General features: G+C 69.6%; 48 protein-coding genes and 1 rRNA gene (1 of these 49 only partly in view). 18 read left to right on the top strand and 31 right to left on the bottom strand.

Going from position 1 to position 55,242, the window contains the following annotated elements; genetic code table 11:
* The 7 genes from rplD to MLE64_RS08450 all read right to left on the bottom strand — a co-directional run.
* Positions 1-203 carry the 5' portion of a 50S ribosomal protein L4 gene (gene rplD / locus MLE64_RS08480; RefSeq protein WP_243288438.1) on the bottom strand. 433 nt of this gene lie to the left of the window's left edge, so the window shows 203 of its 636 coding nt (coding positions 1-203); it begins with the start codon at positions 201-203; its stop codon lies beyond the left edge, outside the window.
* Position 204: 1 nt separating this feature from the next.
* Positions 205-831: a 50S ribosomal protein L3 gene (gene rplC, locus MLE64_RS08475; protein ID WP_243317342.1), complete on the bottom strand. Its 627-nt coding sequence runs from the start codon at positions 829-831 to the stop codon at positions 205-207.
* Positions 832-845: 14 nt separating this feature from the next.
* Positions 846-1,172, bottom strand: coding sequence for a 30S ribosomal protein S10 (rpsJ, locus tag MLE64_RS08470; RefSeq protein WP_043483643.1), 327 nt, complete (start codon positions 1,170-1,172; stop codon positions 846-848).
* A 347-nt stretch (positions 1,173-1,519) separates the two neighbouring features.
* Complete coding sequence (fusA, locus tag MLE64_RS08465) at positions 1,520-3,628, bottom strand: elongation factor G (RefSeq protein WP_243295499.1); 2,109 nt, start codon at positions 3,626-3,628, stop codon at positions 1,520-1,522.
* Between the two features lie 106 nt (positions 3,629-3,734).
* Positions 3,735-4,205 carry a 30S ribosomal protein S7 gene (gene rpsG / locus MLE64_RS08460; RefSeq protein WP_243317341.1) on the bottom strand — a complete coding sequence of 157 codons (471 nt, stop codon included), beginning with the start codon at positions 4,203-4,205 and terminating at the stop codon, positions 3,735-3,737.
* Positions 4,206-4,217: 12 nt separating this feature from the next.
* A complete protein-coding gene (gene rpsL, locus MLE64_RS08455; protein WP_026852760.1) occupies positions 4,218-4,616 on the bottom strand; it encodes a 30S ribosomal protein S12 in 399 nt (132 codons plus the stop codon).
* A 182-nt stretch (positions 4,617-4,798) separates the two neighbouring features.
* A complete protein-coding gene (locus MLE64_RS08450) occupies positions 4,799-5,071 on the bottom strand; it encodes an FmdB family zinc ribbon protein (protein WP_243317340.1) in 273 nt (90 codons plus the stop codon).
* A gap of 56 nt (positions 5,072-5,127) precedes the next feature.
* Here MLE64_RS08450 and rfaE2 point away from each other — a divergent pair, with 56 nt between their 5' ends.
* Positions 5,128-5,625 carry a D-glycero-beta-D-manno-heptose 1-phosphate adenylyltransferase gene (gene rfaE2 / locus MLE64_RS08445; RefSeq protein ID WP_243317339.1) on the top strand — a complete coding sequence of 166 codons (498 nt, stop codon included), beginning with the start codon at positions 5,128-5,130 and terminating at the stop codon, positions 5,623-5,625.
* Positions 5,626-5,708: 83 nt separating this feature from the next.
* Positions 5,709-6,284, top strand: coding sequence for an outer membrane beta-barrel protein (locus tag MLE64_RS08440; protein WP_243317338.1), 576 nt, complete (start codon positions 5,709-5,711; stop codon positions 6,282-6,284).
* A gap of 65 nt (positions 6,285-6,349) precedes the next feature.
* On the opposite strand, the gene MLE64_RS08435 is transcribed toward MLE64_RS08440, so the two are convergent.
* Positions 6,350-8,509, bottom strand: coding sequence for a glutamine synthetase III family protein (locus MLE64_RS08435; protein WP_243295495.1), 2,160 nt, complete (start codon positions 8,507-8,509; stop codon positions 6,350-6,352).
* A gap of 322 nt (positions 8,510-8,831) precedes the next feature.
* On the opposite strand from MLE64_RS08435, the gene nadA reads away from it, so the two are divergent.
* The 5 genes from nadA (at position 8,832) to MLE64_RS08410 (ending at position 14,515) form a co-directional block, all read left to right on the top strand.
* A complete protein-coding gene (gene nadA, locus MLE64_RS08430) occupies positions 8,832-9,800 on the top strand; it encodes a quinolinate synthase NadA (RefSeq protein ID WP_243317337.1) in 969 nt (322 codons plus the stop codon).
* A 51-nt stretch (positions 9,801-9,851) separates the two neighbouring features.
* On the top strand, positions 9,852-11,423 hold the full coding sequence (locus MLE64_RS08425; RefSeq protein ID WP_243317336.1) for a sensor histidine kinase: 1,572 nt from the start codon (positions 9,852-9,854) through the stop codon (positions 11,421-11,423).
* A gap of 127 nt (positions 11,424-11,550) precedes the next feature.
* Positions 11,551-12,351, top strand: coding sequence for a c-type cytochrome (locus tag MLE64_RS08420; RefSeq protein ID WP_243317335.1), 801 nt, complete (start codon positions 11,551-11,553; stop codon positions 12,349-12,351).
* A gap of 96 nt (positions 12,352-12,447) precedes the next feature.
* On the top strand, positions 12,448-13,161 hold the full coding sequence (locus MLE64_RS15960; protein WP_243317334.1) for a response regulator transcription factor: 714 nt from the start codon (positions 12,448-12,450) through the stop codon (positions 13,159-13,161).
* A gap of 25 nt (positions 13,162-13,186) precedes the next feature.
* The gene (locus MLE64_RS08410) at positions 13,187-14,515 is read left to right on the top strand and encodes a class II 3-deoxy-7-phosphoheptulonate synthase (RefSeq protein WP_243317333.1); all 1,329 of its coding nucleotides are present in this window, start codon (positions 13,187-13,189) and stop codon (positions 14,513-14,515) included.
* A 12-nt stretch (positions 14,516-14,527) separates the two neighbouring features.
* Here MLE64_RS08410 and MLE64_RS08405 read toward each other — a convergent pair whose 3' ends face one another.
* The 3 genes from MLE64_RS08405 to MLE64_RS08395 all read right to left on the bottom strand — a co-directional run bounded on the left by MLE64_RS08405 (position 14,528) and on the right by MLE64_RS08395 (position 16,233).
* The gene (locus MLE64_RS08405) at positions 14,528-14,980 is read right to left on the bottom strand and encodes an SRPBCC family protein (RefSeq protein WP_243317332.1); all 453 of its coding nucleotides are present in this window, start codon (positions 14,978-14,980) and stop codon (positions 14,528-14,530) included.
* A gap of 100 nt (positions 14,981-15,080) precedes the next feature.
* The gene (locus MLE64_RS08400) at positions 15,081-15,830 is read right to left on the bottom strand and encodes a hypothetical protein (RefSeq protein ID WP_243317331.1); all 750 of its coding nucleotides are present in this window, start codon (positions 15,828-15,830) and stop codon (positions 15,081-15,083) included.
* A gap of 7 nt (positions 15,831-15,837) precedes the next feature.
* Positions 15,838-16,233 (bottom strand): acyl-CoA thioesterase, encoded by a 396-nt coding sequence (locus tag MLE64_RS08395; protein WP_243317330.1) that lies wholly within the window; start codon positions 16,231-16,233, stop codon positions 15,838-15,840.
* A 51-nt stretch (positions 16,234-16,284) separates the two neighbouring features.
* Here MLE64_RS08395 and MLE64_RS08390 point away from each other — a divergent pair, with 51 nt between their 5' ends.
* Both MLE64_RS08390 and MLE64_RS08385 read left to right on the top strand, forming a co-directional pair.
* Positions 16,285-16,653: a thiol-disulfide oxidoreductase DCC family protein gene (locus tag MLE64_RS08390; protein ID WP_243317329.1), complete on the top strand. Its 369-nt coding sequence runs from the start codon at positions 16,285-16,287 to the stop codon at positions 16,651-16,653.
* A gap of 10 nt (positions 16,654-16,663) precedes the next feature.
* Positions 16,664-18,010 carry a type II CAAX endopeptidase family protein gene (locus MLE64_RS08385; protein WP_243317328.1) on the top strand — a complete coding sequence of 449 codons (1,347 nt, stop codon included), beginning with the start codon at positions 16,664-16,666 and terminating at the stop codon, positions 18,008-18,010.
* Positions 18,011-18,061: 51 nt separating this feature from the next.
* Here MLE64_RS08385 and MLE64_RS08380 read toward each other — a convergent pair whose 3' ends face one another.
* Positions 18,062-19,282, bottom strand: coding sequence for a serine/threonine-protein kinase (locus MLE64_RS08380; protein ID WP_243317327.1), 1,221 nt, complete (start codon positions 19,280-19,282; stop codon positions 18,062-18,064).
* A 75-nt stretch (positions 19,283-19,357) separates the two neighbouring features.
* Here MLE64_RS08380 and efp point away from each other — a divergent pair, with 75 nt between their 5' ends.
* The 4 genes from efp to MLE64_RS08360 are packed head-to-tail and all read left to right on the top strand — an operon-like array spanning position 19,358 to position 22,895.
* Positions 19,358-19,933, top strand: a complete 576-nt coding sequence (gene efp, locus MLE64_RS08375) for an elongation factor P (protein ID WP_243317326.1) — start codon at positions 19,358-19,360, stop codon at positions 19,931-19,933.
* Positions 19,930-21,066, top strand: coding sequence for a ribosome small subunit-dependent GTPase A (gene rsgA, locus MLE64_RS08370; protein ID WP_243317325.1), 1,137 nt, complete (start codon positions 19,930-19,932; stop codon positions 21,064-21,066). Before efp ends, rsgA begins: the two co-directional genes overlap by 4 nt.
* A gap of 10 nt (positions 21,067-21,076) precedes the next feature.
* Entirely contained in the window at positions 21,077-22,081 is a 1,005-nt protein-coding gene (locus tag MLE64_RS08365; RefSeq protein ID WP_243317324.1) for a lysophospholipid acyltransferase family protein, read from the top strand.
* 55 nt (positions 22,082-22,136) lie between these two features.
* Positions 22,137-22,895 carry a hypothetical protein gene (locus MLE64_RS08360; protein WP_243317323.1) on the top strand — a complete coding sequence of 253 codons (759 nt, stop codon included), beginning with the start codon at positions 22,137-22,139 and terminating at the stop codon, positions 22,893-22,895.
* Between the two features lie 24 nt (positions 22,896-22,919).
* Here MLE64_RS08360 and MLE64_RS08355 read toward each other — a convergent pair whose 3' ends face one another.
* Positions 22,920-23,696, bottom strand: a complete 777-nt coding sequence (locus MLE64_RS08355; protein WP_243317322.1) for a YiiX/YebB-like N1pC/P60 family cysteine hydrolase — start codon at positions 23,694-23,696, stop codon at positions 22,920-22,922.
* Positions 23,697-23,714: 18 nt separating this feature from the next.
* Positions 23,715-25,163 carry an NADH-quinone oxidoreductase subunit G gene (locus MLE64_RS08350; RefSeq protein ID WP_243317321.1) on the bottom strand — a complete coding sequence of 483 codons (1,449 nt, stop codon included), beginning with the start codon at positions 25,161-25,163 and terminating at the stop codon, positions 23,715-23,717.
* Between the two features lie 282 nt (positions 25,164-25,445).
* Here MLE64_RS08350 and purH point away from each other — a divergent pair, with 282 nt between their 5' ends.
* The 3 genes from purH to MLE64_RS08335 all read left to right on the top strand — a co-directional run bounded on the left by purH (position 25,446) and on the right by MLE64_RS08335 (position 32,116).
* Positions 25,446-26,990 carry a bifunctional phosphoribosylaminoimidazolecarboxamide formyltransferase/IMP cyclohydrolase gene (purH, locus tag MLE64_RS08345; protein ID WP_243317320.1) on the top strand — a complete coding sequence of 515 codons (1,545 nt, stop codon included), beginning with the start codon at positions 25,446-25,448 and terminating at the stop codon, positions 26,988-26,990.
* A gap of 111 nt (positions 26,991-27,101) precedes the next feature.
* Positions 27,102-29,723: an alanine--tRNA ligase gene (alaS, locus tag MLE64_RS08340; protein ID WP_243317319.1), complete on the top strand. Its 2,622-nt coding sequence runs from the start codon at positions 27,102-27,104 to the stop codon at positions 29,721-29,723.
* A 74-nt stretch (positions 29,724-29,797) separates the two neighbouring features.
* Positions 29,798-32,116 carry an ATP-binding protein gene (locus tag MLE64_RS08335; protein ID WP_243317318.1) on the top strand — a complete coding sequence of 773 codons (2,319 nt, stop codon included), beginning with the start codon at positions 29,798-29,800 and terminating at the stop codon, positions 32,114-32,116.
* 1 nt (position 32,117) lies between these two features.
* On the opposite strand, the gene MLE64_RS08330 is transcribed toward MLE64_RS08335, so the two are convergent.
* Genes MLE64_RS08330 through MLE64_RS08310 form a run of 5 tightly spaced genes read right to left on the bottom strand, consistent with a single transcriptional unit; the run spans position 32,118 to position 39,018 of the window.
* Complete coding sequence (locus tag MLE64_RS08330; RefSeq protein ID WP_243317317.1) at positions 32,118-34,802, bottom strand: WD40/YVTN/BNR-like repeat-containing protein; 2,685 nt, start codon at positions 34,800-34,802, stop codon at positions 32,118-32,120.
* A gap of 58 nt (positions 34,803-34,860) precedes the next feature.
* The gene (locus MLE64_RS08325) at positions 34,861-35,838 is read right to left on the bottom strand and encodes a DUF2231 domain-containing protein (protein ID WP_243317316.1); all 978 of its coding nucleotides are present in this window, start codon (positions 35,836-35,838) and stop codon (positions 34,861-34,863) included.
* A 12-nt stretch (positions 35,839-35,850) separates the two neighbouring features.
* Entirely contained in the window at positions 35,851-36,717 is an 867-nt protein-coding gene (locus tag MLE64_RS08320) for a DUF5777 family beta-barrel protein (RefSeq protein ID WP_243317315.1), read from the bottom strand.
* Between the two features lie 11 nt (positions 36,718-36,728).
* Positions 36,729-37,082, bottom strand: coding sequence for a c-type cytochrome (locus MLE64_RS08315; protein ID WP_243317314.1), 354 nt, complete (start codon positions 37,080-37,082; stop codon positions 36,729-36,731).
* 40 nt (positions 37,083-37,122) lie between these two features.
* Complete coding sequence (locus MLE64_RS08310; protein WP_243317313.1) at positions 37,123-39,018, bottom strand: CxxxxCH/CxxCH domain c-type cytochrome; 1,896 nt, start codon at positions 39,016-39,018, stop codon at positions 37,123-37,125.
* A gap of 436 nt (positions 39,019-39,454) precedes the next feature.
* On the opposite strand from MLE64_RS08310, the gene MLE64_RS08305 reads away from it, so the two are divergent.
* Both MLE64_RS08305 and MLE64_RS08300 read left to right on the top strand, forming a co-directional pair.
* Positions 39,455-42,388 carry a sensor histidine kinase gene (locus tag MLE64_RS08305; RefSeq protein ID WP_243317312.1) on the top strand — a complete coding sequence of 978 codons (2,934 nt, stop codon included), beginning with the start codon at positions 39,455-39,457 and terminating at the stop codon, positions 42,386-42,388.
* Positions 42,385-43,029, top strand: coding sequence for a response regulator (locus MLE64_RS08300; RefSeq protein ID WP_243317311.1), 645 nt, complete (start codon positions 42,385-42,387; stop codon positions 43,027-43,029). The genes MLE64_RS08305 and MLE64_RS08300 overlap by 4 nt, the downstream gene beginning before the upstream one ends.
* A 3-nt stretch (positions 43,030-43,032) precedes the next feature.
* On the opposite strand, the gene MLE64_RS08295 is transcribed toward MLE64_RS08300, so the two are convergent.
* From MLE64_RS08295 to rrf, 12 genes are all read right to left on the bottom strand, one after another.
* Positions 43,033-43,362: a DMT family protein gene (locus MLE64_RS08295; RefSeq protein ID WP_243317310.1), complete on the bottom strand. Its 330-nt coding sequence runs from the start codon at positions 43,360-43,362 to the stop codon at positions 43,033-43,035.
* Positions 43,363-43,460: 98 nt separating this feature from the next.
* Positions 43,461-46,109 (bottom strand): response regulator, encoded by a 2,649-nt coding sequence (locus tag MLE64_RS08290; RefSeq protein WP_243317309.1) that lies wholly within the window; start codon positions 46,107-46,109, stop codon positions 43,461-43,463.
* 55 nt (positions 46,110-46,164) lie between these two features.
* Complete coding sequence (gene rny / locus MLE64_RS08285; protein ID WP_480031559.1) at positions 46,165-47,742, bottom strand: ribonuclease Y; 1,578 nt, start codon at positions 47,740-47,742, stop codon at positions 46,165-46,167.
* A 288-nt stretch (positions 47,743-48,030) separates the two neighbouring features.
* Complete coding sequence (locus tag MLE64_RS08280; protein WP_243288477.1) at positions 48,031-48,390, bottom strand: cell division protein ZapA; 360 nt, start codon at positions 48,388-48,390, stop codon at positions 48,031-48,033.
* Positions 48,387-48,623, bottom strand: a complete 237-nt coding sequence (gene zapB / locus MLE64_RS08275; protein ID WP_243295462.1) for a cell division protein ZapB — start codon at positions 48,621-48,623, stop codon at positions 48,387-48,389. The genes MLE64_RS08280 and zapB overlap by 4 nt, the downstream gene beginning before the upstream one ends.
* A 19-nt stretch (positions 48,624-48,642) precedes the next feature.
* Positions 48,643-50,565 (bottom strand): phenylalanine--tRNA ligase subunit beta, encoded by a 1,923-nt coding sequence (locus MLE64_RS08270; RefSeq protein WP_243317307.1) that lies wholly within the window; start codon positions 50,563-50,565, stop codon positions 48,643-48,645.
* Complete coding sequence (gene pheS / locus MLE64_RS08265; RefSeq protein ID WP_243317306.1) at positions 50,565-51,635, bottom strand: phenylalanine--tRNA ligase subunit alpha; 1,071 nt, start codon at positions 51,633-51,635, stop codon at positions 50,565-50,567. The genes MLE64_RS08270 and pheS overlap by 1 nt, the downstream gene beginning before the upstream one ends.
* A gap of 80 nt (positions 51,636-51,715) precedes the next feature.
* Positions 51,716-52,063 carry a 50S ribosomal protein L20 gene (gene rplT, locus MLE64_RS08260; protein ID WP_243288481.1) on the bottom strand — a complete coding sequence of 116 codons (348 nt, stop codon included), beginning with the start codon at positions 52,061-52,063 and terminating at the stop codon, positions 51,716-51,718.
* A gap of 197 nt (positions 52,064-52,260) precedes the next feature.
* The gene (rpmI, locus tag MLE64_RS08255; protein ID WP_026853512.1) at positions 52,261-52,461 is read right to left on the bottom strand and encodes a 50S ribosomal protein L35; all 201 of its coding nucleotides are present in this window, start codon (positions 52,459-52,461) and stop codon (positions 52,261-52,263) included.
* A gap of 7 nt (positions 52,462-52,468) precedes the next feature.
* On the bottom strand, positions 52,469-53,035 hold the full coding sequence (infC, locus tag MLE64_RS08250; protein ID WP_341482279.1) for a translation initiation factor IF-3: 567 nt from the start codon (positions 53,033-53,035) through the stop codon (positions 52,469-52,471).
* 95 nt (positions 53,036-53,130) lie between these two features.
* Positions 53,131-55,044, bottom strand: a complete 1,914-nt coding sequence (thrS, locus tag MLE64_RS08245; protein WP_243317305.1) for a threonine--tRNA ligase — start codon at positions 55,042-55,044, stop codon at positions 53,131-53,133.
* A 79-nt stretch (positions 55,045-55,123) separates the two neighbouring features.
* Positions 55,124-55,239: ribosomal RNA gene (gene rrf, locus MLE64_RS08240) — 5S ribosomal RNA — on the bottom strand.
* Positions 55,240-55,242: the final 3 nt, after the last annotated feature.

Below are 55,242 nucleotides of genomic sequence, written 5' to 3'. Positions count from 1 at the left end.
CAGAGCTTCTTGCCGGAGCCGCTGACTTCCCACTTGTCCTTGGTCTTGGCGGTGCCGGAGCGGCGCTTGGCCAGGAAGTGGCGAACCGCTTCCCAGATCAGGTGCTCGTTCAGGTCCTCGAGCTTGAACACCTCGGGCAGGAGGTCGACGGTGCCGACCTGCTTGTTGTCGAGGTTGACGACGGGGTGCTGGAACGCTGCCATCCTAGGCCTCCTGCTTGATGACGATGTACCCACCCTTGGGGCCGGGGACGGCGCCCTTGATGAGCAGCAGGTTGTTCTCGGCGTCCACCTTGGCGATCTCCAGGTTGCGCACGGTCACCTGGGCGTCGCCCATGTGGCCGGCCATGCGCATGCCGGGGAAAACGCGGCTGGGGTAGCTCGACTGGCCGATGGAGCCGGGAGCGCGGTGGAACATGGAGCCGTGGGTCGCGCGGCCGCCAGCGAAGTGGTGCCGCTTGATGACGCCGGCGAAGCCCTTGCCCTTGCTGATGCCGGTGACGTTCACCTTGGTCTTCGCCTCGAAGGCGCTGGCCAGGACGCTGTCGCCGGGCTTGGACGTGTCAGCCGCGTCCACCTTGATCTCGCGCAGCACGCGGACCGGAGCGACGCCCTGCTTCTCGCAGTGGCCCTTCTCGGCCTTGGAGGCGCGCTTGCCGCCATTGGGGTCCACGTAGCCGATCTGCACGGCCTCGTAGCCATCCTTGGCGGAGGTCTTGCGCATCACGACCACGCAGGGGCCGGCCTGGATGACGGTCACGGGGACGATCTGGCCCTGCTCATTGAAGATCTGGGTCATCCCCAGCTTCTTGCCGATGATTCCTTTGGACATGTTTTCTCCCCCCTCTACCGGTTGCCCTGACGGCTGAAGACCTTGATCTCCACGTCGACGCCAGCGGGCAGGTCCAGGCGCATGAGAGTGTCCACGGTGTTCTGGGTCGGGTTCAGGATGTCGAGCAGCCGCTTGTGCGTGCGGATCTCGAACTGGTCCCGGCTCTTCTTGTCCACGTGGGGGGAACGGTTCACGGTGTACTTGTTCGTCCGGGTGGGGAGGGGAATCGGTCCCGCCACCTGGGCGCCCGTGCGCTTGGCGGTGTCCACGATCTCGCGGGTGCTCTGATCGAGCAGACGGTGGTCGAAGGCACGCAAACGGATGCGGATGTTGTCTTTCATGCTCACTCCATTGGGACGGGAACCGTCCATAGACGTGGGGCGCTGACCGCCCATGTAAATCCGTCCCAACGACAGGGACAGGGCTGATCAGCATAACAAAAGCCGCTGCAAATTCAACGGCTTTTTGAGAGAACGCACGACCTCCCGGGGGAGGAAGCGGGTGGATCTAGAGGCCCGGCAACCCGAAGGTTCGAAGGACGGCCTCACCCCCGGAGGGGGCTAAGACTGCAGATAAAGCAAGTTACTGATGTTGGTGCAATGGGAGGCAACGAGGGCTGGCTTCGCCAGGCCGAGTTGCGGGGGTCCGGGGGTGTGTGCGAAGCACGGAACCCCCGGAGAACATCGACCTACTTGGCACCCTTGACCTTGGCGATGATTTCTTCCGCCACGTTCCGGGGAGCCTCTTCGTAGTGCGAGAACTGCATGGTGTAGGTGCCGCGGCCCTGGGTCATGGAGCGCAGGGTCGTGGAGTAGGCGAACATCTCGGCCAGGGGCACCTTGGAGGTGATGACCTTGGAACCCGAGCGCTCTTCCATGTTCTCGATGCGGCCACGGCGGCTGTTCAGGTTGCCGATGACGTCACCCATGTAGTCCTCGGGGGTCTCGACCTCCACGGCCATGATGGGCTCGAGGATCACGGGGCTGGCCTTCTCGCAGCCAGCCTTGAAGCCCATGGAACCGGCGATCTTGAAGGCCATTTCGTTGGAGTCCACTTCGTGGAAGCTGCCGTCGTAGATGGTCACCTTGATGTCCACCACGGGGTAGCCGGCGAGGACGCCGGAGTGCATGGCCTCCTGGATGCCTTCGTCGGTGGGCTTGATGTATTCCTTGGGAACCACGCCGCCCTTGATCTCGTTGATGAACTCGTAGCCCTTGCCGACCTCGTTGGGCTCGACGATGAGCTTGACGTGGCCGTACTGGCCGCGGCCACCGGACTGGCGGACGAACTTGCCCTCGGACTCCACCCGCTTGCGGATGGTCTCGCGGTAGGCCACCTGGGGCTTGCCCACGTTGGCCTCGACCTTGAACTCGCGCATCATGCGGTCGACGATGATCTCGAGGTGCAGCTCGCCCATGCCGGCGATGATCGTCTGGTTGGTCTCGGGATCGGTCTTCACCTTGAAGGTGGGATCCTCCTGGGCCAGGCGGGCCAGGGCGATGCCCATCTTCTCCTGGTCGGCCTTGGTCTTGGGCTCGATGGCGACCTGGATCACGGGATCCGGGAAGTCCATGGACTCGAGCACCACGGGGTTGTTCTCGTCGCAGATGGTCTGGCCGGTCAGCACGTCCTTCAGGCCCACGGCGGCTCCGATGTCGCCCGTGCGGACTTCCTCGATGTCTTCGCGCTTGTTGGCGTGCATCTGGAGGAGGCGGCCGATGCGCTCGCGGCGGCCCTTGTTGGCGTTGTAGACGCCGGAGCCGGCCGGCAGGATGCCGGAGTAGACGCGCAGGAAGGCCAGGGAGCCCACGAAGGGATCGGCCATGATCTTGAAGATGAGGGCGCTGAAGGGCTCGTTGTCGTCGGCCTTGCGCTCCACCTCGTTGCCGTCGCTGTCCATGCCCTTGATGGCGGGGATGTCCAGGGGCGAGGGCATGTAGCTCACCACGGCGTCGAGCATGGGCTGGACGCCCTTGTTCTTGAAGGCGGAGCCGCAGGTCATGGGCGTGAAGGCCAGCGACACGCAGCCCTTGCGGATACCCTCGCGCAGCTCGGCCTCGGTCAACTCCTCGCCGCCCAGGTACTTCTCCATGAGGTGCTCGTCGGTCTCGGCGACCATCTCGACCATCTTCTCGCGCCACTCCTTGGCGGTCTCCACCAGGTCGGCGGGGATCTCGCCGTAGAGGGTCTTGAATCCCTTGTCGGCATCGTCGAAGGTGACGGCCTTCATGAGGATCAGGTCCACCACGCCCTTGAAGTTCTCCTCGGCGCCGATGGGGATCTGGATGGGGCAGGGACGCGCCTTCAGGCGGTCCTGCATCATCTTGACGACGCGGAAGAAGTCCGCGCCGGTGCGGTCCATCTTGTTCACGAAGGCCAGGCGGGGCACGCCGTACTTGTCGGCCTGGCGCCACACGGTCTCGGACTGGGGCTGCACGCCACCCACGGCGCAGAACACGGCCACGGCGCCGTCGAGCACACGGAGGCTGCGCTCCACCTCGGCCGTGAAGTCCACGTGGCCCGGGGTGTCGATGATGTTGATGCGGTGCTCTACGCCCTTCAGCTGGCCGGTCTGGGGCGTCCAGGCGGCCGTGATGGCGGCGGAGGTGATGGTGATGCCCCGCTCCTGCTCCTGCACCATCCAGTCGGTGGTCGCGGCACCCTCATGCACCTCGCCGATCTTGTGGATCTTGCCGGTGTAGTAGAGGATGCGCTCCGTCGTGGTGGTCTTGCCGGCATCGATGTGCGCCATGATGCCGATGTTCCGGTAGCGCTCGAGGGGGGTCTGGCGGGCCACAGCGGCCTCCTGAAAGGATCAATGCAGAATCGGAGTCGGGAAATGCTTCAAAGACCTTCGCGGAAGGAGCCGCCGGGTTGGCGGCTCCTTCCGGTCGGACGGGCTGCTACCAGCGGAAGTGCGCGAAGGCCTTGTTGGCCTCGGCCATCTTGTGGACGTCGTCCTTCTTCTTGATGGCGGCGCCGCGGAAGTTCATGGCGTCCAGGATCTCGCCAGCCAGCTTGTCGCGCATGGTGCGCTCGCCGCGGGAGGCGGAGTAGATCTTCAGCCAGCGCATGGCCAGGGACTGGCGGCGGTTCTGGGGAACCTCCACGGGCACCTGGTAGGTGGCGCCGCCCACGCGGCGGGACTTCACTTCCACCGAGGGCTTGATGTTGTTGAGGGCCTTCTGGAAGGCCTCCAGGGCCTCCTCGCCGGACTTCTTGGCGACGATCTCCAGCGCCCCGTAGAGGATGCGCTCGGCGGTGGCCTTCTTGCCGCGCTCCATGAGGATGTTCACGAACTTGGAGACGACGAGGCTGTTGTAGACGGGATCCGGGAGGATCTCACGCTTGGCGGGTGCGTTGCGACGGGCCATGTTTCACCTCCCCTACTTCTTCTTGGCCGGCGCGGCGCCAGCCTTGGGGCGCTTGGCGCCGTACTTGGAACGGGACTGGTTGCGGCCCGCGACGCCGGTGGCGTCCAGGGTGCCGCGGACGACGTGGTAGCGCACGCCCGGCAGATCCTTCACGCGGCCGCCGCGGATAAGCACGATGCTGTGCTCCTGCAGGTTGTGGCCCACGCCCGGAATGTAGGTCGTGCACTCGATGCCGTTGGTGAGGCGCACGCGAGCCACCTTGCGAAGCGCGGAGTTCGGCTTCTTGGGGGTGGTGGTGAACACACGGGTGCACACGCCACGCTTCTGCGGGCAGGCGTCGAGCGCGGGGCTCTTCGTCTTGTTCTGGAACGTCTTCCGCCCGAGGCGGATCAGCTGATTGATGGTAGGCACACCATCCTCCAAGGAAGGCGCCGGTGGATCCGGGCCTGGGCCCGAGAGGTTCGCCGCGATGGAGGCTCCGGAGAACGTCGGACGGATGAAATCCTGCGCCGGCCCACGGGGCCGGAACCATCTAGGTTATCGGAATGGCCATGGAAGTCAACGCACCAGGCGGAAACCCATGGAGACGGGCCTCACCCGGCCAGGGGGCACCCGCAGCCGCCAGCGGCGCAGCCGTGACCGCCCTTGGAGGCCTCCGGGGCCGAAGCGGAAGCCGTGGCGGGCGCGGAGGCGGCGCCCTTGTACCACCCCCCGCCGGTCAGGGCGAAGGCCGACACGGACAGCTGCCGCCTCATGCCGCCGGGCTCGCCGCAGGCCGGGCACGCATGCGTGTCGGGGGCGGACATGCTCTCCAGCTTCTCCTCGGGCTGGCCACAAGCTTCACAACGGTATTCATAGAGCGGCATGGCAGACTTCTCCTGGGACTTCTCCCTGAACCTTCCATTTTATCCTGGTCTCTTAGATGCCGTCACCGACCCGTTTCTTCCAGAGCCCTGAAGCCTTCCTCGCGGCCGTGCCCCGTCCGGGAACGCTGTGCTTCACCAACGGCTGCTTCGACCTGATCCATCCAGGCCACGTGCAGTACCTGGCCGAGGCCCGCGCCCTGGGTGACTTCCTCGTGGTGGGCCTCAACAGCGACGCCTCCGTGGCGCGGCTCAAGGGCCCGGGCCGGCCGCTGCAGGACGAGGCCGCCCGGGCCACCATCCTCCTGGCCCTGCGCAGCGTGGATGCGGTCGTGCTCTTCAGGGAGGACACGCCACTGGAGCTCATCCGCGCCCTCCAGCCGGACGTGCTGGTGAAGGGCGGAGACTACACGCCGGACAACGTGGTGGGGCGCGAGATCGTGGAGGCGCACGGGGGGAAGCTGGTGCTCCTGCCCTTCCTCCCGGGCCACAGCACCTCGCGCATCGAGCAGCGGATCCTCAGCGGGCGCGGCGTCACGCTCGAACCCCGCGCATAGATCCTTCGGATGATCCAATTGTGACAGTACCTCGCTAGGCTGGGACCGGCCTCACACCGGGGCCCGTCATTGTCGGAGGTCTCATGCGTCACCGCGTTGCCCTTGCCCTCGCCCTTCTGGGCCTGCCCCTCGCCGCCCAGGACATCACTGGCGGTCTGCAGACGGGGCTCACTCTGCCGGTCGGGGACCTGAAGGACAAGACCGATTTCGGCACCAACCAGTTCTTCGGCGCCCACATCGGCGGTCACCTGGACTTCAACATCACCTCCCACCACCAGGTCCGCGCCCAGTTGACCTACCACAGCCTTCCCGGCTCCGGCTGGGGCGGCCCGGCTGATGTCAACAACGACTTCAAGATCCTGCAGATTGGTGCCGACTGGGTCTACAACTTCCAGAGCCCGAACCAGGGCTGGTACACCATCGCCGGCGCCTCCCTCAACAGCGTCAAGGACGATTACAGCGGAAACGGCTTCAGCGGCAGCGCCAGCCAGAGCGGCAAGCTCGGTATCCGTGGCGGTGGCGGCTACACCTTCAACAAGATGTTCTCCCTCGAAGGCTCCCTGAACCAGGTCTTCGTGGACAAGAACGGCAACGATGGCTTCGGCTTCGACACCGCCACCTGGCTCCAGGTGAGCGCGGTGTTCCGCTTCGGCCGATAGCCTCCGTTCCACTCACGAAAAACGGGCCGCGATCGCGGCCCGTTTTTTGTGAAGACTGGAAAAAGCTAGAGCAGGGGCGACAAGAGCTGCCAGTACTTGGGCAGGGGCCAGAGGTCGGCGTCGCAGGCCTCTTCCAGGAGGTCGAGCACCTCCCGCAGGGCGTGCTTGGCCTCGTTCACCTTCTGCCCGAAGGCCTCGGTCCGCGCATGCAGGTCCTCGATGGCATCCGCGTCGGCCAGGGCGGCCTTCATGGCGGAAAGGCGTGACTGGGCCTCGCCCGCGAGGGTGGCCTGGGCCTGGAGCGAGGCCTTCAGGGTCTCGGGCACCGCGATGCCCGCGGCTGCCAGCCGGCCGAGGCTCTTGGCCCGGGCTCCCAGGTCCGCCGTGATGGACGGCAGGATCTGGGTCTCCGCCATCTCGCGCAGCACCTGCGTTTCGATGGCGATGGCCTTCTGGTACTGCTCGTGGCGGATGTGGATGCGGGATTCCAGCTCACCTTCGGACAGGATGCCCGGCTTGGAGAACACGGACTTGGCCGCGGGGTTCTCCCAGATGTGCAGGGCCGCCACCGTGTCCTTCGCGTGGGGAAGGCCGCGGCGCTCGGCCTCCGCCTTCCACTCGTCGGAGTAGCCGTTCCCCTCGAAGCGGATGGACTTGGTCTCGATGATGGCTTCGCGCACCACGGACAGGACGGCGGCACGGTGCTCCTTGCCGGCCTTGATCTCGGCGTCGAGCTTGGCGTTCAGCCCTTCCAGTGCCTCGGCCACGGCGGCGTTGATCACCGTCAGCGGCAGGGCGATGGGCTGGCTGGAACCCACGGCGCGGAACTCGAACTTGTTGCCCGTGAAGGCGAAGGGGCTGGTGCGGTTGCGGTCCGTGGCGTCCTTCTCGATGCGGGGCAGGTTGCCGATGCCGAGATCCAGGATGCGCTGGGAGGAGGCGTCGGCGGCCGCGCCCTTCTCGATGGCGTCGAGGATGTGGCTCAGCTGGGCGCCGAGGAACACGGACATGATGGCCGGCGGCGCCTCGTTGGCGCCCAGGCGGTGGTCGTTCCCGGCGCTGGCGATGGCGGCCCGCAGCAGGCCGCCGTGGGTGTGGATGGCCTTCAGGGTGGCGCTGAGGAAGTAGAGGAACTGCAGGTTCTCCTCGGGAGTCTGCCCGGGCTCCAGCAGGTTCTGGCCCTCGTCCGTGGCCAGGCTCCAGTTCACGTGCTTGCCGCTGCCGTTGACGCCAGCGAAGGGCTTCTCGTGCAGGAGGATGGCCAGGCCGTGGCGCTCGCCCACGGACTTGAGGATCTCCATGAGCAGCTGGTTGTGGTCGCTGGCGATGTTGGCGGCCTCGTAGATGGGCGCGATCTCGAACTGGTTGGGGGCCACCTCGTTGTGGCGGGTCTTGGCGGGGATGCCGAGCTTGAAGCACTCCAGCTCGACCTCCTGCATGAAGCCGAGGACCCGCTCCTTGATGCTGCCGAAGTAGTGGTCCTCCAGCTCCTGGCCCTTGGGCGGCTTGGCGCCCTGGAGGGTGCGGTTGGCGAACATGAGGTCCGGCCGCTGCTGGGCCAGCTCCAGGTCCACGGCGAAGTACTCCTGCTCGGGGCCGCACTGGGCCACCACCGCGTCGGCGGCTACGCCGAAGTGGGCCAGGCCCTCGCTGGCGCGCCGGGAGACCACCTCCATGGACCGCAGCAGGGGCACCTTGTGGTCCAGGGCCTCGCCGTGGTACCCCACGAAGGCCGTGGGGATGCAGAGGGTCTTGCCGATGGGGCCTTCGATGAGGAAGGCCGGGCTGGCCGGATCCCAGGCCGTGTAGCCGCGGGCCTCGAAGGTGGCGCGCAGGCCGCCGCTGGGGAAGGAACTGGCGTCGGGCTCGCCCTGGATGAGCTGGCTGCCGCTGAAGCGCTCGATGACCTGGCCCGGCTCGTCCCAGGAGATGAAGGCATCGTGCTTCTCGGCGGTGGCGCCGGTCATGGGGAGGAACCAGTGGGTGAAGTGCGTGCAGCCCTGCTCCAGAGCCCAGTCCTTCATGGCCTGGGCCACGCTCTTGGCCACCTCGGGCGACAGGGCCTCGCCGCGCTTCAGCGCCTGGCGGTAGGCCTTGTAGACATCCTTCTGCAGGCGGTCGCGCATGGTCCGCTCGCTGAAGGTGTTGCAGCCGAAGTACTGGCTGATCTTGGTCTGGTCCAGCCGTGAGATGCTGGAAGTGTCTGGCGCCGGCGCCTTGGCCATGTGTCCCCCCTTTGGACGGTGGTGAAAGATGACTGTAAATACAAAAGGACCGATGTCCGCCCCTCGGGGGCAGCCATCGGATTCCCATGTCCACCTGGATCCTGCGATCCACCCCCAGGGTAGCGGAATCCCCCTTGTGGCGACAGATTTTCCCGTCTGCGAACGGGCTCTTTTTCTCCTGGGGGATCTCCAGAGGCGGCAGGAAGGGATCCCCCGCCCCGCCGCCCTGGCCTGGGAACGGGCGGCCTTCGCCGCCGTCTTCGACGACCCGGGTCCGGGACAGCGGATCCGCCGGTTCCTTGAGAAGGCCTAGAATGGAGCCATGGACCTGACCGCCCCCTACGTCCCCGACCTCGAAAGCATCCCCGCGGGCCTCGACCTGCCCGCCGAGATCCGGCGGCTGAAGGCCGAGCGGCGGGCCGTCCTCCTGGCGCACTACTACCAGGAACCCGAGATCCAGGATCTGGCGGACTTCGTGGGGGACAGCCTCCAGCTCAGCCAGCAGGCGGCCAAGGCCGATGCCGACGTCATCGCCTTCTGCGGCGTCCACTTCATGGCTGAGACCGCCAAGATCCTCAACCCCGGCAAGACCGTGGTCATCCCCGACATGGACGCCGGCTGCAGCCTGGCGGACCGCTGCCCGGCGGACCACTTCGCCGAGTGGCTGAAGCAGTACCCGGATCACGACGTGGTCAGCTACATCAACTGCTCCGCGGGCGTGAAGGCCCTCAGCACCGTCATCTGCACCAGCAGCAACGCCGTGCGCGTGGTGGAGAGCCTGCCGAAGGATCGCAAGATCGTCTTCGCCCCCGATCGCCACCTAGGCAAGTGGGTGATGCAGCAGACGGGTCGCGAGATGGTGCTCTTCCCTGGCTTCTGCATCGTCCACGAGCAGTTCACGGCCAAGCGCCTGGCCGCCCTCAAGGCCCAGCACCCCGAGGCCAAGCTCATCGCCCACCCCGAGTGCGACGCCACCGTCAGCCAGCTGGCAGACTTCGTGGGTTCCACGGCGGCCCTGCTCAACTTCGTGGCCAAGGACAGCGCCAAGGCCTTCATCGTGGCCACCGAGGCCGGCATCCTCCACCAGATGCGCCACCGGCGGCCCGACGCCGAGCTGATCCCCGCCCCGGCGGACAGCGGTTGCAACTGCAGCCTCTGCCCCTACATGAAGCTCAACAGCCTGGAAAAGCTCTACCTCTGCCTGCGGGACCTGCAGCCGGAGATCCGCCTGGACGAGGCCGTCCGGCTGAAGGCCCTCAAGCCCCTGGAGCGGATGCTGGCCCTGGGTTAGGAGGCCGGCGGCCGCTAAGCTGGCTGTCACCCCCTTCCCGCCGAGCCCCCCATGCCCCGCCATCGCACCTCCCGCTTCCGCGTCCTCCATCCCGGCTTCGGAACCTCCCGGTGGCAGCGCCTCCAGCAGCAGAGCGGCATCGTCCTCCTGGTCCTGGCGGGCCTGTTGACGGCGGGGGTGCTGTATTTCGCCCCCCGGTACTACCTGATGGATCAGATCGGCAACGCGCAGCAGGCCTACATGGATGCCCACTGGGTGGACTTCGAGGCGGTGGAGCGGCACTGGAAGAGCCTGCCGATCCTCCACAGCATCCAGCGGGGCGATGAGGAGGACGTCCGCCGCTTTCTCGCCGACCAGCCCCTGGTGGTGGCCCTGCTGGACCGCTTCGAGGGCCGCCACCTCTGGGTCCGCGAGGGCGACCACCTGGTCCCCCCCGAGGACCCCGCCCAGACCCAGCAGTACCTGGGATGGATGACCCACGCCGAGATGGCCCAGCGCTTCGAGTGGAACCCGCCGCGGGAGCAGGATCCCGACTTCGGGAAGGTGGCCACGGTGGTCCTGCTGTCGGACCGCTGGCTGGTGATCAAGCGCTGGCGGCCCGGGTCCCCGGACGTGGAGCGCGAGCTGGGCATCGCCCTGGCTCCGCGCCGGGCCCTGCGCATGGGGCTCCTCCGGGAATCGGACGCCACGCGGAAGGACCTGAAGCCCCAGCCCTGGGGGGCCCAGCCCAACCTCCAGGCCGACCCCCAGCGGCTCATCGTCCTGCCCCTGGGCTCCATCACCAAGACCAACGCCTTCGGAGAGGGCTGGTCCCTGGGCGGCGTGGCCTTCGATGACGACCAGGCGGCTTTCCGCCGGACGCTCAAGTCCCAGCGGCGCCTGGTCTCAGGCGTGGCCCTCTCCGTGGGGCTCGCCATGCTGCTGGGCCTGTGGCTGCGGCACCGGACCCGGCGCAAGGCCGAGCTGGACGCCGATCGCATGGCCTCCATGACCCACAGCCTCAAGACGCCCCTGGCCATCCTCAAGTTCCGCTGCGACTCCCTGCGCCTGGGCCGCCTCAGCCCCGAGCGGGCCGACGAGGAGCTGCTCAAGATCGGCGAGGAGGTGGACCACCTCACCACCATCATCGAGACCGGCCTGCGGGTCATCCGCGGCGGCGGCGCCTCCGGTCCCCACGGCCTGGCCACGCCCGCCTGGATCCGCGACGTGGTGGAGGACCTGCGCCCCGGATTCGAGGTCGAAGGCAGGCCCCTGGAGATCCAGCTGGTGGAGGCGTCGGGGCGGGCCCCGCTGCCCTCCTTGCGCTCGGCCCTGCTCACCCTGGTGGAGAACGCCCTGACCCACGGGCGGGGCCGGGTCACCCTGGAATCCTGGCGGACCCGGCGCCGCCTCTGCCTCCGGGTCACCGACGAGGGGGACGGCTTGGAACCCCACCAGCTCAAGGCCCTGGGCAAGCCCTTCCAGCGCCTGCGCTCCAAGGGGAAGGAGGGCTTCATGCGGGAAGGCCAGGGGCTCGGCCTGAGCCTCCTGGTGCAGGTGGCGGAGCAGGAAGGCTGGGGCCTCTCCTTCACCTCCGCTCCCGGCGAGGGCCTCTCGGCCCTTCTGGAGGTGCCGGTCGCCTGACCCGAAGGCCCCATCCCCGCTCGGTTTCCACCTGCCTGGCACCTTCAGAGATGACCAGGATCACGGGGCACGGCTCCTCCCGGGACCTACCATCAGGCGGGCGACACCCGCCCTGATGGGGGAAGTCATGACGCGTTCATGGATGGGCCTCGTGGTTCTCAGCCTGGGCATGGTGGCCGCCGAGCCGCCCAAGCCCGTCCAGGTGCCCTTGAAGGCGCCCCAGGAGGCGACCATCCCCCCGGGGCCCGTCGGCGAGGCGATCCGCATGGGCCAGAAGATCTTCACGAACACCCCCAAGTACGCTCCGGCCTATTCCGGGAATGCGCTCAGCTGCAGCAGCTGCCACCGGGACGCCGGGAAGGCGCCCCACGCCGCGCCCATGGTGGGCCTCTGGGCCGTCTTCCCCACCTACCTGCCCCGGGCCGGGCGCGTGGGAACCATGGAGGACCGCATCAACGGCTGTTTCCTGCGCTCCATGAACGGCAAGCCCCTGCCGACCAACAGCGAGGAGATGCGCGGCCTGCTGGCCTATGTCTGGTGGCTGTCCAAGGATGTCCCCGTGGGGGCCGAGGTGGTGGGCCGGGGAAATCCCCCCCTGCAGGCCCCCGCGCCCGCGGATCCGGAACGCGGCAAGGCGGTCTACGCCCGGGCCTGCGTGGTCTGCCACGGAGAGGACGGCCAGGGCTCCGCGGACATTCCGCCGCTCTGGGGTCCCCGGTCCTTCAACCTCGGGGCCGGCATGGCCCGCACCAGCAAGGCCGCGGCCTTCGTGAAGGCCAACATGAGCGGGCTGGGCGGAACGGAGCCCCTCACGGCCCAGGAGGCCTGCGATGTGTCCGCCTACTTCACCCATCAGCCCCGGCCGGACTTCCCCGGGAAGGTGAACGATTGGCCCCGGGGCGGGAAGCCCGCGGACAGCCGGTACTGAAGGAATACCCGCACTAGGAAATTGCAGCCGATCCAACTTGCCTTTCCAAGGCAATGCTCGCATCGTGGATGAAGCACGATCCTTGAGCGAGATGCCGTGATCCACATCCTCGTGGTGGAGGATGAGCCCTCCCTCTGCCAACTCCTCGTCAACAACCTGAGCTTCGAAGGCTACTCCGTGGAGGCCGTGGAGGATGGTGTGCCCGCCCTGGCGGCCCACACGGCCCGGGCCGCGGATCTCATCGTGCTGGACCTGATGCTGCCCCAGCTGGACGGGTTCGAGGTCCTCCGCACCCTCCGGGACCGGCAGGATCATGTTCCCGTGCTCCTCCTCACGGCCCGGGGCGAGGAGGCGGACCGGGTGAAGGGCCTGAGCCTGGGCGCCGACGACTACCTGGTGAAGCCCTTCTCCGTGCTGGAGCTCGTCGCCCGGGTGAAGGCGATCCTGCGCCGGACCCGCCCCGTGGACCGGCCGACCCAGCTGCGGTCCGGCCCCTTCCGGTTCAACCTCCCGCGCCTGGAGGCCCGGCGGGAAGGGAGGCCCCTGGAGCTGACCCCCCGCGAGTTCCGCCTGCTGGAGATCCTCATCACCCACGCGGGCCGGACCCACAGCCGCAAGGAGCTGCTGCAGCTGGCCTGGGAGCCGGACGCCCGCCCCAGCGCCCGCACGGTGGACGTCCACATCGCCAACCTGCGCCGCAAGCTCGGGGAGGAGCTCGGTTCGCCCTGGATCACCACGGTGGGCGGCGAAGGCTACCGGTGGATCACCCCCGTGGAACCGGAGGCCGGCGGGGCCGCGTCGAACGGGTAGACTGGACCTTCGTCCCCGAGGTCCGATGGCGCCCTGGAACCCCCACAGCTGGCAGCGCTTCCCCGCCGCGCAGCAGCCGGCCTATGACGATCCCTCCGAGCTGGAGGGCGTCCTGGCGCGGCTGCGCCGCATGCCTCCCCTGGTGGTGCCCCAGGAGGTGGACCGCCTCCGGGGCCTGCTGGCCGAGGCCGCCGCGGGACGCCGCTTCCTCCTCCAGGGCGGCGACTGCGCGGAGCAGTTCAAGGACTGCACGGCGGAATCCATCGCGGGCAAGCTGCGGGTGCTGCTCCAGATGTCCGTGGCCCTCACCCACGGCGGGCGGAAGCCGGTGGTGCGGGTGGGCCGCATCGCCGGCCAGTTCGCCAAGCCCCGCAGCAAGCCCACGGAGCTGGTGCGGGGCCAGGAGCTTCCCAGCTACCGCGGCGACCTCGTGAACGGCCTCGAGGCGGACGAGGCCGCCCGCCGCCCGGATCCCGGCCGCATGCTGGAGGCCTACTTCCACGCCTCCGCCACCCTGAACCACCTGCGCTCCCTCGCCGCCGGCGGCTACGCGGACCTGCACCACCCCGAGCGCTGGGAGCTGCCCGGCGAGGCGGGCCGGGTGCCCGAGTACCGGCGCACCCTGGACCAGGTGCGCGAGTCCCTGGATTTCCTGGAGGCCCTGGGCGGCGTGCAGCGGGACGCCCTGGAGCGCATCGACTTCTACACCAGCCACGAGGCCCTGCTCCTGCCCTACGAAGAGGCCCTCACCCGCTGGGTGGGCGAAACGTCCGCCTACTACAACCTGGGGGCCCATACCCTCTGGGTGGGCGAGCGCACCCGCCAATTGGACGGCGCCCACATCGAGTACCTGCGCGGCCTCCGCAACCCCATCGGCGTGAAGGTGGGTCCCAGCGCCACGCCCGAGCACCTGGCGGCCCTGCTGGACCGCCTGGACCCGGACCGGGAGCCCGGGCGCCTCACCCTCATCTCCCGCTTCGGCGCCGCGAAGATCCAGGCGGCCCTGCCGCCCCTCCTGAAGGCCGTCCAGGCCACGGACCATCCGGTGCTCTGGAGCTGCGACCCCATGCACGGAAACGGCGCCGAGAGCGCCCAGGGCCTCAAGACCCGCGACTTCGGGGCCATCCTCTCGGAGCTGCGCCAGGCCTTCGAGATCCACCGGGCCCACGGCTCCCACCTGGGCGGCGTCCACATCGAGCTCACGGGCGAGGCCGTCACCGAGTGCACCGGCGGCAGCGAGGGCCTCTCCGAGGCGGACCTGGCCAAGGCCTACGAGACCGGCTGCGATCCGCGGCTGAACGGCACCCAGAGCCTGGAGATGGCCTTCCTCATCGCGGAGATGATGCGGGGCTAGGATCTACAGACTCTAGGCTCCGTCCGGAATCTCGGGCTCCACCAGCTGCGCCAGCAGCAGGAGCGACTCCTGCCAGCCCAGATAGCAGGCCTCCGGCGGGATGACGGCCGGAATGCCCGCCTGCACGATGTCCACCTCGGTGCCGACGGACACGGCCTTCAGGGAGATCGTCGTCTCCATGGTTCCGGGCAGGTTCGGATCGTCGAAGGTGTCCGTGTGCCGGATGCGCGCCCCGGGCACCAGTTCCAGATACTCGCCGCCGAAGCTGTGGCTGCTGCCCGTGCCGAAGTTCGTGAAGGTCATCCGGTAGGTGCCGCCCACCCGGGCCTCCAGGTGGTGGACCTTGCCCGTGAAGCCGTGCGGCGGGAGCCACTTGGCCATGGCATCCGGATCGAGGAAGGCCCGGTAGATCCGGTCGGGCGTGGCCCGCAGCACGCGGTGGAGCCGGACGGTGTTCGTCGGCATGGTCGCTCCTCTGGGACAGGGGCCGCAGGATAGCGCCGATGGAACTGTCGCGACACTCATTCCGGGTCGGCCCAGCCCGGACCAGTCCCTGAGTGGCACGTCAGTGCACGGTGGGGTGGATCCCCTCCGGCCCGGCCCGCAGGATCAGGGTTTCGAAGGCCGTGCCCACCAGGACCTCGGCCCCCGGCAGCAGCTCCTGCAGGGGTTTGAGCTTCGGCACCGGCAGCAGCAGGACCTCGCCCGGGCGGAGGGTCGGCAGCTCCAGGCCCTCCCAGGCCCCGAGGGGCGTGCTGCGGCGGGCGGCGCCGGCCCGTAGTTCCAGGCTCCCCTCCGGCCAGGCATCCACCATCCAGGCTCCCAGCAGGACGCTTCCCCCGTCCTCCAGGGCCAGGCAGAATCCCGCGGCGCCTCCGCCCGCCAAGCCCAGGACCGCCAGGCCGGGACGGGGCAGTTCCATCAGCTCCGCCCCGGGTCCCCTCACCCGGAAGCGGTCGAGGGCGGTCCCGTCAGCCCGGTGCAGCGCCGCGGGCCGGGGCAGGCAGGGCAGCAGGTCCGCGGATTCCGGGGAGGGGGCCAGGGATTCCGGCAGGGTGCCGCGGCGGTCCCATTTCTCGGCGTAGGCCAGGGTCTGCTTGGCCCTGGCCAAGGCTCGGGCCCCGCCTTCCAGCAGGCGCCGGAGGCTTCCCGGGACCAGGGCCTCGGCCAGCCGCTCGGGATCGCCCTCCCCCAGCTTGCGGAGGCGCATGGCCTCGATGCGGTTCAGATCCGCCAGGCGGCCTGACGCCAGCCGGCCCACGAGCGTCCGGCGTTCCAGGGGCCCCTCGGCCCAGGCGGCGGTACCCAGGAGCATCCGCGGATCAGGCCTGGGCTTCGAGCCAGGCGCGGGTGGCGGCCGAGAGCGGCTTGGGCCGGTTGGTGGCGAAGTCCAGCATCACCTGCACGCTCCTCCCCTCGGCGAACACCGGACCGCCCAGGCCCTTGGTGAGGCGGTAGCCCAGGTCGAAGGAGCTGTTGCCCACCCGGGCGCAGTGGAGCTCCACCCGGACGTCGTCGCCCAGGAGGATGGGCATGCGGTAGTCCACCTCGATGCGCGCGATGAGGAAGCCTTCGTCCGTGAAGGCCCGGCCGCCCAGGAAGCTGCGCCACCACTGGAAGCGCCCCTGCTCCATGAAGCTCACCACCACGGCGTTGTTCACGTGGCCCATGGCGTCCAGGTCGCTGAACCGCACCTCGATGGGATGGGAGAAGGGCATGGAGCCTCCGGAGCCTCAACCTTACCGCCAACCGTGGCATGATGCGTCCCGATGCCCGCGCCCCTGCTCCTCGCCTACGATCCGGCCTGCACCCTCTGCTGCCGCATGGCCCTCTGGCTGGCCCGGCGGGATCGCCGGGGCCTTCTGCACATCGCCTCCCTGCGCGATCCGGACCTGTTGGCCCTGGGACCCGAGCTGGCCGGGCGTCCCTTGGAGGCGGAGATCCACGGCCTCGACCTGGGCACGCGCCAGGTCTGGGCGGGGGCGGCCCTCCTCCGGCCCATCGCCCGGCGACTGCCCGGCTGGCGCTGGGTCGCGCCGCTGCTGGCGATCCCGGGCCTGCCCCGCCTGCTGAACCGGGTCTACCTGTGGGTGGCGGTCCGCCGCTTCCGCCGCACCGGCCGGCCGCCCTTCGCGTAGCCTGGGAACCATGGATTCCACCCCTCCAAGCCCCTGGCACCCGGACCGCCGCTGGGCCGATCCCCTCATCGCCTTCCTGGCCCTCCTCGCCCTGATGGCCGCGGGTCTCACCCTCCGCATCCGCCAGGAGGGGAACCACCGCCCCTCGGGCCGGACCACCCTCCAGGGCCAGATCCTCGAAGCCGGCCTGGCCGGATCCCACCTGCTGCGGGGCACCCCCATCCCGCCCCAGGAATGGGCCAAGGCGCGGGGCGGAGTGACGGATCCGTGGGACCGGTCCCTGCTCGCGGTGCTCATGGCGGAACTGGGCGACCCGGCCGGGGCGCGGGAGCTCGTCCAGACCAGCCTCCCCGCCGGCGCCGCGGGAGCGCGCTTCCAGCGGACCTTCGAGGCCGCCTATGAAGGCGCCCCCGTCCCGGATGCCGCCACGCGCGCGGAGGTCCAGCGGCGGCTGGGGAACGGCTACACGGCCCGCCTGCTGGAAGCCCGGCTGCGGGACCGGGAAGGAGGGCCCGGCGCCGGCGAGCCCTTGCGCGCCCAGGCCCGCGGCCTGCTGATCACCCGCCTGGCGGCCCTGGGGGGCCTCGGGCTGCTGGTGACGGCCCTCGCTGTCGGAGGCCTGGCCGTGGGCATCTACCTCTGGGCCACGCGCCGGCAGCCGCCGGTCCGGCCCCTGCCCGCCTGGGGCCTGTCGGGCCGGGCGGCCGCCCTGGTCTTCCTGGGCTGGTTCATGGCCTTCTTCGCGGCGGGCAACCTGGCCGGGCTGCTCCTCGTTCCCTGGCCCTCCCTGCGCTGGGCCGTCGTGCCCCTTGGCACCCTCCTCCATGCCGGGGTGGGCCTGCGCCTGCTCGGCTGGGCGGAAGGCCTCTCCTTCTCCGGGCTGTGGCGACGGGTGGGGCCCTCGCCGACCCGCCGAGACCTGGCCTGGGCCGTGGCCTTCCTCGCCCTGGCCGTGTTCCTGGTGCTGGCGGTGGCCATGGCCACGAGCCAGGTGCTGAAGCCGGAGCAGAACCCCCAGCGGGACCTGCAGGAACTGCTGCGGGGGCTGACGGGCTGGGGCCCCACCCTGGCCATGTTCCTCGTGGTGGCGGGCGTGGCCCCAGTCTTCGAGGAGTTCCTCTTCCGCGGGTTCCTGTTCCCGGTGCTGGCGCGGGGGGGCCGCGTCACCCTCGCCCTGGTGGCCTCGGCCCTGCTCTTCGGAGCCATCCACCTGCAGCCCGCGGGCCTGCCCATCCTCAGCACCCTGGGCCTGGTGCTCGCCCTGGCCGTGCGGCGCACCGGCAGCCTCTGGCCCGCCATCCTCGTCCATGCCTGCTGGAACGGGTCGCTCTTCCTGCTGATGCGGGCCTTCTCCTGAGCCCGTCCTGAGCTGTTCCTGACACCGTCCGGGCCGTCCGGGGCCGTCCTCTCAGAACTGGAGGCGCGACAGGGCGGGCGCCAGCCACCAGAAGAGCTGGAGAACGATGAAGGCCAGGACGATCCACTTCAGGACCTGCCCCCAGTTGGTGCCCGGGCCATCGGAACCGGCCTGGCGGCCGGCGCGCTTCCGGGTGGAGAGGTAGGATTCCACCGGGTCCTCGGCCAGGGCGATCTTGAGGGGCGCCGTGCCCCGGGCGCGGGACTCGTGGGATCCGGATTCTGTCGCCGGCGCAGGCTCGATCTGCCGGAACCGCGCCGTGGAGACGCTGCCGGTGCCGTCCTCGTCCTGCCCGAGGAACGTGAACAGGCGGGCCCGCATGCTGACGGGGCCCGGCAAGGCGTCGATCAGCTCTTCCATGAACTCGGGGAGCGTCGTGTAGCGGTCGTCCGGATCCGCCGCCAGGGCCCGCCGGAACACGGTGGCCATGCGGGGGGACACGTCCGCCGGGATGGCCACGGGCTCCTGGAGGATGTGGAGGATGATCTCGGCGAGGCCGCTCCCCGGGTGCGGCAGCTTGCCGGTGAGGAGCTCGAAGGCCGTGGCGGCGAAGCTGTAGCGGTCCGAGGCCGGCGTGCCCTCGCTGCCCCGGAGCACTTCCGGAGGCGCGTAGGCGGGGGAGCCCAGGAAGTCGCCGGAGGAGGTCAACCGGAGGGCCAGCGTTTGCGCCAGCGCGGCGCCATCTCCCTCCATGAGGGGCATGTCCAGGGACTGGTCGGAACCCGGGCCCAGGTGGCCCAGGGTGCGGGCGATGCCGAAGTCCATGAGCTTGGCCCGGCCCTCTTCGCTCAGCAGGATGTTGTCAGGCTTCACGTCGCGGTGCACGATGGCGCGGCGATGGGCGGCCCGCAGGGCGCGGGCGGTCTGGATCAGGACCCGGGCGCTGGTTTCCGTGTCCAGGTCCTTGTCCTTGATGTGGCGGCCGAGGCTCTTTCCTTCCACGTACTCCATGGCGAGGAAGGGCCCCAGGTCCTCCTCCACGCCCACGTCGAAGACCGTCACCAGGTTCGGATGGTTCAGCTGGGCGCTGATCTCCGCCTCGCGCCGGAATCGCAGGGTGGCCTGGTGCCGCGCGACGCCCGTGACCCGCACCACCTTGATGGCCACGCGCCGCTTGAGCAGCGGATCCTCCGCCAGATAGACAGTCCCCATGCCGCCCTGTCCGAGGGGCCGCAGGACCTGGTACCTGCCGATGGTTCTTGGATCTGCCATGGAACTGAAATTCTAACCACGAGACCCCTCTCCGAAGCCGGGCTAGAATGGAGGATTCGACATTCTGGAGTGCCCATGGCCGCCCTGCTCGAAGCCATCGAAATCAAGCGCAAGATGTTCTTCGAACTCGAAGACACGCCCTACCACTGCCTGGATGTGGAAATTTCGACCCCCACAGCCCGGGGCGGCCAGACGCTGGTGCGCATCAAGATGCGCAACCTCCTCACCCGCGCCGTCTTCGACAAGACCTTCAAGGCCGGGGACAAGTTCAAGGAGCCGGATCTGGTCCTCACGCCCGCCAGCTACCTCTACAGCGACGGCGAAGGCTCCCACTTCATGGACCAGGAGACCTACGAGACCCACACGCTGGGCACCGGCCTCATGGGCGACGCCCTCGACTACCTGACCGAGGGCCTCATCGTCCAGATCCAGAAGTTCAACGGCAACCCCATCGGCCTGCAGATGCCCGGCCAGGTGGAACTGGCCGTCACCTACACGGAGCCCGGCGCCCGCGGCGACACGGCCAGCGGCAACGTCACCAAGCCCGCCAAGCTGGAGACCGGCATCGAGATCAAGGTGCCCCTCTTCATCAAGGAGGGCGAGAAGGTGAAGGTGAGCACCGAGACCGGCGAGTTCGCAGGCAGGGCATGACCCGCAAGTTCCGCCTCGGCCAGAGCCGGGAGGCCCAAGACCTGGACCACCGGGAGGCCTATTCCCGCGAGCGGGCGGCGGACAGCAAGCGGCGCCAGCGCCACGCCGAGCGTCTGGAGACCGGCATCGAGGCGCACGACCCCGAGGCCCTGCTGCGCCTTCCGGATCCCGCGCCCTGGATGCACCTGCCCGAGGCCACGCTCATCCAGCGCCACAGCCAGTGGGTGGACCTGGAGCTGGCGGACCGCACGGTGATGCGGGCCACCTTGAGCGGCAAGCTCAAGGGCGTGCGCCTGGTCTGCGGCGACCGGGTGCGCTATTCGGCCGTCCCCATCGAACTCGATGAGCCCAGGGCCCCCGCCTCCCCGTCCGTCCGCGGCGACGGGGGCTCCCCCGAGGCCCAGGTGGTGGCGGTGATGCCGCGCAAGAGCCTGCTCAAGCGGGGCGGCATCGACGATCGCGAGCCCTGGCAGCTCATCTGCGCCAACGCCGACGAGCTCTGGATCTGCGCCGCCGTGGTGGATCCGCCCCTGCGCCCCGGTCTCCTGGAGCGGGCCCAGGTGCTGGCCCTGGATGCGAGCCTCGCCTTCCGCGTCATCGTCACCAAGCGGGACCGGGCCTCGAAGAAGGACACCCTGCCCGAGCTGGATCCGCTACGGGGCCAGCAGGTCTCCATCCATGAGACCTCCGCCCTCAAGGGCGAAGGGCTGGAGGCCCTGCGCGACCTCCTGCAGGGCAAGGTGGTGGTGCTGCTGGGCCACAGCGGCGTGGGCAAGAGCACCCTCGTGAACGCCCTGCACCCGCAGGCGGCCCTGAAGATCGGCGGCCTCACGAAGTTCGGCACCGGCAAGCAGACCACCACGGCCGCCCGCTGGCTGGCCCTGGAGGGGGGCACCCTGGTGGACACACCGGGCATCCGCACCCTCAGCGTGCGCGGCTTCGACCGGGCCCTGCTCGCGGAGGTGTTCCCCGAGTTCCCCGCCGAGGTGCTGGAGGATCCCTGCGCCTACGACGCCGACGACGACGCGACGCTGGACCGCCTCGACCTCGAGTACCCCGAGCGCCTCCAGAGCCTCCAGCGCCTGTGGCTGGAGATGGAGGACCGCAATCCCAACCAGAACGTGTGGCGCTAGGAGGCCGGGGATGCAGGACCGGATGCAGTCCGACTCCAGGCTCCTGGGCCTCGCCTACGGGGCGGTCTTCGGCTCGCTGTTCCCCCTGTTCCACTTCGCGGCCCGCTCCTTCGCCCGGCGCGAGCGGGGCCACGAGATCGCCGACCAGATCGCCCACGCCTTCGTGACGCTGCGCCCCAAGTACCTGGAGGCCATCCTGGGCAACACGGCCCAGATGCTGGGGCTGCGCCCCACCCACCCGGAGGTGGACCGGATCGCCCGGGACATGGTGCGCCAGCACGCCCGCGCCTGGGTGGACTTCTTCTACTACGGCCAGCGCGCCCCGGAGGAGGCCCTGGCGCAATTCACCTCCCTGGAGGGCCTGGAGCACCTGGACACGGCGATGGCCGAGGGGCGGGGCGTCATCCTCCTCACGGCCCACGCGGGCAACTACGAGCTGGGCGGGCTGCTGCTGCGGGCCCGGAACCTGAAGATCCACACGGTCTACAAGCCCGACCGCTTCGAGGCGGTGGAGCGGCTGCGGGAGCAGATGCGCGCCCAGGGCGGCGTGGTGGGCGTCCCCGTGGATGGCATCGGCTTCTCCACCCTGCCCCTGGTCAAGCTGCTGCGGGAGGGCGCCCTGGTGGGCATGCAGGGGGACCGGGACTTCAGCCTGAACGGGCTGCCCATCCCCTTCTTCGGCCGGGAGGCGCCCTTCCCCCGCGGCCCCTGGGAACTGGCGGCCATGACCGGCGCGTCCATCGTCACCAGCTTCTTCTACACGGACGAGGCGCGGCGCTTCCATGCCCGGTTCGGTGAGCCCATCCGGGTCCTGGGCCGCCGGGGGGAGCGGCAGGCCGCCATCGAGGCAGGAATGCGGACCTATGTCTCCACCCTGGAACAGTTGATCCGCCAGCATCCCAGCCAGTGGTACTGCTTCTATCCCTTCTGGGACGACCCGGCCCGGGCCTCCGGCCCCAGGGGCCCGGGGCAGACCACCCCCGCGGAGCCTTTGTCGACGGTCATAGGTGTTTGACCGTAAGCTTCAGGGTCCCGTGGCCTCTTCCCGGTTCCTACAAGGAGTCCCATCCATGCGCAGCACCCTTCCCGTCCTGCTCATCGCCGCGGCCATCATCGGCTGCAATTCCAACAAGTCCCAGGCTCCCGTGGTCGCCGCCCCCATCCAGGGCCAGACCGCCGCGCCCGGTGCCGCGCCGGCTGGCGCGCCTTCCGCGGGCCTGTCCGTCACCGGGAAGCTCCTGGAGCGCATCGCCGCGTCGCCCTATTCCTACCTGCGCATCCAGACCGCCCAGGGCGAAGTCTGGGCCGCCGTGCCCGAGACCAAGGTCGAGAAGGGCGCCGAGGTCACGGTGACCGGCGCCATGATCATGCGGGACTTCGAATCCAAGACCCTGAAGCGGACCTTCGCCGAGATCTATTTCGGCACCCTGGCCGGCAGCGGCCCGGCCGCGGCCCCCGCTGGCGATCCCCATGCCTCCGCAGGCCAAGCGGCGGCCGTGGAAGTGGGGAAGGTCGAGAAGGCCTCGGGGGCGGATGCCCGCACCGTCGCCGAAGTCTGGGCCCAGAAGGGCGCCCTCAAGGGGAAGACCGTCACCGTGCGCGGCAAGGTCGTGAAGTACAACGCCGGCATCATGGGCAAGAACTGGCTGCACCTGCAGGACGGCAGCGGCGATGCGAAGGCCGGCAGCAACGACATCACCGTCACCAGCAATGACCCGGCCGCCAAGGGCGACACGGTCACCGTCACCGGCGTGGTGCGCACGGACAAGGACTTCGGCTCCGGCTATTCCTACGCGGTCCTCATCGAGGATGCCAAGGTGAAGAAGTAGGCTCCAGTCCTCAGGTCTCAGGCTTCAACCTTCGGCAAGCGGGCGCCCCCAGGCGCCCGCTTTTTCAGGTGGGGCCAGGTTGACCTTCAGCACCTCGAAGTTGGCGCTCAGATCGAAGTCCCGGGGCATGATGTAGCTCGGGTGCCGCGCGATCACCTGGCGCGAATGGGAGGCGGACGCCTCGCCGACCAGGGGCTGCACGGGAAAACCCACCCGGTAGAAGGCCTTGGCGATGAGCGCCGAGCAGATCACCTCGCGGCTGCTGGAGCTGCCCAGGTACAGGGGGCGCCGCCGCCAGCGGGCCGGCAGCAGGTGGACAGGGGTGAGGTAGCGTCCCAGGTCGAAGATGTTCCTCCTGTCGTAGCGCAGCCCAAGGTGCCGGAGCATCTCCGCCACCACCCGCTCCAGATCGTCGGTGGAGAGGCCCTGGGGCCGGCAGACCCTTAAGTTGTGGTCCGCGTACCAGGCCACGGGGAACACCCGCACGCCTTCGGCCATGTCGCTCTCCAGGACCAGATGGGAAGCCTCGGCCCCGAAGCGATCCAGGGCCGACTCGGCATGGGGGCCGCCCCAGCGCAGCAGGGCGTCGCCGATGTACATGGCGGCGTGGCTCCACGAGCTCTGGCTGAGGCTCATGATCATGCGGCTGATGCGGGACTTGCCCTCCACCAGCACCACGTCGCCGGGGCGGAGCCCGGCCCGGAGCCGCTCCACATCGTTGGGCACCCGCCGCTGGTAGCTGGGCAGCTCGGCCGTGAGGTAGCGGACGAGGCCCTTGGTCAGCGCATCGTGGAGGAACATGGTTCCCCCTTTCCTCCGCTAGACGGCGGCAGGAACGGCGGCCAGCTCCTTCACCCAGGCGGGCAGGGTGCGGACGCCCTTGGGCGCCTGCAGGGCCTTCTGGTAGCGGCGGAGCTCACCCTCGTGGTTGACGATGAAGTCGCTCTCTTCGGTGTAGCTGGTGATGGGCAGCCAGGCGGTGGCGGCGCGGCCCAGGTCCGAGGCTTCCACCTCGAAGGCCAGGCTAAACTCGGCGGCCTTGAGGATCTGGCCCAGCAGCTCGGTCTCCTTGGGGCTGGTGAAGGCGGCGTCGTGCAGTAGCGCCACGGCCTTGACCTCGCCCTTCTGGACCTTGGCCAGCAGCTCTTCCAGCGCGCCGAAGCGGTAGCCACGCTCCGTGAAGCCCCGGCGGTTGAGGATGCCGTCCTCGCTGGTCTGGTACTTGGGCAGCACCGCGGGGATGGTCTTGTCGCCGCTGCCGTAGCGCAGGCCTTCGGAGGCCGCCAAGTCGCCCAGGCGCTGGGCGGTGTCGCAGCCGAAGGTGCCCTGGCCGATGACCGCCACGGGGCCCGCGGCCTGGAGGGCCTCGCGAATGGCATCAAGCGAGGCCGGCGCGCCCTTCAGCAGGGGCGCGGGGGTCCCACCCTGCCGGTTGTAGTGCACGTAGGCGTAGCGCTCCGCGTCGCTGATGAAGTGCGTGGTCTCCTTGCCCTCCAGGGGCCGGGGGCGGAAGCGGTGGATCTGGTTGGCCTCATGGTCGATCCAGATGGGGTTGCCCAGCGCCGAGTGGCGGCTGATGGAGGGCGTGTTCTTGAGGTACCAGACGCGCTTGCGGAAGCGGAAGTCGCGGCTGGTCAGGGCGCCCACGGGGCAGAGGTCCACCACGTTGCCCGCGTAGGGGTTCTGGTCGAGGGACTTGCCCGTGTAGGTGGTGACTTCCAGGTGGGCGCCGCGCTGCGCGACCGTGAGCTCGTAGCCGCCGCTGATCTCCTTGGTGAAGCGCACGCAGCGGGTGCAGTGGATGCAGCGGTTCTTGTCGATGACGATCTTGGCGCCCAGGTCCTCGTAGCGGTAGCGCCGCTTCACCTCGGCCATGCGGGAGTCGCCGCTGCCGTAATGGTACGAGTAGTCCTGGAGCTTGCACTCGCCCGCCTGGTCGCAGATGGGGCAGTCCAGCGGGTGGTTCATGAGGAGGAATTCCATGACGCCGGCCCGGGCATCGGCCACGGCGGGCGTGTTGGTGAAGACCTCCATCACCACGGCCTCGGGATTGTCCTTGGGCGCGGGCGGCACGGTGGTGGTGCAGCTGGTGGCGAGCTTGGGCTGGCCCTTGATCTCCACGAGGCACATGCGGCAGGTGGCCACGGGCGTGAGCGCGGGGTGGTAGCAGTAGTGGGGGATGTCGATGCCCACGGTGCGGCAGGCATCCAGCACCAGGGTGCCGGGGTTCACGCTCAGTTCGACATCGTTGATCTTGATCGTCGGCATGGGCCCACTCCAGGCCTTCCAGGATGGGGCTTGGGGCGCTGGAGGTAAAGGTGGACGCCCCAACCCCTTCCAGCGGCCCAGGTCCTTCCGGGAGCCCGGAAGTCCAGGAAATCCGCCAGATCCGGCCGGCGGCGGCCTCCTGTGGCGGGAGTCACATTCGGGACGGGCGCCTTCGGCCGGCGCTCCGGAACCCGGAAGGGCCGGACCTCGGGGACGCCCGGGACATCCAGCCCTTCCGGATGGGCCCACGGCATGAAAAAATCAAGGGTTCAGGGGGCGGACATGCCTACGGCATTGATCTCGGTGTACGACAAGACGGGGCTGCTGCCCCTGGCCAAGGGACTTCTGGCGCAGGGCTGGCGCATCCTGGCCACCGGAGGAACGCTCCGCGCCCTGCAGGAAGCCAAGCTGGAGGCCCAGGAGGTGGCCGCCTACACCGGCGCCCCGGAGTGCTTCGACGGCCGGGTGAAGACCCTGCACCCCCGCATCCACGGGGGCCTGCTCTACCGCCGCGATCTGCCGGAGCATGTGGCCGACGCCAAGGCCCAGGGCATCGACCCCATCGACCTGGTGGTGATCAACCTCTACCCCTTCGAAGCCACCATCGCCCGGGAAGGAACCACTCCCGCCGAGGCCATCGAGCAGATCGACATCGGCGGTCCCAGCATGATCCGGAGCGCTTCCAAGAACCACGCCTCGGTCACCGTGCTCACCGGCCCCGATCAGTACGAGCCCTTCCTCGCGAAGCTCAAGGCCGGCACCTGGGGGCTGGAGGACCGCCGCCGCTGCGCCCTGGAGGCCTTCCGCCGCACCGCAGCCTACGATGCCGCCATCGCCGGCTGGATGGAGCGGGAACTGGCCCACGGCAAGGCCGCCGAGCTGCCCCACCACCTCTGCCTGAACCTGGTCCAGAAGCAGGGCCTGCGCTACGGCGAGAACCCGCACCAGCCCGCGGCCTTCTACGTGGAGCCCGGCCGCAAGGTGGAGGGCATGGCCGCCTGCCACCAGCACCAGGGCAAGGAGCTCAGCTTCAACAACCTGCTGGACGCCGACGCCTGCGCCAAGCTGGTCTGGCAGTTCCCGGCCCCGGCCTGCGTCATCGTCAAGCACAACAACCCCTGCGGCGTGGGCCAGGGGCCCCATGCGCTGGAGGCCTTCATGCGCGCCCAGGCCGGCGACCCCGTCAGCGCCTTCGGCGGCATCGTGGCCTTCAATCGCCCGGTGGGCGTCGAAGTGGCGCGCGTCATGGCCCAGACCTTCTGGGAGGTGATCCTCGCGCCGGCCTTCACCGGCGAGGCCCTGGAGGTCTTCGCGGCCAAGAAGCAGCTCCGCATCCTGCAGACCCCGGACCACTGGCCCCAGGCGGCCGAGGGCCTGGACACCCGCTCCATCGGCGGTGGCTATCTGGTCCAGCACGCGGACGACGGCTTCGTGCCCTTCGAGGACTGGGAGGTGAAGGCCAGCGGGTCCGGCGCCAAGCCCCGGGCGGAGGACCTCATGCTGGCCCAGCGCGTGGCCAAGGCCGTGAAGTCCAACGCCATCGTGCTGGTGAAGGACGGCGCCACCGTGGGCATCGGCGCCGGGCAGATGAGCCGCGTGGATTCCGTGGAGATCGCCTGCCGCAAGGCCGGGACGCGGTCCCGCGGAGCCGTGCTGGGCAGCGATGCCTTCTTCCCCTTCGCCGACGGCCTCGAGCTGGCGGCCAACCACGGCGTGACCGCCTTCGTGGAACCCGGCGGCAGCCTCCGCGACAACGAAGTCATCGCCGCCGCCCAGAAACTCGGCGTGTGGCTCTTCTTCACCGGCATGCGGCACTTCAGGCATTGATGCTGTCCGGGGGTTCCGCGCTGCGCGCACACCCCCGGAGCCCCCGCGCGCGACACGGGCAAAGCCCGTTCCGCGCTTTTCTTTCCGATCGTCCGATATCCTGGATCACCTATGAAAACTTCCGAACTCCGCCAGCGATTCCTGCAGTACTTCGAGCGCCAGGGGCACCGGCGGGTGGCCTCCAGCGCGGTCATCGGGCCGGCGGACGATCCCACGGTGATGTGGACCAACTCGGGCATGATCCAGTTCAAGGACGTGTTCCTGGGCAAGGAGAAGCGCGACTACAGCCGCGCCACCACCAGCCAGAAGTGCTTGCGGGCCGGCGGCAAGCACAACGACCTGGACCAGGTGGGCTTCACGGCCCGCCACCACACCTTCTTCGAGATGCTGGGCAACTTCAGCTTCGGGGACTACTTCAAGGCCGATGCCATCCGCTACGCCTGGGAGTTCGTCACGGGGCCGGTGGACCAGGGCAACCTGGGCCTGGATCCGGCCCACCTCTGGATCACAGTCTTCGAGGGCGCCGACGGCGTGCCCGCGGACACCGAGGCTGAGGAGCTGTGGAAGGCCGCCGGTGTGCGCCCCGACCGCATCATGCGCTTCGGCAAGAAGGACAACTTCTGGCAGATGGGCGACACCGGCCCCTGCGGCCCCTGCTCCGAGATGCACTACGACCGCGGCGCGCACATCCCCGGCGACGCCACGCCCAACGGCGAAGGCGATCGCGTCATGGAGATCTGGAACCTGGTCTTCATGCAGTACGAGCGAGACGCCCAGGGCGTGCTCGCTCCGCTGCCGCGGCCCAGCATCGACACGGGCATGGGCCTGGAGCGCACGGCCAGCATCCTCCAGGGCGTCGACACCAACTACGAGATCGACCTCTTCGAGCCCATTTTCGAGGCCATCTGGAAAGTGGCGAAGATCAAGGCCGACGAGCGCCGGGAGCACACGAACCGCACGGCCTCCCAGGTCATCGCCGACCACATCCGCGCCGCCACCTTCATGTGCTACGACGGCGTGGTGCCCAGCAACGAGGGGCGCGGCTACGTCCTGCGCAAGATCGTGCGCCGGGCCCTCCGCTTCGGCCGCAAGCTGGGCATCGAGGGGCTCTTCTTCGCGGACCTGGCGCCGGCGGTGGCCCAGGCCATGGGCGACCAGTACCCCGAGCTGCTGGGCGAGCTGCCGCGCATCCAGAAGTCCCTGCGCCACGAGGAGCGGCAGTTCAGCCAGACGCTCTCCACCGGCCTGAAGATCCTGGAAGCCAGCACCATCGCGGACGGCGCCCTCGCGGGCTCCGACATCTTCCGCCTCTACGACACCTACGGCTTCCCCGTGGACCTGGTGGAGGACTGGTGCCGGGAGCGGGGCATCCGCGCCGATCTCGACGGCTTCCAGCAGGAGCTGGCCGCCCAGCGCCACCGGGCCCGGGCCGCCATGAAGTCACACGACCTGCGCCTGGCCGGCGACCTGGCCGCGCTGGCGGACCTGCCGCCCACCTCCTTCACCGGCTACGACCATCTCGACGGCCAGGCCCATGTGGTGGCGCTCTTCGATGCCGCCAACCGGCGCGTGAAGCAGCTCACGGGCGCCGGCTCCGTGCTGCTGGACCACACCCCCTTCTACGCCCAGTCCGGCGGGCAGGTGGGCGACACGGGCCAGCTCCGCTTCGAGGGCGGCCTCGCCGAGGTGCTGGACTGCACGGCCCCCGCCCAGAAGCGCCACCTCCACAAGGTCGAGGTGGCGGGCACCCTACTGGAGAACATGGCCGTCACCGCCCACGTGCACCCCATCCGGCGCCGCCGCGTCCGGGCCCACCACACGGCCACGCACCTGCTGCATGCCGCCCTGCGGGAGGTCCTCGGCACCCACGTGAAGCAGGCCGGCAGTGTGGTGGACGAACACCGCCTGCGCTTCGACTTCACCCACTTCGCCCCTCTGGAGGCTGAGCAGATCGCCGAGATCGAGCGGCTGGCCACCCGGGAGGCCCTCAAGGCCCTGCCCACCGCCATCCAGGAGATGGACATCGAGGCCGCGCTCGCCTCCGGGGCCATGGCCCTCTTCGGCGAGAAGTACGGGGACGTGGTCCGCGTGGTGCAGGTCCCCGGCTTCTCCACCGAACTCTGCGGCGGCACCCACGTGGGGAACACCGGCGAGATCGGTGTGGTGAAGATCCTCTCGGAAGGGGCCGTCAGCGCCGGCGTGCGCCGCATCGAGGCCGTGGCCGGCGAGCTGGCCCTGGAGCTGCTCCAGGCCGACGAGGCCATGATCCATGGGCTCTCCCGCCAGGCGAACTCAGCCCGCGAAGTCCTGCCGGACCTGCTCACAGCCAAGGATCAGCGCATCACCCAGCTGGAGCGCGACCTCAAGGAGGCCAAGCTCAAGGCCGCCAGCGGCGGCGGCAGCGCCGAGCAGGCCGAGCAGGTGAAGGGCGCCACCCTGGTCACGGCCGCGGTGGAGGGGCTTGAAGGCAACGCCCTGCGGGAGTTCATGGATCAGGTCCGCACCCGGCACCGGAGCGCCGTCATCGTCCTGGCCTCGAAGACCGCCGAGGACAAGGTGGCCGCCCTGGTCTCCGTGTCCCCGGACCTGCCCTACGATGCGGGCGCCCTCTTCAAGACCATGCTGCCGGCCCTGAACGGCCGGGGCGGCGGGAAGAAGGACCTGGCCCAGGGCGGCGGATCCAACCCCGCCGGCCTGCCCGAGGCCTTCGCGGCCCTGCGCTCGGCGCTCTGATCCGGCCAAGGGTTACCTTCCGCCCTCCGGGTCCGACAAGATGGAGGTAGTACTCCCCCGGAGGCGTCCCACCCATGCTTCCCATCCGCCGCCTGCTGTTGCGGGATCACCTGATCCTCATGACGGGTCTGTTCACGCTGCTCCTCGGCCTGGCCTGGTGGGGCCAGCAGCGGGCGCTGGAGCGGCAGGCGGGCGCCCGGGCCAAGACGGCGCTGCGCCACCTCGACGAGCTGCTCCGGATCGATCTCCAAGCCTCCCAGTCCCTCGGCCAAGTGGTCCATGACTGGTGGGCGGACGGGACCCTGGATCCGGCCCAGCCCGAGCAGGCCGCCCGGATGATCCTGCCGGCCCTGACGGCCCAGCACAGCATCACCAGCCTCAACCTGGCCACCGCGGAGGGGCGATCCCTGCTCTTCCTGAGAATCGGCCAAGTCTGGTCCCTCCGGGAACTGGAGAACGCGGGGCCCGGGGCCCGGATCCGCTGGCGGCGCCTGGAACTGGCGGGACCGGCGGCGCCGGGGCCGTGGACGCCCATGCCCTACGACCCCCGCACCCGGCCCTGGTACGCCGCCGGGGCGGCGGCCTCGGCCCCGGCCTGGACCGAGCCCTACACCTTCTACACCACCCAGGATCCCGGCATCACGTACACCCTGCCCCTCCGTGACGGGGCCGGCCTCCGGGGCGTGGTGGCCCTGGACTTCCTGCTGGACGACCTCACCCGCCGCGTCTGGTCCGCCCAGCCCACGCCCGGCAGCCAATCCCTCGTGGTGGATCCCCAGGGACGGGCCCTGATCCTTCCGCGGGATGCGGCCTACGAGTCCCCCGAACACCGCCGCCAGGCCTTTCTCAAGGCCCCGGAAGCCCGCTTCCCGAATCCGGGGATCCGCCTGGAGGACGATGCGAGGGATGGGGCGCCCCGCCGCGTCCACCTGGGGGGCCGGACGGCCATGGGGCTGTCCCGCTCCTTCGAGGGCCTCCCGGGCCTCCACTGGTCGCTGTTGCTGGCCATCCCCGAGGATGACCTGCTGGGCCCGCTGGGATTCCGGGTGGCGGGCCTGCTCGGCCTGGTCATCATCGGCCTCGCCCTGGCGGCCTGGCGCATCCACCACATCGCCCGCAGGGTGGCCGAACCCATCACCGCCCTCGGAACCATGGCGGAAACCCTGGGGCAGGGCGGACCCGCTCCCACCGTCCGCTCGGACATCCAGGAGATCCGCAGCCTGGAGCGCGCCCTCCTCCGGGCGGACGAGAGCCTCGCGGACCGCGCCCGCCTGCAGAGCCAGCTGGAGCACAGCCAGCGCATGGAGACCGTGGGCACCCTGGCGGGGGGCATCGCCCACGACGTCAACAACCAGCTGGCCGCGATCCTGGGCCAGCTCCACCTGAGCCGGGAGCTGCTGCCCGAGGGGCATCCGGTGATCGCCCGGATCCTCCGCGCCGAGGAGGCCACGAAACGCTGTGCCCAGACCACCAAGGCCCTGCTGTCCTTCAGCCACCAGTCGCGGCCGGAGCTGAAGCCCCTCGACCTCAACGCGCTCATCCGCGATACGGCGGCCCTCATGGAGCGCCTGCTGGGGGGCATGATCCGGCTGCACCTGGCCCTCGACCTGAACCTTCCCCGGGTGGAGGGCGACTCGGTGCAACTGGAGCAGGTGCTCATGAACCTGGTGGTGAACGCACGAGATGCCATGCCGGCGGGGGGCAGCCTCACCCTCCGGACCTTCCTGGGCGAGGAAGGGCAGGTCTGCATGGAGGTCCAGGACACGGGCACGGGCATCCCCGACCACCTCCTGCCGCACATCTTCGAGCCCTTTGTCACCACCAAGGATTCGACCAAGGGCACCGGCCTGGGCCTGGCCATGGTCTTCGGCATCGTGCGGGCCCACCAGGGGCAGATCTGGGCGGAGAACGCCCCAGGCGGCGGAGCCTGTTTCCGCATGTGCCTCCCGCCGATCCCCACGGACGCGCCTCAGGAAGCCCCGGCCCCGACCGATCCCGCCGGGGCCCCGGGAACCCTGGCCGGACGGCGGATCCTGGTGGCCGAGGATGAGGCCCTGCTGCGCGACATGCTGGCGGACGCCCTGACCCTGGCCCGGGCCCAGGTCACGGCGACCCCGGACGGCGGCGTGGCCTGGCAGGCCTGGCAGACGGGCCGCTTCGACCTGGTGCTGAGCGACCATCGCATGCCCGACTGCACGGGCCTGGAGCTGCTGGAGCGGATCCGCGCCACGGGCTCGACGGTGCCCTTCATCCTGGTGAGCGGCCAGGGACTGGAGGGCATGGAGGCGAAGCTGGCCAAGGTGCCCCGGGTGCGGCTCCTGCCCAAGCCCTTCGAGCTGTCGCGGCTGCTCGCCCTCATGGCCGAGATGCTGGGGGCCTCTGGGACCCGCTAGGTCAGCGCGTCTCCAGATCCTCGCCGACCTCCACCTGGATCGTCCCCGTGGCCTTCGCCGAACCCCGGGTCACGGTGACGGTGTAGGGGCCTGGCTTGACGAACTTCGAGCCTTCGCCGCGGTACTCGGAAACCAGGTCCGAGGTGGGCTTCAGGTCCCAGGCGATGCGCTGGAGGCCGGCCCGGCCCGGCGCCTTGAGGTTGGCCACCGGCCGCCCGTCCGGAGCATTGATGGCCAAGCTCAGGTCCTCCCCGGTGTCGGCCTTGAGGTAGATCTGGAAGGTGGCGCCCAGGGGCGGGTTGGTCCCCCGGAAGGTCCCGGCCTTCCCCTCCTCGCTGGCGTTTCCGGGCAGGAGCTGGCGGGCCAGGACGCGCCGGGGCGCGAAGAGGTGCAGCTCCCCGCCCAGCACCTCCGGAGACAAGCCCTGCAGCACGGAGAGGTCGTCCAGCACGTAGAGGCTGCGGCCGTGAGTGGCGATGACCAGATCGTTCTCCCGGGCCTGGATGGCCAGGTCGTCCACGGGCACCGGCGGCAGATCGCCCAGAGGTAGCCAGCGCTGGCCCTGGTCCAGGCTCACGAACAGGCCGCCCTCGGTGCCGCAGTAGAGCACCTTCGGGTTGACCGGATCCTCCTTCACCACATGGGCCGGCTGGTCCTGGGGCAGGCCCGCGCCAAGCCCCTGCCAGGTCTTCCCGCCGTCCGCCGTGCGGTAGACCAGCGGCGCGTACGAACCGGTCCGGTGGGCCTGGACCGCCAGGTAGGCCACGCCGGGCTCCCGGCCGGCCTCGAGGCGCTGGATCCACTGGCCCTTCACGGCCGCCGGCAGGTTCGGCGTCAGGTCGGTCCAGGTGCCGCCCTCGTCCTCGGTGCGCCAGACCTTGCCGTCATCGGTGCCGGCCCAGAGCAGCCCGGCCTTGGCCGGGGATTCGGCCAGGGTGTAGATCACGCCGTAGGTCTCGGCGCCACTGCCGCTGGTGCGGGTCCGCTTCGGATCCTGGGTGGTGAGGTCGGGGCTGATGGGCTTCCAGCGCTCGCCTCGGTCCGTGAGCTTGAACACACGGTTGCCCGCCAGGTAGAGCACGTCCTTGGCATGGCGGCTGCGGAGGAAGGGGCTGGCCCAGTGGAAGCGGTAGGCCTCCTGGCCCTCGGCGGGCTCGGGCCGCAGGAACTTCATGGCCCCGCTGCGGAGGTTCACCCGGAAGATGGATCCTCCCTGGCTTTCCGCGAACAGGACACCGGCGTCGGCGGGATCGAACAGCACGTGAAAACCGTCGCCACCGCCCAGGTTCGTCCAGTCCTGGTTGAGGATGCCGTCCTTGCTGAAGGTGCGGCCGGGTCCCACCCAGTTCCGGTTGTCCTGGAGCCCGCCCGCCACCCGGTAGGGCGTGCTGTCGTCCACGGCGATGCGGTAGTACTCCCCGGCGGGGAAGCGGTTCAGCGCCTCCCAGGAGGCGCCGGCGGAATGGCTCTGGTACAGGCCGCCATCGGTCCCCAGCAGGAGGTGCTTCGGGGCCTTGGGATCGAAGGCCAGGGCGTGAAGATCGGGATGCACCTTCTCGGAGCGGTCCTCCCGCCAGGTGGCGGCGCCATCCTCGGAGACGTGCAGGCCGAAACCCAGGACGTAGACGCGGCGGTCGTCATCCGGGGCGATGCGGATCTGGCTGAAGTAGAAGGGGCGGGGGTTCAGGGGGCTGGTGCGGGTCCAGGTGTCGCCGCCATCCTCGGAGCGGAAGGTGCCGCCGGCCTTGCTCATGATGTCCATGATGGGGACGGTGCCGCCCTCGTCACTCTGCACCACGGCCATGACCACGCCTGGCTTGGAGGCGCCGACGGCCAGGCCGATGCGCCCGGTGCCCGCCGGCAGGCCCTTCGTGAGCTTGGTCCAGGTGGCCCCGCCGTCCGTGCTGCGGAAGATCCCGCCCAGGTCACGCCCCTCTGTGGCCGCCGGCCCCGCCTGGAAGGCCCAGGGGAAGCGGCGTCGCGCGTAGAGGGCCGCATAGACGGTGTCGGGGTTCCGCGGGTCCAGCACCACATCCCCGCAGCCCACCCGGTCGCCGAAGGGCGCCAGGGCGGTGAGCACGGCCTTCCAGCTCTTCCCGCCGTCGGTGGTCTTGTAGAGTCCCCGCTCGCCGCCCGGCGTCCACAGGTCGCCCATGGCCGCCGCATAGGCCACGGCCTCGTCTTTCGGGTGGACGGCCAGGCGCGCGATGCAGCGGCTGGCAGTAAGCCCCGCCGCGCCCCAGGTGGCCCCGCCATCCTCACTGCGGAAGACGCCCTTGCCCCAGCCAGAGCTGTTGCGGTCGTTGGCCTCGCCCGTGCCGGCCCACACCACCTTGGGGTTGGCCGGCGAGACGGCCAAGGCGCCGATGGAAGCTACGCCCGTCTTGTCGAAGACGGGCTGGAAGCTGGCGCCCGCGTCGGTGGTCTTCATCACGCCGCCGTGGGCGAGGGCCACGTACCAGGTGAAGGGATCCGAGGGATCCACGGCCACGTCGGAGATGCGCCCGCCCATGACGGCGGGGCCGATGGCCCTGGCCTTGAGGGGCTTCAGGAAGGTGGCGTCCACCGGGAGGGCCGGGGCCGCGGGCGGCGCCGCGGGCTCAGCCTTCCGGGGGCGACCCGCGGCGGCCAGCGGCGAAGCCAGGCAGATCGACAGGGCCAGGGGGCTCAGGATCATCAGGCGCATGGGGGACCTCAGGCACGACGGTGTCAGCCTCGTGTCTTGAGGTCAACCCGGGGCGATCCTATTTCCGGGCCGCGCCGGGTTTCGCGTGGCAGTCCCCGCAGGCCGCCAGGTGCGGGTCGGGACTCCGCCAGTAGACCCCGTCCTGGCCCTCCACCTCTCCGCGCCGGGCCTCCGGCACCCGGGGCCAGTAGAAGACGAAGGCGCTGGTTCCGTCGGCCTTCGTCTCCCTCATGTAGAGCGGACCCGGCTCGGTCCCGGGCCGGCCGTGGTCGTCCTCGTAGGTGGAGAGCACCGCGTAGGCCCCCGGGGGAAGCGGCTGGCCGGCACGGTAGGCGTCGATCCCCGAGGCGGTGATCCAGGCGCGCAGCCAGCGGTCGCCGTGGGCCCTGCTCCGCATCGGCGCCGGCGTGGCCGGTTCCAGGCTGGCATAGTCCAGGGCCCGGATGGGCAGGTCCGCCTCGGTGTCGGCGCGCTTGGCGGCGTCCGCCTCCGCCGCGGCCCGGTTGGTCTCCTCGTTGCCGAAGACCATGATGCCGCCCAGCTTCCCGCTGAAGCCCCAGCACCCCAGCCAGATGACGCCCACCAGCAACGGACCCGCCCCCACCCCCCGTTCCCAGAACCGGCGCCCCCCCCGCCTGGGACGACCCAGTGCCGCGGGGGCATCGAGCCGGCGCCAAGCGCGCCAGAGCAGCCAGAGGCAGAGGCCACCGATCAGGAACCCGCTGAAGGCCGCCAGCTCGTGGAGCTGCAGGATCCGCTGCAGGACCTGCTTCTCGGTGGCCACTCGCGGCAGGAAGGCCCCGGGCGGGATGAGCGCGATCTGGCGCCCCCACAGGAGGCCGCTGGCCAGGGCCACGGTGCTGCCCAGCCATCCCACGAGGGCCAGGAAGAATGAGGTGCCCGTCCACAGGCGGACATGCCTCGGATGGAAGGAGGCCAGCATGGCCAGCGGCAGCACGGCGATCAGGCCCAGGGGGATGTGGACGAAGGCCGGGTGCTCCCGGGCGATGAACTCGAGCAGGGAGGTGGTGGACACGGGCGGGTGACCTCAGAACACGCGGACGACGTTGAAGCCGATGGACCACTGGGAGGAGGACCTGGGCCCGCCCCCGTAGTCTCCGCTGAGGACCTGGTTGGCCGTGGTGCCCGGAACGTTCGTGCCGATGAGGGTGAAGCGGTGCTTGAAGGTCCGGTAGGAGACGCCGGCGGCGAAGCCCGGCCGGTAGGTGCTGCCGTCCGTCACGACGCCGGGCGTGGCGTGGGCGAACTTGGACGGCCGCGGATAGTACTCGCCCATGAAGGAGAACTTTTCGGTGAACCCGATGCGCAGGCCCAGGCCCACGTTGAACACGCCTCCCGTGTTGGGCGAGGTGTTGGGCGCGGCCCCGGGCGGCACCGCCAGGATCGTGTCGGTGGTGGTGGTCTTCGTGATGTAGGTGGGCACCACCGAGAAGATGATGTCGTCCGTGAGGAAGATCTCCGTGGGAACCTGGAAGACGCCACCGGCGACGCCCACCCTTCCGATGGGTGTGGTGGTGGCCGGCACCACCTCGTCGAACCGCTCGGCCCGCACGGCCATGCGGATGCGATCCAGGTCCAGCACCTGCTGCTGCAGGCCGAAGGTGAAGGTCTTGTTGTCCGCCGTGCGGTAGATGAACGCATTGAGGCCCGGGACCGGCTTGATCCCGAAGGTGAACCCCAGTCCGGCATAGGCGTAGCCGTCCAGGCCGTAGACATCCTTGCCGTGGTCCTTCACCGGGGTGACGAAGCGGTGGGTGAAGGCGAGGCCGATGTCCCAGAACTGCATCCGCTCGGCCGTGGGGAGGTTGATGGCCAGAGGATAGTCCGAGGACTCGGCGTGGAGGGCACCCGCGGCTCCGAGGGCGCAGGCGAGGGAGAGAAGCTTCCGTGGCATCCGACCTCCACTCAGCGCTTGGCGGCGAACTTGCGGACGATGTCCGTGATCATCCTCTGGGCGTCAGCCTCGGACATCTTGTCCTTGAAGGCCGGCATCTTGTCCTTGCCCTGCATGGTGACCTTCACCCAGTCGCTGTCCTTCTTCTTGTTGGCCTTGCGGCTATCGGTGAAGTCGAAGCCGGCATCGGGGAGCGGCTTGCCGCTGTTGTCGCGGCCGTTGCCGTTGACGCCGTGGCAGCGGGCGCAGGCATCGGTCCAGTACTTCTGGAGATCGCCCTGGAACTTGGGCAGGTCCTTGGCGGGGTCCCCGGCGGTCAGCGTGACGCCGGCGAGCAGCAGGAGGGGCAGGATGGCACGGCTCATGGAGGAATCTCCTATGGGGAGGGTTGAAAGGCGGTAGGCGTCAGTTCCAGGTGTTCCCGGAGGTGGTGTGGGTCTGGCCGTGGCAGCTGAGCGCACAACCGCCCTGCCCCTGGGTGCTGGACGTGACGGTGTAGGTGAGCGCGCCGGTGGCCGGCTGCGAGCCGCCTCCGAACCGGATGGTGTCACTGGGGAACTGGTCGGCGGGCGCGCCGGTGACGGCTCCGCTGACCGCGGTGGTGTCGAGGTACTTGAAGTGGTTCTGGGCGCCCGGCTTGGCCTGCGTCATGTCATGGCAGTAGTCGCAGGTCTGGTTGTGGTCGCTCGGGTTGTTATGCCGGCCCGTGGCGTCGTTGTACTGCGTGGGCGTGGAGGCGATCTTGTGGCAGGCCTGGCAGTAGGTGGTGGCATTCACGGCGAGCGTCCCCGTCTGCCAGTTGGGGGTCGTCTGGCCGCCGTGGCAGCTCACGTTGGAGCAGGTCAGCGCGGCGGCAGTGAACCCGGCCGTGCCCGACTGGGCGTTGAAGGTGGCCACCATGGCCACCGGGGCCGGGGAGGTCGGCTGGGAGACGCGCGCGTTGGCGGCGTTGTAGTGCGTCAGGCTGCCGGCGCCGATGCCGTTGTGGCAGGTGTTGCAGGTCAGGGAGGTCCGCAGGCCCATATGCTTGGCATGAGCTCCGGCCAGGCTGGGGAAGGCCGTGCCCGTGGGACCGGCGGGCAGGCCGGCCGCGCCCACGTGGCAGGAGAGGCAAGTCCCCGGGCCCTTCCCGGCGTCCAGGGGGGAGGCGGCCTGGTGGCACACGCTGCAAAGCGGCGCCCCCGACACCGGAGAGGTCCCGGCCACCGCATGGCAGGACGCGCAGTCCGCGGTGAACTGGGCCTGGGTCACCGTCGTGTGGGTCGTGCCCGTGAAGGGGACAGGATGGTTGGGCGCGGCGGGGCCGTTGGAGTGGCATCCGACCGTGCCGTGGACGCCGTTGTCGAAGGAGGCCGAGTAGCAGCTCGGAGCCGCGGGCAGGGGTGCGGTCCGGCCCTGGACGAGGCCGTCATGGCAGGCCTGGCAGGCCGCGAGACTGCCCGCGTTGCGATGCGAAGGCACATAGCCGGGGAAGGTCTGGACCGGATCCTGGTACCAGGTCGTGGAATGGGCGAAGGCCGCCGTGTGGCAGGCGGAGCAGGCCGTCGACGCTGTGCCGCCATCGAACTTCGGAGTGCCGGGCGTGCCGTGGCAGCTCTGGCAGTAGAGCAGGTCCTGCTTGGCCTGGATCCCATGGAACGAGGGGCTCGTGGCATCCGTCCAGATGGGGCCGAGCGGATGGGGCGCGCCGGCGTTCGCGTGGCAGAGGGTGGCGTTGTAGCAGCCGGGCTGCGTGCCCGCTGGGGCCGGCGCGGCCGGATGCCCCGCGGGGTTGTTGGGGGAGCCCGGGTAGTGGCACTGGGCGCAGACCGCGGCGTTGGAGGGATCCGTGGTGGTGTGCGTGTGGAGCGATCCGGCGGAGAGGCGCCATGGCTTGGCGGGGTGCGGCGCCTGGACCCCGTGGCAGGTCGCGCAGGCGTTCGCCGAACCGCCCCCGGAGAAGTCCTTCCCGTGGCAGATCTGGCAGGAGGCGAAGCTTCCGCCCGAAGGGCCCGCCGCCAGCTTCGCCCGCAGCCCGTGGAGATCCGCGTTCGCCCAGCCGGGCTGGGTGCCGTGGTGGCAGGCCGAGGTCATGCAGGACGGCACGCCGCTGCCGACCTTCAGGACCGTCAGTTCGTGGCACTTGGCGCAGCTGCCCACATCCGCCATGGCCTTGCCGGCGTGCTCGTTGATCCAGCCGGCCGGGTGGTAGTAGCCGTAGTACGTCACCGGATCGGTGGCCCCCTTTCCGCAACCGATCAGGGCGGCGGTCACCAGGAGAAGGACCCCGCAAAGGCTCGTCCAGGCTGGGATCCTGCTCATGCTGGCACCTCCGGCGGCGGCCTGCGCCGCACGGGAGCCGACGGCGGGAGGCTCAGAAAGAGGACAGGGGGAGGCTCGGATGGCCGGCTTCCCTGCCCGGGGATCCCAGTGCCCCTGGTCATGCGGGGATCCCGGGAAGGATTTGGATGATGAGGAACGATCTCCCGATCGCGGACCCATGTCGATACATCCAACGAATGTTGTTGTTAGGCCTTTAGATGTAAGGCCGCCGCCGCGACTCGGACATCCCGAGATGGTCGCCGGGTCTCCCGACGCTGGCTGTCGGCATCCGCAGGAGCCTTCGAGATCCCTGGTTGCCCGCGCCTCGGGGATGGCCTAACCTGCTGCTTCCATGATCATGGGCTGGGCAGGTTTTCAGGGCTTCCGCAGAGGCTGGGCCGGATGGTGCGCCGCCGCCCTGTCGCTGGGGATCGCGATGCCCATGATGCTCATGGTGTCGATGATGCTCGTGGCGCCCACGATCCTCGCGGCCCGCGACTCCAACCGCGCCCAGCCCCCGGCCCAGGGCCATCGGCTCTGGCGGAACCAGCCGGGACTGGCCCAGGACACGGCCACGGCCCTGCTGGAAAGCCGGGACGGGTTCCTGTGGGTGGGCACCGAGGATGGCCTGGCCCGGTTCGATGGAGCCCGGTTCGATCGCCTGTCCCGGCGCGAGGCGCCCGCCTTCACCCACAATGACGTGCGATGCCTGGCCGAAACCCCGGACGGCAGCCTCTGGATCGGCACCTCGCAGCCGGGCCTCTTCCGCCTGAAGCAGGGCGTCTTCACCGCCCTCGGCCCTGCGGAAGGCCTGCCCGACAGCCCCATCCTCCGCCTGGCGGCGGATCCCCGGGGCACCCTCTGGGCCGCCCCGGCCGAAGGACCGCTGGTGCAACTGGTCGGGGAGCGGTTCCAGCCGATCGCCTGTGACGCCGTCCACGTGCGGATCCAGGCCATGGCGACGGACCGCGAGGGCACACTCTGGGTGGGCACGGCGGGATCTGGGCTTTGGCGGGTCCGGGACCGGCGGATGGAGCTGGTGGCCCTCTCGGCCGGCGACATCACGGCCCTCGAGCAGGACGCCGCCGGGACGCTGTGGGTGGGCACGCGGACCCAGGGACTGCTCACCTTCGCGGACGGCCGCCTGGGGCCTTCCAGCGGCCTCGGCGGTCTCCCCGCGCGGGCCATCACCACCCTCCGGGCGGACCGCGGCGGCGGCCTCTGGATCGGGACCGAACAGGCGGGCCTGTACCACCGGATGCGGGACGGCCGGCTGGAGACTGCGCCCGATGGGCCGCAGATCCGGTGGACCGTGCTCTGCCTGCTGGAGGACCGCGCCGGAACCCTGTGGGTGGGAAGCGAAGACCGCGGCCTCCGCGCGGCGGTCGCCGCTCCCTTCCAGGCCGTGCCGGTGAGGGGGCCCGAGCCAGAAGAAGCGGCCAGGATGGTCTGCCAGGACGCCTCGGGCACCGTCTGGTGCCTCACGGGGGATCAGGTCCTGGGCCAGGTCCGCGACGGCCGCATCGAACCCTTCGCCCTGACCGGGGCCGTGGGGCCCGGGCCCATCTCCGCGCTGTGGCCCCGCAAGAGCGGCGGCCTCTGGATGGGCACCCGGAAAGGGGGGCTGTTCATCCTGGAGGCGGGAAGGGCCCGGGCCGTGCCCTGGCAGGGCGGACCGGAGCCCGATGAGATCCTCACCCTCTACGAAGACCCCGCCGGCGACCTGTGGATCGCCACGCCCCGTCAGGGGCTGCTGAAGCTCCTGTCCAGCGGGTCGCACCAGCTCTTCCCGCTGGCCCGGGGCGTGGTGGCCATGGCCGGAGGCGGCCCGGAGCCCCTGTACGTGGCCAGCCCATCCCAGGGGGTCGGGATCCTGGACGCCGAGGGCCTGCACTGGTTCGGGGCCGCCCAGGGTCTGGCTTCCGCCGGCGCCCAGGCCCTGTACCTGGATGCGGCGGGATCCCTGTGGGTGGGCACCTCGGACGGCCTGCGCCTCTTCCGCCATGACGCCTTCCAGGCGTTCACCGGTCCCGAGGGGCTCCTGAAGACGGCCATCCACGCCATCCTGGAGGACGCGGACCAGAACCTATGGCTCAGCACCAGCCAGGGCGTGCTCCGCGTTCCCCGGCCGACCCTGAGCCGGGGGCTGCCCGCCGCCGGCCCCTCCCCCCTCACCACCTTCGATCACTGGGACGGCCTGCCCGCCCGGGAGACCCACGGAGGCCCCCAGCCCGTCGCCTGGCTCACCCGTGAAGGCGAGCTCTGGGTTCCCACCAGCCGGGGCATGGCCCATGCGGACACCCGCCGGCTGCCGCCGCCTCCGCCGCCCCTCCGCCTGTATCTGGCGAAGGTGCTGAGCGACGAATCGGCGCGATCCATCGTGGGTCCCCTGGACCTGGCGCCCGGCAGCCACCGGCTGGAGATCCACTACACGGGCATCAGCCTCACGGGCGCCGAGAAGCTGCGGTTCCGGTACCGCATGGAGGGCATCGATCCGGGCTGGAACGAAGTGGGGGACCGGCGCTTCGCGGTGTACTCGAACCTGCCCCCGGGCACGCGGCGCTTCCGCCTCCAGGCCTGGCGGCCCGGGGAGGAGGGCCCCCCGCAGGAGGTCTCCCTCGAAGTGCGGGTCCAGCCCTTCTTCCACCAGCGTCCGGTGTTCTGGGCCCTGTGCGCCCTGGCGGCCGGCCTCTTCGGATGGTGGCTGCTGCGCCTCCGCCTCCAGCAGGTGGAGGCCCGCTCCGCCGTGCTGGACGAGCGCAACCGCATGGCCCGGGAGATCCATGACCACCTGGCCCAGGGTTTCACGGGCGTGCTGCTCCAGCTCGAGGCCGCCGAGGCCGGCCTAGCCCGCCTGGCGGGCGATCCCGCGCCGGTGCTCACCCGCCTCGACCGGGCCCGCGAGCTGGCGGCCGCCAGCCTCCAGGAGGCGCGCCGGTCCGTGATGGCCCTGAGCCCCCGCAAGCCCGAGGGGACCGACCTGCTGGGCGCCCTGCGCATCCTGTCGGACCGCCTCCTCGCGGGCACGGGCATCCGGGTGGAGTTGGCCCATACCGGAGAGCCGAGGCGCCTGGACGCCAAGCTGGAGGAGGAGCTGCTGCGCATGGCGCAGGAGGCCCTCACCAACGCCCTCCGCCATGGCAAGGCCAAGTGGGTCCGGGTGACTGTCCACTACAAGCGGCGGGAGGTGGGACTGCGCGTCGAGGATGACGGCAAGGGCTTCGACCCAGCGGCCGGGGCCGCGGGCTATGGCCTCCGCAGCATCCGAGAAACCCTGGGCAAGCTCCGGGGCCGCATCGATATCGACAGTGGACCGGGACGGGGCACCCGCATCACCATCATCCTGCCCCTCCGGAGATGGCGCCCATGACCACGACCCCTTCCGATCCCATCCGTCTCCTCATCGTGGACGACCATCCAGTGGTCCGCGATGGCCTGGTAGCCATCCTCCACCACGGGGAACCCGATCTCGAAGTGGTCGGCGAGGCCGGTGACGGCAAGGAGGCCGTGGCGGCCTGGCGCACCCTGCGCCCCACGGTCATCATCATGGACCTCCAGCTTCCCGGCCAGACGGGCGTGGAGGCCATCACGGCCATCCGGCGCGAGGATCCGGATGCCCGGATCCTGGTCCTCACCACCTTCGACGGCGATGCCGACATCCAGCGCGCCCTGGAGGCCGGGGCCCGGGGCTACCTGCTGAAGAGCATGCGACGCGGCACACTCATCGAGGCCGTTCGCGCCGTGGCCGCGGGGCAGCGGTACCTGCCTCCCGCCACGGCCGCCCGCCTGGTGGAGGGCATGGAATCCGAGCGCCTCACCGCCCGGGAGCTGGATGTGCTGCGCCTGCTTGCCCAGGGCCAGCGGAACCGTGAGATCGCGGACTCCCTCGGCCTGGCGGAGCCCACGGTGAAGATCCACGTGAACAACCTGCTGCGCAAGCTCCAGGTGAAGGACCGCACCGAGGCCGCCATGGTGGCCCTCAAGCGGGGCATCATCCACCTGGACGGCTGACGCCTACTTCCGGAACGTGAAGAACACGGCCCCCACGAGGCAGAGCCCCGCCCAGAGGTGGTTGAGGTGCAGCCGTTCCCGCATCCAGGCCACCGTGAACACGGCGAACACCATCAGCGTCACCACCTCCTGGATCACCTTCAGCTGGGGGAGGCTGAAGCGCCCGTAGCCGAAGCGGTTGGCGGGAACCATGAGGCAGTACTCGAAGAACGCGATGCCCCAGCTCGCCAGGATGGCGATCCAGAGCGGGCTGTCGCGGTGGTGCTTCAGGTGCCCGTACCAGGCGAAGGTCATGAAAATGTTGCTGAGGACGAGGAGGATGACCGTTCTCATCGGCCACCCTCCGAGGCCACGACAATCGGGCCTGAGGTCTGAGCCCGCAGGGCGAAGAACACATTGCTGAGGATGAGCAGGAGGACGGTCCACATGGCTCAAGCTTCGAGCACGCTCTGGATCTTGGCCAGCAGCTCTTTGGGGCCGTACGGCTTCTGGATGAAGCCCCGGAGCCCCTTGCCCACGAAGCGGCCCATGGCTTCGCCCTCGTTGTAGCCCGAGCTCAGGATGACGCGGATGTCAGGCTGGAGGCGCCGCATCTCCCGGAAGGCCTCCTCGCCGCCCATGCGGGGCATGGTCATGTCCAGCAGGACCACGCCGATGTCGGCTCCCCGGGTGCGCACCAGATCCACGGCCTCCTGGCCGTCCTGGGCCTCCAGCACCTGGAGCCCCCGCTTCTCCAGGATCTGCCGGGCCACGATCCGCACGGTCTCGTCATCGTCCACGACCAGCACGAGGCCGTGGCCGGTCCAGGGGGCCTCCTCCACCACCACGGCGGCCTCGGTCTCCAGGTCGAGGGCCGGCAGGAGCACCTTGAACGTGGTGCCGTGCCCCACCTCGGAGTAGACGCGCAGGGCACCCTTGTGGCCCCGGACGATGCCCATGATGGCCGAAAGCCCCAGGCCCCGGCCCGTGAACTTGGTGGTGAAGAAGGGTTCGAAGATCCGGCCCTGGGTCTCCGGGTCCATCCCGCAGCCCGTGTCGGCCACCTCCAGGTAGACGTAGGGGCCCGGCGCCGCATCCTGCCCCACCAGCATGGTCTGGGCGGAAGTCGCGTCCACGCGCTGGAGGCCCGTGGCGAGGGTGATCGTGCCGGAGGCCTCGCCGATGGCCTCGGCGGCGTTGATCACCAGGTTCATGATCACCTGCTGGATCTGGGATGCGTCCGCGGAGACCGCCGGAAGGCCCTTCTTCAAGCTGAGGCTCAGCACCACGGTCTTGGGCAGGCTCACTTCCAGGAGGTGGAGCATCTCCTCCACCTGGACGCTGAGATCCAGGTTCCGGACCTCGAAGCGCCCGCGGCCGGAATAGGCAAGCATCTGGCGGGTGAGGTCCGCAGCCCGCTGCCCCGCCTTCTGGATGGCCTCGAGGTTCCGCTTGGCCGGGTGCAACGGGTTGAGCTGGTCCAGGGCCAGGCCCGCGTGCCCCAGGACGCCCATGAGCAGGTTGTTGAAGTCGTGGGCGATCCCGCCCGCCAGCACGCCCAGGCTTTCCATCTTCTGGGCCTGAAACAGCTGCCGCTCCAGGGTCGCGCGCTCCGCCTCGGCCCGCTTCTGCTCCGTGAGGTCCCGGAGGACGGCGTGGTAGATGTGCTGAGTCCCCAGGCGGTACTGGGTGATGGCCACGTCGCAGGGGATCTCCCGGCCACTCGCGTGGAGCAGCACCCACTCGAAGCGGTTGCGGGTGCCCGCCTTCACCTCCGCCAGCAGTTCCAGCGCCGCCTCGCGGCTGGGCAGGCCCGAAGGCTGCCGGGCCGGGCTCAGCCGGGTGGGGTCCTGGCCGAGCAGGGCCGAGCCAGGCTGCCCAAGCAGGTCCGTCAGGGCCCGGTTCACATCCTGGATCACGCCATGCACCAGGAGGATGATGGGGTCGGGGGAGTGCTCGAACAGGCGGCGAAACCGCATCTCCTCGGCCTCCAGGGCCTTCCGGGCCTGGAGGCGGTTCAGCACCAGGCCGGCGGTTTCCGCCAGGCTCTGGAGCGCCTCGAACTGTTCCTCCGAGATCACCACGTGGCCCTGATCCCCGAGGGAACCGCCGCTGAGCGACCCCACCACCGCGCCCTCGTGGGCCAGGGGAAGGCCCACCCAGGTGCGGAGGGGTCCCGGCCACCCGGACCGGTTCGGCTCAACCGGAAGGTCCTCCCACCGGCGGATGTGGACGGCCTTCTGCCGGAGGTAGACCCGCTCCAGGATGCGATCCCCATCCACCGGATCGGGCTTGCGGATGCCTTCGACCGTGCCATGGGCCTCCAGGCCGCGGGTCCAATGGGTGGTGCGGCACACCCGGGCCGAGGCATCGAAGCGGTTGAACCACCACTCGGGAAGGGGGGCCAGCCGCCCGGCCCACTGGAACAGCTGGGCCACCAGGGTGTCCTCGTCCGCGGCTTCGGCCAGGTCATGCGCGGCACGGGCCAGGTCCCGGAAGAGGAGGGCCGTTTCCGCGAGCCGCGCCTCCGCCTGGATGCGCTCCAGAACCAGGGCGCTCACCCGGGCCAGGTCCAGGAGCGTGGCCAGCTCGCCCTCGCCGGGGTGGACGGCCTCCTCGTCTCCAAGGCCGACGCCGAGGAGCACCCCTCCGAGCCGCCCCTCATGGACCATGGGAACGCCGACCAGGCTGCCCAGGCCCGTGGCCTCCACGAACTCAGGCGGCACCTTCCCGGGCATGGCGGCCGCATGCGCCACGAAGACCGGGCGATGATGGTCGCAGATCTCCCGCACCAGGCCGGCCTCCAGGAGCGGCGGGCGGGCCTCCCGGAGGGCCGCCTCGAGCCGCGGCTCCAGGGGCGGGAAGGAGGCCGCCACGGCCAGGGTGCGCTGGCCCTCCCGCTCCTCGATCTGGCCGACGAACCACTGGGCGCGGGGTTGGATCTCCAGCGCCCGGCCGAGGAGCACCCGGAACACTTCCTCCCGGGTGCGGGCCAGGCTCAGGGAATAGCTGCCCTCCGCCAAGTGCCGACGCAGCCCTGCGGCACCCGCCTCCTCATCGACAGGGAGGGGATCGGAAGGGTTGGGCGGGAAAACGTCCAAGAGGAATCCGGCCTGTGGGTATGGTCTGCCAGGACTCTATCAGACGCCGTGCCCCCTACCGCGCGATTTCCACCGCGCGGAGCTCCCGCATGACCGTCACCTTGATCTGGCCGGGGTACTGCATCTCGGATTCGATGCGGCGGCTGACGTCCTTGGCGATCCAGTAGGCCTGGTCGTCGTTGACGGAGCCCGCGTCCACCAGGATGCGGATCTCCCGGCCCGCCTGCATGGCGTAGCTCTTCTGGACGCCCTTGTAGCTGCCGGCGATCTCCTCGAGCTTCTCGAGGCGCTTCACGTAGGTCTCCAGCATCTCGCGGCGGGCGCCGGGGCGGGCCGCGCTGAGGGCGTCCGCGGCGGTGATGAGCATGGCCTCCACCGTGCGGGGCTCGAAGTCGCCGTGGTGGCAGCTCATGGCGTGGATGACCTCTTCCTTCTCCCCGTAGCGCTGCATGAGCTGCATGCCGATCTCGATGTGGGTGCCCTCCACCTCGCGATCGATGGCCTTGCCGATGTCGTGGAAGAGGCCGGCCCGGCGGGCCAGCTTGGCGTTGGCGCCCATCTCGCCGGCCATGTACTCGGCGATGCGGGCCACCTCCTTCGTGTGCTCTAGCACGTTCTGGCCGTACGAGGTGCGGTAGTTCAGGCGGCCCACCAGCTTGTGCAGCTTGGGGTGGACATCGGGGAAACCCAGCTCGATGCAGGCGGCCTCGCCGATCTCCTTGAGGTGCTGGTCCATGTCCACCTTGACCTTCTCCACCACCTCCTCGATGCGGGCGGGGTGGATGCGGCCGTCGGCCAGGAGCTTGAGGATGGCCTGGCGGGCCACTTCGCGCCGGATCGGATCGAAGCTGGAGACCACGATGCTCTCGGGCGTGTCGTCCACGATGAGGTCGCAGCCCGTGGCCTTCTCCAGGGCCCGGATGTTGCGGCCCTCGCGGCCGATGATGCGGCCCTTGAGGTCGTCGCTGGGCAGCTGGACGGAGCTCACGGCCTGCTCGGCCACCACATCCGAGGCCACGCGCTGGATGGCGGCGCCGATGGTCCAGCGGGCCTTCTTGGCGGCCTCCTCCTGGGCCTCCTCCTCGATGCGGCGCACCAGCTTGGCGGCGTCCATCTTGGCGGCGTACTCCAGCTGGGCGGTCAGCTCCTTCTTGGCGTCCTCCCGGGTCAGCCCGGCGATCTCCTCCAGGCGCTGGGCCTGGGCCTCCACCAGCTGCTTGGCCTCGGCCTGCTTGACCTCCAGCTTCTCCAACTCGGCCTTGCGCTTCTCGTTGAGGGCTTCGAGGTCCTTGGTCTTCTGATCCACCTGCTGGAGCTTCTTGTCGAGGCCCTCCTCCTTGGTCTGGAGGCCGGTCTCCTTCGTGTGCAGCCGCTGCTCCTGCTTCTCCAGGTTGGCCTGGCGCTCGGCCAGCAGCTTCTCCGCCTCCTGGCGCGCCTGGAGGGCCTGCTCCTTGGCCTTCAGCGCCGATTCCTTGCGAAGGGCCTCGGCCTCCTGCTCACCCCGCTCCCGGAGGCGCTGGGCCTCGCGCTGGGCCTCGTCCAACAGCTTCTCGCGCTGGGCCTTGATATCGGCTTCGGCGCGGGTATGCGCCTGCGAGGCCTCCACGGTGGCCTTCTGGGCCCGCAAGGCCATCAGGAGGCCCACGCCGGCCGCGGCGAAGAAGAGAAAGAGGAAGATCCAGCTGGTCAAATTCATGGGCGACTCCAGGGAATGAGGATCCGAAGAGCCACCAGCGCCAGAATGTGAAAGAAAATCCCCGCTCAGTCGTGGAGGCTTGCCGAGTTCCCTAGCTGGTAGGGGGGAGACCAGAGTCCCTGGCTAAGGCGCGCCGACGCGCGGAACGCACAGGACAGGGGGAAGGTCTCCCAGGTCGACTTACGGAACAAGCGCTTGGCCATGATCACGGGCCTCGCAGGGAAATCAGTCTCCGTCCTCGTCGAGGAAGGGCACGGGGGCGGAAGGTTCGTCCGGAACATCGTTCAGCAGCTTTGAAAGAGTCTGTTCCAGGTTCTGGGTGTGCTGGTTGGCTTCCTGCTCGAGACGCGCCACACGGTGCGCCAGGTTCAGGGCGCCCAGGAGGTACCAGGACGGAGTGTCGAGGCCCTTCGGGACACTCCCCCATCTTAGCTGGCATTGCGAGTCCATGTCGCGGAAGGTGTCCTCCAGGATCCGCACCGCCGCCGCCAGGGTCTCGGGCCGGTCCGTCTGGACCTGGAGCTCCCGCCCCAGGACCGACACCGTGGCGGCCCGGACCCCCGGCAGGGGCGGCTGGGGCTTCATCCCAGGGCCTCCAGGGCCTGCAGAATCGCGGCCACCTGGGTCTTCACGGCCTCGCGGTCCTTCTCCAGGGCCGTCTTCTCGGCCAGGGCCTCCTCCAGCCGGGCCCGGAGGGACTGCAGCTCCTGCTCCCCGGCCGAGCCGGCGGTCTTCAGCGCATCCAGTTCTTCCTTCAGCTGGTTGCGCTGCTGCACCAGGGCATGCATCTTCGATTCGAGCTGTTTGAGCAGATCCATGGAGTCCTCTTGGGGGATTCTACGCCCGGATTTTCGCGCCGAGGGCCTCGGCGGCGGCCAGGGCCGAGGCCATCCAGCCGTCCACCTCGGAACCCACCAAGGTGCGGTCCGCCTGGAAACGCAGGCGCATCAGCCAGGCCTGGCGGCCTTCGGGCAGGCTCTTGTGGCGGAAGACGTCCACGCAGCGCAGATCCTGGAGCACCTCCGCCGGGAGAGCCGCCCGCATGGCCGCGGCCAGGGCCTCGTAGGGCTGGCCCAGGTCCACCAGGAGGGACAGGTCCCGCTCCACGGAGGGGAAGCGGCTGAAGGGACGGAAGGCCGGGACGATCCGCTCCCCGGGCCGGGGCAGGTCGGCCACGGGGACCTCGAAGCCGAAGAGGCCCTCGCCCAGCGCGCGCACCTCTGGCAGCGCCGCCAGCCCAAGGTCCCGGGCGATGCCGCGGAGGTCGGCCTCCCGCACGGGCCGGGCGGGGCTCAGGTAGTCCTCGCCGCCCTGGGTGCCGCCCCAGGCGAGGCCCAGGGTGAAGCGCTCCCCGGGGCCCTTGGGGCCGCTGATGTAGGTGGGCGCCACCTCGAAGAGGCGCACTTCCCGCGCTCCCTGGCGGAGGTTCTGCTCTGCCGCGTCCTTCAGGCTGGACAGGAGGGTCCCCCGCAGCACGGAGTACTCCTGTCCCAGCGGGTTGACCAGGGTGCGACCTTCGGGGGCGTTGTCCGGCGCCGCGAAGGCGGCATCGGCCTCGGGGCTGATGAAGCCGTAGGTGACGGTCTGGTGGAAGCCCAGGTGGGCCAGACGCCGGGCCAGGGCTTGGCGCAGGCGGTAGTCCGGCGACAGCCGCTGGGGCGGACCCTCCAGAGGCGGCAGCACCGAGGGGATGTGCTCGTAGCCCCGGAGGCGCAGCACCTCCTCCGCCAAGTCGTCGGGGATGGCCATGTCGTGACGCCAGGTGGGGGGCTGGACGGTCAGGGTGTCGGAACCGGCCTTCACGACGCAGCCCAGGCGCGTCAGCGCCTCGGCCGCCTCGGCCAGGGTCAGCGGTTCGCCAGCCACACGCACGAGCATGGCCTCGGACAGGGTCACGGATGAAGCGTGAGCCGGCAGGGCGCCGGCGGTCCAGGCCCCCTCCAGGGTGGCCCCGGCCCAGGTGCGGAGGCGGTCCACCAGGAGGTCCCGGGCCACGGTGGCCATGGCTGGATCCGCCCCGCGGCCGAAGCGGTGGGAGGCGTCCGTGTGCAGGCTGTGGCGGCGGGCCGTGGCCCGCACGGTCTTGGGATCGAACCAGGCGCTCTCCAGCAGCACGCGGCGGGTGGCTTCTGTCACCTTGGTGCCGTCGCCGCCCATGACCCCCGCCAGGGCGATGGGACCGGCCTCGTCGGCGATGACGAGGTCCTGGGCCAGGAGAGTGCGGGTCACGCCATCCAGCGTCACCAGCTTCTCTCCGGAGATGGCCCAGCGCACGGAGACGGCGCCCTGGATGCGGTCCGCGTCGAAGGCGTGGGTGGGATGGCCGTAGCGGTGCAGCAGCTCGTTGGAGGCGTCCACCGCGGGCAGGCCCTTGGCGGAGGCGTCGAGAGCCCGCAGGAAGGCCTGCGCGTCGGCCGGGGTTCCGCCCGTCCCCAGGCTCAACAAGGCCGTGGCGTACAGGGGGCAGGCCGGGCTCTCCAGGCGCACGGGGACCTGCGGCGCGCCTTCCGCCACCGGGGGCGGGGCCAAGGGCGCCAGGGGCTGGCGCAGCTTCGCCGCCACCTCGCGGGCCATGCCGCGGTGGGACATGGCGTCGCCGCGGTTGGCGGTGATGTCCACGTCCAGCACGTCCGTGCCTTCACGGGAGGCCACGCCATCCACGGGGAAGCCGAGGGAGGCCAGCAGCTCGCAGAGCTGGCGCGTGTCCAGGGCCGCGGCTGCGGGAATTTCAGCGGCGAGGGCCTTGCGTTCGATCCACATCAGTCGAGCCCTCCCATGGCCCCGAGGAAGCGCTGGTCGTTCTCGAAGAAGAGCCGCAGGTCCGGCGTCTGGCTCAGCATCATGGCCATACGCTCCACGCCCATGCCGAAGGCCCAACCTGACCATTCCTCGGGGTCGATGCCCGCGTACTTGAGCACGTTCGGATGGAGGAGGCCCGCTCCCAGGATCTCCACCCAGCCCGAGCCCTTGCACACGCGGCAGCCCTTGGCGTCGCAGAGCGGGCAGCTCACGTCCACCTCGCAGCCCGGCTCCACGAAGGGGAAGTACGAAGGCCGCAGGCGGATCTCCGTGTGGGGGCCGAACAGGGCCCGCAGCGCGTATTCCAGGGTGCCTTTGAGGTGCTGCATGCCGATGTCGTGGCCCACGAGCATGCCCTCCACCTGGTGGAACATGGGGCTGTGGGTGGGATCGATCTCGTCCTTGCGGTAGACCCGCCCGGGCGCCAGGAAGCGGATGCCGCCGAGCTTCTGGAGGTCCGGCGCCACGCGCAGGAGCGTGCGCACCTGCACGGGGCTGGTGTGCGTGCGGAGCAGCAGCTCGGGGTGGGCGGCCAGGTAGAAGGTGTCCGAGGAGGCCTTCGCGGGGTGGTCCTCCGGGATGTTCAGTCCGTCGAAGTTGTGGGCCTCGGTCTCGACCTCCGGGCCCTCCTCCACATGGAAGCCCAGGGGACGGAAGACCTCCACCAGGCGGTCCATGAGGCGGTTCAGGGGATGCAGCGCCCCACGGGCGGGCACGGGCGGCGGCAGGGCGGGATCCCAGCTCGAGGCCAGCGCGTTCAGGTTCTTCTTCGCCGCCTCCAGCTCCGTCTGGCGGGCCTTCAGGCCTTCCTCCCAGCCCTGCTTGAGGCCGTTGATGGCGGCGCCCAGGTCGCGCTTCTGCTCCTTGGGCGCGGCCTTCAGCAGGTCCATGAGACGCGCGGCGTGGCTGCCCTCGCGGCCCACGTAGGCGCCCTTCAGGCGCAGGAGGGCATCCAGGTCGGCGCAGGCGGCCAGGGCCACCGGGAAGGCGCGGTCCGCCTCGAGAATCTCGGCTGGAAGCAGGTGGTCCATGGATCCCTCGGGAGAGGTGTCTCAAAACAAGGGAAGGCCGCTCGCGCGGCCTTCCGGGTGTCTGCGATGGATGTTCGCGATCAGCCCTTGGCCACGGCCACGAGCTTGGTAAACGCTTCGGGATTGCGCACGGCGAGATCCGCGAGAATCTTGCGGTCCAGATCCACGGACGCCTTCTTCAGGCCGCCCATGAACTTGGAGTAGCTGGTGCCGTTCTGCGTGCAGGCGGCGCTGATGCGCACCACCCAGAGGCGGCGGAAGTCGCGCTTCTTGACCTTGCGGTCGCGGTAGGCATAGCCGAGGGCCTTCTCGACGGCTTCCTTGGCGGAGCGGTACAGCCGCGACTTGGCGCCGTAGAAGCCCTTCGCGAACTTCATCATCCGCTTGCGGCGCTGGGCCCGCTTAAAACCACGCTTTACACGAGTCATCTTGATTCCTTTCCTCGAGGCAGCTCAGAACGAGCGTTTGAAGGCCTCATCGGGGGTGGCCTCAGCCACCGGGTTGAACCACCGATTCTAGGACCGGCGGAGAGAGAATCCAAGCCCGCGCAGGCTCGGCCTGCAAGGGCGTGGGGGTCCGGGGGTGTTCGCGCAGCGAAGCGGAGCGTGGAACCCCCGGAATAGAATCAGGCGTAGGGCAGCATCGCCGCCACGGCCTTCTGATCGGCCTTGGCCACCATGCCGCCCATGTCCAGCTGGCGCTTCCGCTTGGCGGTCTTCTTGGTCAGGATGTGGCGCTGGTGCGAGCACCCGCGCTTGAACTTGCCGCCGGCGGTCTTCTTGAAACGCTTCTGGGCGCCCTTGTGGCTCTTGATCTTGTAGCTCATGGCTTCCTCACTGGATCTTGGCTTCGGTTTCAGGGGTTTCCGGCTGGGCCGGCTTGGGCTTCTTGGGCGCCTTGGGGACTTCGATGATCCGGGGGGCGAGGATGGCGTGCATGTCGCGTCCATCGATGCCGGCGCCCTTCTCGACGATGGCCTTGTCGCCGACCCGGCGGATGACTTCCTCGATGATCCGGTAGCCGATGTCGCGATGGACGACTTCACGTCCGCGGAACATGACCACTACCTTGACTTTGTCTTCTTCCTCCAGGAACCGCAGGATGTGCTTCATCTTGAAGTCGAAGTCGTGGTCGTCAGTCTTGGGGCGGAACTTCACTTCCTTGACCACGATGTTCTTCTGCTTGGCCCGGGCCGCGTGTTCTCGCTTGGCTTCCATGAACTTGTACTTGCCGTAGTCCATGATCCTGCAGACGGGCGGATTCGCGTTCCCGGCCACTTCCACCAAGTCGAGGCCGCGCTCTTCCGCGATCCGGATGGCCTGGTGGGGGGGCATCACGCCGAGCTGTTCGCCATCTTCAGAAATGACGCGGACCTCGGGGGCCCGGATGCCGTCGTTGATGCGGGTCTCGTTCGGACGAATGGTTCCTCCCCTAGTTGCACAAGGACAAAAAGTCTACCACTTGGACGGATTCGTGCCAAGCAAGGAAAACCGGCTCAGCGCTGTCGCTCGCGGACTTCGGTGGCGAGCCCCTTGAGGAAGCCATCCAAAGGCTGGACGCCCAGATCCCCCCGGTGGCGATGCCGCACGGACACCGTGCCGGCCTCCGCCTCGCGATCCCCGATCACCAGCATGTAGGGCACCTTGGCCAGCTGAGCCTCGCGGATCTTCGCCTTCAGGCTCTCGTTCCGCAGATCGACCTCTGCCCTGAGGCCCAGGGCCTTCGCCTGCGCCGCGGCCTCCGTGGAGAAGGCGTGGGCCCGGTCCGTGATGGGCAGGATGGCCACCTGCACGGGCGCCAGCCAGGCCGGGAAGGCGCCGGCGGTGTGCTCCACCAGGATGCCCATGAAGCGCTCCAGGCTGCCCAGGATGGCCCGGTGCAGCATGACGGGGCGCCCCTCGGCGCCGTCGGCCTTCGTGTACTTCAGGTCGAAGCGCTCCGGCAGCATGTAGTCCACCTGGAGGGTGCCCAGCTGCCAGGGCCGCTTGAGGGCATCCAGGATCTGGAACTCGATCTTGGGGCCGTAGAAGGCGCCTTCGCCGGGATTCAGGGTGTAGGGCATGCCCGCTTCGTCCAGGGCCTCGCCCAGTGCCTGCTCCGCCGCGTCCCAGATCTCGTCCGAGCCCAGGCGCTTCTCGGGGCGGGTGGAGAGGGCCACGCGCATGCCCTCGAAGCCGAAGGTGTCGTAGACCTCCTTCAGCAGGGCGAGAAAGGCCGCCATCTCTGTCTTGATCTGTTCGGGCGCGCAGTAGATGTGGGCGTCGTCCTGACAGAAGGTGCGCACGCGGGTGAGGCCGTGCGTCACGCCGCTGCGTTCGTAGCGGTGCAGGCGGCCGAAGTCCGCGTAGCGGATGGGCAGGTCTCGGTAGCTGTGCTTGTGGCTGCCGAACATGATGCAGTGGCCCGGGCAGTTCATGGGCTTCAGCGCGTACTCCCGTTCCTCCGCGGTGGTGAAGTACATGTTCTCGGCATAGTTCTCATAGTGGCCGCTGGTCTTCCAGAGGGCCACGTCCAGCACCTGCGGCGTGATCACCTCGTCGTACCCGTACTTGAAGTACAGCTCGCGCATGTAGGTCACGAGCTCGTTGTAGACCTGGGCGCCCTTGGGGTGGAAGAAGGGCGAGGCAGGCGCCTCCGGATGGAAGGAGTAGAGACCCAGCTCCTTGCCCAGCTTGCGGTGGTCCCGGGCCTTGGCCTCCTCCAACCGCTGAAGGTGCTCGTCGAGCTCCTTCTGAGTGTGGAAGGCGGTGCCGTAAATGCGGCTGAGCATCTGGTTCTTCTCGTCGCCCTTCCAGTAGGCGCCCGCGATGCTGAGCAGCTTGAAGGCCTTCAGCTTCGAGGTGTTGGGCACATGGGGGCCCCGGCAGAGATCGTAGAAGTCGCCCTGCTTGTAGCCGCTGATGATGTCGCCGGCGGGGATGCCCGAGACGACCTCCACCTTGAGGGGCTCCCCCATGGCCTGGAACCGGGCCACGGCGGCATCCCGGCCGAGATCCTCGCGCTCAACCTCAACGCCCTCGGCCACGATCTTCCGCATCTCCGCCTCGATGACCGGCAGGTCCTCGGGGGTGAAGGGCTTGTCCACCCAGAAGTCGTAGTAGAAGCCGTCCTCGATGACGGGGCCGATGCCCACCCGGGCCTCGGGGTAGAGGCGCTTGACAGCGTGGGCCAGGAGATGGGCGGTGGAGTGCCGGATCAGCTCCAGGCTCTCGGGACTCTTGCTGGTGACGATCTCGACCTTCGCGCCGTTCACCAGGGGGGCCTTCAGGTCCACCAGGCGGCCGTCCATCTTGATGGCCAAGGCCGCGTCCAGCAGGCGGGCCCCGATGCCGGCGGCCAGCTCGGTCCCGGTGGCCCCCTCGGGCAGCTGCCGGAGGGAGTCGTCAGGAAGGCGGACCTCGATGGACATGGATTCCTCGAAATAGGAGAAGAATTTTATCAGTAAAACAGCTCCGGGCCATCAATTGTGATGGCCCGGAGGGGATTTAACGTCGCAGCGACCTACTTTTCCACTCCTGTGGGGAGCAGTATCATCGGCCCTCCAGGTCTTAACGGCCGTGTTCGGGATGGGAACGGGTGTGACCCCTGGGGAAAAGCCGCGACGAAG

The sequence above is a fragment of the Geothrix paludis genome (assembly GCF_022808815.1).
Lineage (GTDB): Bacteria > Acidobacteriota > Holophagae > Holophagales > Holophagaceae > Geothrix > Geothrix paludis.
Note: the sequence above shows the minus strand (reverse complement) of the source record. Positions and strands in the feature narration are given on the sequence as shown.

What these genes read in the sequence shown, in the direction of transcription:
- rplC (WP_243317342.1), bottom strand. Translation starts at nt 831, where the DNA reads ATGTCCAAAGGAATCATCGGCAAGAAGCTGGGGATGACCCAGATCTTC.
- rpsJ (WP_043483643.1), bottom strand. Translation starts at nt 1,172, where the DNA reads ATGAAAGACAACATCCGCATCCGTTTGCGTGCCTTCGACCACCGTCTG.
- rpsG (WP_243317341.1), bottom strand. Translation starts at nt 4,205, where the DNA reads ATGGCCCGTCGCAACGCACCCGCCAAGCGTGAGATCCTCCCGGATCCC.
- MLE64_RS08450 (WP_243317340.1), bottom strand. Translation starts at nt 5,071, where the DNA reads ATGCCGCTCTATGAATACCGTTGTGAAGCTTGTGGCCAGCCCGAGGAG.
- rfaE2 (WP_243317339.1), top strand. Translation starts at nt 5,128, where the DNA reads ATGCCGTCACCGACCCGTTTCTTCCAGAGCCCTGAAGCCTTCCTCGCG.
- MLE64_RS08440 (WP_243317338.1), top strand. Translation starts at nt 5,709, where the DNA reads ATGCGTCACCGCGTTGCCCTTGCCCTCGCCCTTCTGGGCCTGCCCCTC.
- MLE64_RS08435 (WP_243295495.1), bottom strand. Translation starts at nt 8,509, where the DNA reads ATGGCCAAGGCGCCGGCGCCAGACACTTCCAGCATCTCACGGCTGGAC.
- nadA (WP_243317337.1), top strand. Translation starts at nt 8,832, where the DNA reads ATGGACCTGACCGCCCCCTACGTCCCCGACCTCGAAAGCATCCCCGCG.
- MLE64_RS08425 (WP_243317336.1), top strand. Translation starts at nt 9,852, where the DNA reads ATGCCCCGCCATCGCACCTCCCGCTTCCGCGTCCTCCATCCCGGCTTC.
- MLE64_RS08420 (WP_243317335.1), top strand. Translation starts at nt 11,551, where the DNA reads ATGACGCGTTCATGGATGGGCCTCGTGGTTCTCAGCCTGGGCATGGTG.
- MLE64_RS08410 (WP_243317333.1), top strand. Translation starts at nt 13,187, where the DNA reads ATGGCGCCCTGGAACCCCCACAGCTGGCAGCGCTTCCCCGCCGCGCAG.
- MLE64_RS08405 (WP_243317332.1), bottom strand. Translation starts at nt 14,980, where the DNA reads ATGCCGACGAACACCGTCCGGCTCCACCGCGTGCTGCGGGCCACGCCC.
- MLE64_RS08400 (WP_243317331.1), bottom strand. Translation starts at nt 15,830, where the DNA reads ATGCTCCTGGGTACCGCCGCCTGGGCCGAGGGGCCCCTGGAACGCCGG.
- MLE64_RS08395 (WP_243317330.1), bottom strand. Translation starts at nt 16,233, where the DNA reads ATGCCCTTCTCCCATCCCATCGAGGTGCGGTTCAGCGACCTGGACGCC.
- MLE64_RS08390 (WP_243317329.1), top strand. Translation starts at nt 16,285, where the DNA reads ATGCCCGCGCCCCTGCTCCTCGCCTACGATCCGGCCTGCACCCTCTGC.
- MLE64_RS08385 (WP_243317328.1), top strand. Translation starts at nt 16,664, where the DNA reads ATGGATTCCACCCCTCCAAGCCCCTGGCACCCGGACCGCCGCTGGGCC.
- MLE64_RS08380 (WP_243317327.1), bottom strand. Translation starts at nt 19,282, where the DNA reads ATGGCAGATCCAAGAACCATCGGCAGGTACCAGGTCCTGCGGCCCCTC.
- efp (WP_243317326.1), top strand. Translation starts at nt 19,358, where the DNA reads ATGGCCGCCCTGCTCGAAGCCATCGAAATCAAGCGCAAGATGTTCTTC.
- rsgA (WP_243317325.1), top strand. Translation starts at nt 19,930, where the DNA reads ATGACCCGCAAGTTCCGCCTCGGCCAGAGCCGGGAGGCCCAAGACCTG.
- MLE64_RS08365 (WP_243317324.1), top strand. Translation starts at nt 21,077, where the DNA reads ATGCAGGACCGGATGCAGTCCGACTCCAGGCTCCTGGGCCTCGCCTAC.
- MLE64_RS08360 (WP_243317323.1), top strand. Translation starts at nt 22,137, where the DNA reads ATGCGCAGCACCCTTCCCGTCCTGCTCATCGCCGCGGCCATCATCGGC.
- MLE64_RS08355 (WP_243317322.1), bottom strand. Translation starts at nt 23,696, where the DNA reads ATGTTCCTCCACGATGCGCTGACCAAGGGCCTCGTCCGCTACCTCACG.
- MLE64_RS08350 (WP_243317321.1), bottom strand. Translation starts at nt 25,163, where the DNA reads ATGCCGACGATCAAGATCAACGATGTCGAACTGAGCGTGAACCCCGGC.
- purH (WP_243317320.1), top strand. Translation starts at nt 25,446, where the DNA reads ATGCCTACGGCATTGATCTCGGTGTACGACAAGACGGGGCTGCTGCCC.
- alaS (WP_243317319.1), top strand. Translation starts at nt 27,102, where the DNA reads ATGAAAACTTCCGAACTCCGCCAGCGATTCCTGCAGTACTTCGAGCGC.
- MLE64_RS08335 (WP_243317318.1), top strand. Translation starts at nt 29,798, where the DNA reads ATGCTTCCCATCCGCCGCCTGCTGTTGCGGGATCACCTGATCCTCATG.
- MLE64_RS08330 (WP_243317317.1), bottom strand. Translation starts at nt 34,802, where the DNA reads ATGCGCCTGATGATCCTGAGCCCCCTGGCCCTGTCGATCTGCCTGGCT.
- MLE64_RS08320 (WP_243317315.1), bottom strand. Translation starts at nt 36,717, where the DNA reads ATGCCACGGAAGCTTCTCTCCCTCGCCTGCGCCCTCGGAGCCGCGGGT.
- MLE64_RS08315 (WP_243317314.1), bottom strand. Translation starts at nt 37,082, where the DNA reads ATGAGCCGTGCCATCCTGCCCCTCCTGCTGCTCGCCGGCGTCACGCTG.
- MLE64_RS08310 (WP_243317313.1), bottom strand. Translation starts at nt 39,018, where the DNA reads ATGAGCAGGATCCCAGCCTGGACGAGCCTTTGCGGGGTCCTTCTCCTG.
- MLE64_RS08305 (WP_243317312.1), top strand. Translation starts at nt 39,455, where the DNA reads ATGCCCATGATGCTCATGGTGTCGATGATGCTCGTGGCGCCCACGATC.
- MLE64_RS08300 (WP_243317311.1), top strand. Translation starts at nt 42,385, where the DNA reads ATGACCACGACCCCTTCCGATCCCATCCGTCTCCTCATCGTGGACGAC.
- MLE64_RS08295 (WP_243317310.1), bottom strand. Translation starts at nt 43,362, where the DNA reads ATGAGAACGGTCATCCTCCTCGTCCTCAGCAACATTTTCATGACCTTC.
- rny (WP_480031559.1), bottom strand. Translation starts at nt 47,742, where the DNA reads ATGGCCTTGCGGGCCCAGAAGGCCACCGTGGAGGCCTCGCAGGCGCAT.
- MLE64_RS08280 (WP_243288477.1), bottom strand. Translation starts at nt 48,390, where the DNA reads ATGAAGCCCCAGCCGCCCCTGCCGGGGGTCCGGGCCGCCACGGTGTCG.
- zapB (WP_243295462.1), bottom strand. Translation starts at nt 48,623, where the DNA reads ATGGATCTGCTCAAACAGCTCGAATCGAAGATGCATGCCCTGGTGCAG.
- MLE64_RS08270 (WP_243317307.1), bottom strand. Translation starts at nt 50,565, where the DNA reads ATGTGGATCGAACGCAAGGCCCTCGCCGCTGAAATTCCCGCAGCCGCG.
- pheS (WP_243317306.1), bottom strand. Translation starts at nt 51,635, where the DNA reads ATGGACCACCTGCTTCCAGCCGAGATTCTCGAGGCGGACCGCGCCTTC.
- rplT (WP_243288481.1), bottom strand. Translation starts at nt 52,063, where the DNA reads ATGACTCGTGTAAAGCGTGGTTTTAAGCGGGCCCAGCGCCGCAAGCGG.
- rpmI (WP_026853512.1), bottom strand. Translation starts at nt 52,461, where the DNA reads ATGAGCTACAAGATCAAGAGCCACAAGGGCGCCCAGAAGCGTTTCAAG.
- thrS (WP_243317305.1), bottom strand. Translation starts at nt 55,044, where the DNA reads ATGTCCATCGAGGTCCGCCTTCCTGACGACTCCCTCCGGCAGCTGCCC.